This is a genomic window from Streptomyces griseoviridis (genome assembly GCF_005222485.1).
Taxonomy (GTDB): domain Bacteria; phylum Actinomycetota; class Actinomycetes; order Streptomycetales; family Streptomycetaceae; genus Streptomyces; species Streptomyces hintoniae.
Map to the genome: position 1 here is coordinate 8,851,313 of NZ_CP029078.1, position 56,447 is coordinate 8,907,759.

The following is a 56,447-nucleotide window of genomic DNA, read 5'->3' on the forward strand; positions in this document are numbered from 1 at the left end:
GGGTGTCCGCCCACGACGGCAGTCTTGAGACCGCGGCCACCGTCGCCGAGGGCGTCGGTCCCGCCGTCGCCGCGCTCATCGCGCTGATCTGGCGACACCGCACCCCGACGGGCGGCGCGTCGGCGGAGGAACTGGCGAGCGTCCTGGTCGAACTGCCGACGGACGAGGCGTTCGAGCTGCTGATGGCGCACGCCGACGACAAGGAGGCCCGCCCGGCGCTGCTGGAGGCGGCCCGCCGGTACCCGGTACGCGCGGCACGCCTGCTCGCGGGCCGGGCGGCGCCCGCGCAGGGCCGCAACTCCTTCCTGCTCGACCAGTTGCTGACCGCGCATGTCGCCACGCACGGCGAGCTGCTGGAGCCGCGCCTCGCCCAGCTCCCGCCAGGACCCGCGGCCCGGATAAGGCGGTTGCTGCATCCCACCGTCCCCGACGCGCCCGCCGACACGCTGCCCGCCCTCCTGGTGAGCCCGCCATGGACCAGCGGGCGGACCTCCCCTGAACCGAGAACCGTCAAGGGACTCGTCGCCGACGAGGAGATCCGGATGCGGTGGCGTCCGGATGAGCGCGAGGCGTGGGCCGCCGTCGAGGAGCCCGAACGGCGGGCGCGACGCGGGCAGCAGGAGCCGTTCCCCGACGCCCGAACCGTCGAGGAGCGGTTCGGGCACCTCGACAACTACCGCCTGGCGGCCCTGTTCGCCGACGGCCCCGACACCTACCGTCCGCTGCTGGCCCGGTGGACTCCCGACAACATGTGGACCCTCGTGGACGAGCTGAAGCCGGTGGCCGCCCGCTGGGAGGAGGACGCGCTGCCCCCGCTGCTGCACGCGGCGGTCCAGCAGCCCACGGCCGGCGAACTGCTCCTGCCCTACCGGCAGGTAGCGGTCGCGCGGCTGATGGCCGACTGGCACGTCCGGTTGAAGTCCACGAGGGCCACCACCCGCGCCTGGTTCGCCCGGCACGGCACCGACGCCGCCTCGCTCCTGGTGCCGGACGCGGCCGGCCCGGCGGGCCCCGCCCGCCACAACGCCGAGCACGCGCTGCGGTCACTGGCCGCCACCCACGGCAAGGACGCCGTCCTCGACGCGGCCGCCGCGCACGGACCGGAGGCGGTCGACGTCATCCGGGACCTGCTGTCGGCCGACCGTCTCGAACTCGCCCTGCCGTCACGGATACCGGCCCCCGCCGCCTGGGCGGCCCCCCGGCTGCTGCCGCGCGTGCTGCTGCGCGAGGGCACCTCGGCACTCCCGGACGACTCCGTACGGCATCTCCTCACCATGCTGGCGATCTCCAAGCCGGGCGCGGTCTACACGGGCGTGCAGACGGTGCAGGAGACCACCGATCCCGCATCGCTGGCCTCCTTCGCCTGGGCCCTGTTCGAGCAGTGGCGGGTGTCCGGGATGCCCGCCAAGGAGAGCTGGGCGCTGCACGCCCTGGGATGGCTCGGCGACGACGACACCGCGCGCCGACTGGCACCGATCGTCCGGCTCTGGCCCGGCGAGGGATTGCACCAGCGGGCCGTGGAAGGGCTTGACGTCCTCGCGGCCATCGGCAGCGACGTGGCGCTGACGCACTTGCACGGGGTGTCCCAGCGGGTGAAGTTCAAGGCACTCAGGACACGCGCCCAGGAGAGGATCGAACAGGTGGCGGCCGACCGGGGCCTTCCCCCCGAGGAACTGGCCGACCTGCTGGTGCCCGACCTCGGCCTGGACGCGGACTGCTCGACGGTCGTGGACTACGGACCCCGACGCTTCACCGTGGGCTTCGACGACCAGCTACGGCCGTACGTCCTCGACCAGAACGGCAAGCGCCGCAAGGACCTGCCCAAGCCGGACGCCCGCGACGACGACGAACTGGCCTCGACGGAACGCAAGCGGTTCACGGCCCTGAAGAAGGACGTGCGGACGGTGGCCGCCGACCAGGTGCGCCGCCTGGAGAGCGCGATGGTGACGGGCCGCGCCTGGACGACCGACGCCTTCCGCGAACGGTTCGTCTCCCACCCCCTGCTGTCGCGGCTGACGCGGCGCCTGGTCTGGCTGTGCGTCCCGGCAGACCCTGCGGAGAGAGCGCCGCACGAGCCAGTGGCCACCACGGGCGCGGGCGTGGCCACGGCCATGGCTGCGGTTGCCGACGCCGCTGCGGTGACACCGTTCCGGGTGCGGAAGGACCGCACGTTCACCGACGTCCACGACCAGGAGTTCACCCTCCCGGAGGACGCCACGGTACGGCTGGCGCATCCGCTCCACCTCGGTGAGCACGTGACGGACTGGCAGAACCTGCTGGCCGCCGAAGCGATCACACAGCCCTTCCCGCAACTCGCGCGCGCCGTGCACCGGCTCACGGACGACGAGGCGGCCGGCGACCGGCTGGAGCGCTTCGAGAACCTCACCGTGCCGACCACCGCACTGCTCGGCCTGGAACGACGCGGCTGGGAGCGCGACGAGCCGATGTTCGGGGGTCTGCAGTGCCAGCTGGCCAAGCGGGTCGCGAAGAACCGCTGGATCGTCGTCAGCCCGTCGGAGGGGTTCACGATCGGCGCCGTCGACGTCACTGGAGACCAGTCACTTGAGTACGTGGGCCTGTCCGACCAGCCCAGCGCATGGAGCCCACGGGGAGAGCCGGCCCACCTCACCTTCGCCGAACTCGACCAAGTGACGGCATCCGAACTGCTCGCCGACCTCACGGAGCTGACGGCGACACACACCACGCGTGAGGAGGGGACCAACTGAGGGAGGAGGGCCGGGGGGCCACGACGCTCCGCCCCCCGCACCCGAGACCCAGCCCCCAACCCGCTCTCAACGGGAGCAGACCACCGTGACGAGGGTGAAAGAGGCGAAGAAGGGTCCGTCGGAGAGGGCGGCGAACCATCGGCGACCGCGCGTCGCGTCGATGTGACCGTCCCTTATGGCGCGCTCCATGTTGCGGCAGAGTCCGAGCGTGTGATCGGCGTCGTGGAAGTCGAGGAAGACCGGGGTCGTGGCCCGCACCGTCTCGACGACGAAGCCGGTCTGCCGCGCGAGCCGGGCGAGGCCGCGCCCGATGGTGGCGTGCCGGACGACCTCGGAGGTGGTGTAGCGGGTGAACGCGCGGCTCGTGTCGAGATCCGAGGCGTCGACCACGAGGGTGTCCCAGTCCGGCTCGGCCAGGGCGATCCGGGCGCCTGGCCGGGTGACCGCGCGGAGCTGCTCCAGCACCTTGGGCGGATCGGCGACATGCATGAGGACCCGGTCGACCTTGGCCCGGTCCACGGTGCCGGGCCGGACCGGGAGGGCATGGGCGTCCGCCGCGCTGATCCGCACGGTCGGCAGACCGCTGGTGCGACGGCGCGCCTCGGCGAGCATCGCCGGGTCACGATCGACGCCGATCACCGTGCCGTTCACCCCGACCCGTTCGGCGAGCGAGGGAAGATCGGTGCCTGGCCCGCACCCCACATCCAGCGCGGTCTGACCGGGACGGACGTCCAACAGCTCCAGCAGCTCCCGCTTGTACCCCCGGCCGGCGCCGGCCGCGGCTCGCAGCATGTAGGTGGCCTGATCAGGTCGCGGTGCGCCGAGAGTCGTTGACATCGGGGAAGTGAAACACGCCCCGGGCGCTGTGGGCAGCGCGATTCAAGGACGGCTTCCCGCGCACCTGTTGGGGGTGCCCCGCGCCATGATGCGGACTCCCAACGCCCCATGGGCCGCACGGCTTTCGGCGGACGGCTCGCGGCCCGGGGCGTGGTCCCATCGAGCGAGCCCAGGGCCGGGAGGCGCGGGGTGTGCGTCGTTCGGGGAACCGATGACTCCATGAGTAGTCATCGTGATGAACCGGACAGCGCGCATCGACGTCCGCCGGGTGTCTCGGACGCGGTCGTGGAGGCACTGGGCGCGCTGTCGAAGGCGCTGGAGACGACCGAACGCGCCCGCGGCCACCTGTACTCCTTCCACCAGCTGACCGGCGGCGCCGACCTCGAGCTTGACCTCGCCGTGGGACTGCTGCGCGAGGCCGGTCACCCCGAGTGGGCGGAGCGGGTGCGCGGGGAGATCCTGGGCCGCAACGTCATTCCCGGGCGCTGGACCTTCCAGATCGTCGAGGAGTACAACGCCACCTACTACGAGCCGTTCAAGGACATCGAGGACCGGGTCCGCCGCGAACTGGCCGAGGGCCGCGACCATCTGTACGAAGCGGAGCTGAAAGAGCGGCGCCGCACGGACGGCCACCCAGACCACACCGCCAGGCCCGGCGCCGTCCCCGGGACAGCGGCCGAAGGCGGCGCGGACGGTCGCCCCGAGCGCGCCTGACCCCCGTCGCCACCAGGGGTGACCCGCGTCGTCGTCGAGCGGGCGTCGCAGTGGCTCCTCGGAGACTGCGCCCGGCCAAGGGGGCGGGACACCTGAGAATCGTCAGAGCACGTCGTCCTCGGGGAACTCCGGCGGATAGTTCTCGGTGGAGTCCGCGGACCGTCCGACGGCGCTCCACTTCTCGTCCTGGGCCAGCAGTCGCCGGTCCAGTGCGATGGACCCCTCCGACGCCGTCACGCCGAGCGCGAGGTTGGTCGGGATGTCGTGGCGCTTCGCGATCCGGACCAGGATCTCCGCCGCGCGTACCGGGTCGCCCGCCGGGCCTTCGGTGCTCTGCCGGATCCGTCGGTTGATCGCGCCGACGGTGCCCTCGTACGCCTCGGGTACCTCGTGCACGGTCATCGAGGAGCCGGCCCAATCGGTGCGGAACCCGCTCGGTTCGACGACCAGGACCTTGACCCCGAACGGCGCGGTCTCCGCGCGCAGCACCCGGCTGAAGCCGTCGATCGCGAACTTCGCCGCCTGGTACGAGGCGATGCCCGGGGAGCCACCGACGCGACCGCCCATGGAGGAGAACTGGACGACCAGGCCGCCGCCCTGCTCGCGCAGCAGGGGGATCGCCGCCTTGGTGACGTTGTAGACGCCCCAGAAGTTCGTCTCGAACTGGGCGCGGAAGTCGTCCTCGGCGGTGGTCTCGATGGGGGAGACGTTGGCGTACCCGGCGTTGTTGACCAGCACGTCGATCCGTCCGAAGCGTTTCCGGGCCTCCTCCAGCGCCGCCCTCGCGGCCCCGGGGTCGGTCACGTCGAGCGCGATCGGGGCGATCCGGTCGCCGAACTCGGCCACCAGGTCGTCGAGTTGCTCGGGTCGTCGGGCCGTCGCCGCCACGGTGTCGCCCGCGTCGAGCGCGGCGCGGACCAGGGCGCGGCCGAAGCCGCGGGAGGAGCCCGTGACGAACCAGGTCTGCCGTGCGGTGCCGGCCGTGTCCCCCGTCGCTCCGCTCGGTGCGTCTTCCGGCGTGCCGTTCGGCGTGCCTTGCGTCGTGTCTTCTGTCGTGTCTTCGGGCGTGTTCTTCGTCATGCTTTTAGTGCAACACGGTTGCGGTAATAGTGCAACTTGGTTGCGCTAACATGGGGCCGTGGACACAACGGACTTCCAGCGCGCCCGGTCCCCGCAGGCCAAGCAGCGGCGGGAGGCCGCCATCCTGGACGCCGCGCGGGCTCTGGGCGCCGAGCGCGGCATCCGGCAGGTCACGCTGACCGACATCGCCGCGACCGTCGGCATGCACAAGTCCGCGCTGCTGCGGTACTTCGAGACGCGGGAGGAGATCTTCCTGCGCCTGACCGCGGCCGACTGGCAGGAGTGGGCGCCGGTCCTGTGCGCCGAGATCGGTCAGGTCCCCGAGGGCGACGCGGCAGGCGTGGCCGCGGCCTTCGCCCGCACCCTCGCGGCCCGCGGCATGTTCTGCGACCTGCTCGCCCAGGCGCCGATGAACCTCGAACGCAACGTCTCGGTCGAGGCGGTGCGCGCGTTCAAGCTGGTGACCCTGACCGCGGTCGACGCGATCGTCACCGCCGTCCGCACCCGGCTGCCGGAGCTGACCGAGGCCGACGGGGTGGACCTGATGGCCGCCGCGACCTCGATGGCAGGCTCGTTCTGGAACATCGCGACCCCCGGCCCGGAGATCGCGGCGCTGTACCGCGCCGATCCGCGCCTGGCGCACGCGATCGTGGACGTCGAGCCACGGCTGGCGCGCATCCTGGCGGCGATGCTGGAGGGGGTCGTCGCGCGGCGACGGGCGCGGTAGCGGGTGGTGGAGCGGCCGGCCCCTCCCTGAGCGGCCGGCCCCTCCCTGGCGTGCGGCCTCTCCCCGGGCGCGGCCTCTCCCCGGCGCGCGGCCCCTCTCCAGGCGTGCGGCCCCCCAGGTGCCCGACGCCCCGCCCTCGCCTCCCGCCCTCGCCCCGCCCCTCACCCGACCCCGTCCCGCCCCCTGCACTCTGCGCTGGGGCGTGCGCCCCGCACGCTGTAACGTCGACATAGGGACATGAAAGGCGGCGCATCGCCCCCGGCACGCGCGTGTGCCCAGGTGCGCGTGCGGGTCCAGGCGCGGGGCTGTGCCCAGTCGCGCTCGCGTACGCCGGCGTGCGGCTGTGCCCAGGCACGCCACTGTGCCTCACGCGCCGCTCGCAACCGAGCCACGGCGGCCAGGATGGTCCACACACCAGTACCGCGCCCCCCGCCCCGCGCGTCACGCGATGGCCGCGCCCTGTCGACCGCGGGTGAGCCGATTCTGTCCACCCGGTTCGACGTTCCCCCGGTCCCGCCGACCTTTGTCCGTAGAGGGCGGCTCCTGGAGCGGCTGGCGGACGGGGTGGCCGGGCCGTTGACGCTGGTGACCGGTCCCGCGGGGGCGGGCAAGACCCTGTGTGTCGCGGACTGGATCACCTCCACGCCGGTGCCGTGGCCCACCGTGTGGCTCACGATGGAACAGGGCGACACGTCCCCCGGCGCGTTCTGGGCGTATGTGATCGAGGCCATGCGCCATCACGGAGTCCCCACGCCCCCGGGCGTCGGGAACCCGACCCGCGCCGACGACATCGGCTCCCTGTCGCCGGCCCGTCTCGCCGCGCATCTGAACGGACGCGCCGGTCCCGTTCTCCTCGTGCTGGACGAGTTCGACCGGGCGTCCTCCCGGGAGGTCGCCGAGCAGGTGGAGTTCGTGCTGCGGCACGCCGGCCGGGGCCTGCGGCTGGTGCTGATCAGCCGCTCGGACCCGCTCCTGCCCCTGCATCGGTGGCGCGCGGCCGACGAGATCACGGAGATCCGCGCCCCCGACCTGGCGTTCCGTCCCGAGGAGACCAGCGCCCTCCTGCTGCGCCACGGCCTGAACCCCACGAACGAGACGGTGCGACGGCTGGCCGGGCGCACCGAGGGGTGGGCGGCCGGGACACGGCTGTACGCCCTGGCCATGACGCGGAGCGACGATCCGGAGAGGTGCCTCGCCGACTTCGACCCGGGACACGGCAGCGTCGCCGATTTCCTGCTCGCGGAGGTGCTGGCCGGGCAGTCGGCCGAGGCCCAGGAACTGCTGCTGAGGGCGAGCGTGCTGACGCAGGTCCACCCCGGTCTGGCCGACGCGCTGACCGGCGGCCGGCGTGCCGAGGGCATCTTGGCGGAACTGGAACGGGCGAACGCCTTCGTGACCACCGTCGGGCGCTCCCGCTACCGCATCCATCCGCTGTTCGCGCAGGCCCTGCGGGCCCGGCTGCGCGACCGGCGGCCCGGTCTCGAACGGGAACTGCGGCACACGGCGGCCCGGTGGCTCTCCGAGGCCGGACACCTGGACGACGCCCTGCCCCAGGCCGCCGCCGCGGGCGACTGGGAGTGCGCCGCCGACCTCTTCGTCGGCTCACTCGCCGTCGGACGGCTGCTCACGGACATCGACCCCGAGAGCCTGGACGCCGACCTGGCGCGCATGCCCCCTGACCTTCCTGGCGCGGCCCCCAGCCTGGTGCGGGCGGCCCGCCGTCTCGCACGGTACGACGTCGCCGCAGGGGTCGTTCATCTGCGGCGGGCGGAGGCGGAAATGCGGCGGGCGGAGGCGGAACTGCGGCGGCCCCAGAACGACGTGGCCGCGCGACTGACGCTGGCCCTGCTGCGTGTCCTGGCGAGCAGGCTGCTCGGCTCGGCGGACATGGCCGAAGCCGCCGCCCTGACCGCCGAGAGACTCGGACGCCTCCTGCCGGCCGAGCGGATGGCCGGCCACCCCGAACTGCCCGCCCTGCTGCTGTCCGACCTCGGCGCCGCCCAACTGTGGGCCGGACGCCTTGACTTCGCGAGGAGAACTCTCTCGGCGGCGGTCGACCTCCCTGACCTTCCGGCGACAGCGGGCCCTCGGTACGAGGCCCTGGGCCGGATCGCGCTGATCGACTCGCTGCGCGGCCGGTACGGCGAAGCGGACGAGTCCGCCCGTGCCGCCACGCTCGTCGCCGAGCGAGCCGGTCTGCCGGTGGGCCGCCGCAGTGGTGTCGTCGCTCTCGTCCTCGCCGGTATCGCCGTCGAGCGTGACCAACTCGGCGCCGCACGGGCCCACTTGCGTCGAGCGGGCGCGTCGGCCGGGGCCGGAGGCGACCCGGTCGTCGCGTCGGGCATCGCGCTACTGAACTCCCGTCTTCTGCTCGCCGAAGGCGATCCGAGGGCCGCCCTGCGGGCGCTGTCCGAGGCCGACGGCCGCTCTCCCGCAGGGGTCCGCTCGCCCTGGGTGAATGAGCGCACGGCGCTGGCCGAAGCCACGGCGGACCTGGTGGGCGGAGATCCCGGGGCGGCGCTCCGGGCGCTGGACGCGACCACCGCCCGCAGCCCGGAGTGCGCCGCCGACAGAACGAGGTGCGCCGGCGACAGAACGGAGCGCGCCCCAGACAGCCCGGGATGCGCGGTCCTCAGCCCGGAGTGCGCCGTCGTCGCGGCCCGCGCGCACCTCGCGCTGGGGGATCACGCGTCCGCGCTCGCCCTCCTCGCCTCCCACCCCGTCGCGCCGGATGGGGGCCCCGCGCTCGTGGTGCGTGCCGTGCTGGCGCGAGCGGAGGTCGCGGAACGGCTCGGGGACACCCGGACGGCGCGGCACCTGGCCGTGCGCGCCCTCGATCTCGCCCGGCCCGAACAGCTGCGCCGCCCGTTCCTGGAGGCCGGCCCCTGGCTCGGCCGGGCCCTGCGCGGAAGCCGGATGCCGGCCGACGGCTGGCTCCCCGCGGCGACCGACGTCGCCCACCGCCGCGTCGGACAGCCCGACCCCGCCCGCCCTACCGAACCCGGCGCCGCCCGCCCTACCGAACCCGGCGCCGTCGGCCGCGCCGACGCCGTCCGTGCCGTCGTCGTCGAACCGCTCAGCAGGCGAGAGTGCGATGTCCTGCGGCAGGTGGCTCAGCTGAAGTCGACCGAGGAAGTCGCCGACGACCTGTTCCTGTCCGTCAACACAGTCAAGTCCCACCTCAAGAGCATCTTCCGCAAACTGGGCGCCAACCGCCGGGGAGAAGCCGTGCGCCGCGCCCAGGAACTGGACCTGCTCTGACTCCCCGTGTCAGCCTCTGTCTCCCCGTGCCAGCAAGGGCACTCCCGTGTCCCCGTACCGCCGCGGCTTTCCCTCCGCCGTCGGGACAGAGGACGGGCCCTCAGTGCAGAATCCTCTCCTTCGCGTGCGCGTACTCCGCCTCCGAGATGTCTCCGTGGGCCTTGAGATCGGCGAGCTTGGCCAGCTCGTCGAGGTCCCTCGGCGTCGTCCCAGAGGGTGCGCCGGTCCGGGCGGCGGACGCGGACATCGCCTGGCGCAGCTCCGCGTCCCTGCGTGCCTCGCGTTCGCCCATCGCGCCGCCACGGGCGAGGACGTAGACGAACACGCCGAGGAAGGGCAGGCACAGCACGCAGATGAGCCAGAGTGCCTTCTGCGGCCCGCCCATGGTGTGGTCACGGAAGATGTCGGCGACCACCCGGAACAGCAGGATGAACCACATGGTCGCGAGGGTGATGAACAGGACCGTCCAGAAAGCCCCCAGGACGGGGTAGTCGTACGCCAGGAACACAGGGCCGTTCATGACTCGCCTCCGGTCGCTCGTCAGGCCGCTCGGGCGCTGACCCGGCCGGCCGCGACCGAGTCGAGCAGCGCTTGGTGATCGTGTTCGTTCAGGTCGGCGTAGCGCTCGGCGAACCGGGCGAGCGCACGGTCGAAGACGTCACCGCGTCCCAGATAGGAGGCGATGGCGATCCGGTTCCCGGAGCGGGCGTGGGCCCGTGCGAGCGTCCCGCCGCAGACCTCGCCGAACGCCCGCATGGTGCGCGGTACTTGGCGGGAGGGCTGGGCGATGCCCTTCCAGTCGCGCAACTGCCGTACGTAGAAGTCCCGGTCGTGGCCGTCGGGCGCGTGCACGCGTTCCCAGCCGAGGAAGATGTCGCTGGCCGCCTGCATCAACCGCTGCCCCGCGACGACCCGTTGGCCCTGGGAGTCGTACTCGCTCGCGCCCGCGTAGGGGGCGAGGACCGACTCGTCGGCCTCCTTGGCCTGGAGCAGCAGCGGATCGTCGCCGTCCCTGCCGAGCAGCAGGATGATCCAGCAGCGGGTGCCGACACTGCCGACGCCGACCACCTTGCGCGCCATGTCGACCATGGTGAACTGCCGCAGCAGTCGCGCGTGGTCGGTGGAGAGGCTGCGCGCGTACCGCGACACCAGATCGTGGAACGTGTCCTCCAGCCGGCCTCTTTCGGGGGCCGGCAGCAGGTCGGCCGCCCGGACCAGGGTGGGCGGCACGGAGGCGATGCGCCGCTGCCCGTCGACGACCTCGGTGAGCTTCTCGAACGCCTGGAGGCTGTCGCGGGTGCGCGCCTTGTCCATGACGGCCGACAGCCGTCTGCTCTCCCGCCCCGGCAACTGCTCGGCGGCCACCGCCCGCAGCTGTTCGGCGCTGGCCTTCGCGTACCACACGTCGAGGTGGCGCATGGCGGCGTACTCCCGCATCCGCTCGCGGTAGGACCGCACGGCCGCGCGGACGATCGTCGCGCGTTCCGCGCGGCTGAAGCCGTTCTCGCGGCCCGCGATGACCAGGCTGGCGGCGAGCCGTTTGACGTCCCACTCCCACGGTCCCGGCAGGGTCTCGTCGAAGTCGTTGATGTCGAACAGCAGGTGGCGCTCCGGTGAGGCCAGCAGCCTGAAGTTGAGCAGGTGCGCGTCACCGCAGAGCTGGACGCGCAGCCCCGAGTCCGGGGTGGTGGCCAGGTCGCCCGCCATGATCGCGGCGGCGCCCCGGTAGAAGCGGAACGGGGACTCCGACATGCGTCCGTAGCGGATCGGGATCAGGTCCTGGACGCGGCTGGCGGACTGCTTCTCGATGACGTCGACGGGGTCCGTCCGGGTCCCGGAGGGCTCGAAGTCGCCGTGCGCGGAGCGGGGGACCCGGGCCCGCACCGCCTTGCCGAGGGCGGCGCTCTCGTCCGGGGAGAGGCGCTCGTGCGGTGTGGTCGCTCGGTGCGTGGTCACGACAGGACCTCCTCGCCACGCGCCCCGGTACCACCGGGGCACCCACGTCGAACTTCACACCTGCCGAGGCGGACCGCGTCACCCGTAGCGGGTGACCCTCGGCTCCGCGCCGGCGCCCGCCCCGACGCGCGAGATGCCCCCACGCGCGCGACGCCTCTGACCTCCGCCCTGGCGCCCCTGGCGTCCGCCCCGGCGCCGCACCGCTTTCCGCGGCCCCCCTCCCGCCGGTCGTCGTCCGGCGGGAGGGGGAGGGAAGGGATTCGCCCGCGCGCCGCCGGCCGGGTCCCAGGCCGACCTGCTGCTCGCCCCCGAGCGTGAGATCCGCCCGCGCGCTGCCGACCGGGCCCCGGGTGGCGTACGGGTGCGGGTGCGGGTCAGCGCAGTCCGGCGAAGAGATCGGTCTCGGGTACGTCCGCGCCGGTGGTGTCCCGCACCCGCACGAAGGTCTCGACGCCCATGAACTCCGCGAACCTCTCCTTGCCCATCTTGAGGAAGAAGATGTTCTCGCCCTGGCTGGCGTGCGCGGCCAGCGCGTCGAACTTCTGACCGCTGAACGGCGTGGTGTCCACCCAGGTGGTGACCTCGTCGTCCGGCAGGCCGATCTCGGCCAGCGCGGCGGCCTCGGCGGGATCCATCTCCGGCATGTCCTCGTTGAACTCGCGCATCGCCTCGCCGAACCGCTGCATCTGCGAGTGGGGCATCGTCGTCCAGTACACCTTCGGGGTCGACGCGACCTTCTCCAGCGCCGCCATCGTGATGCGGTGCGCCTGGATGTGGTCGGGGTGCCCGTAGAAGCCGTTCTCGTCATAGGTGACGACCACGTCGGGCCGGTAGCGCAGCATGAGGTCGGCGAGCCGGGCGGCGGCTTCCTCCACGGGGGTCCGCCAGAAGGAGCCGGGAGCGTCGTTGCTCGCCCAGCCCATCATTCCGGAGTCGGCGTAGTCCAGCGTCTCCAGGTCGCTGATCTTGAGCACGGCACAGCTCGCCTCCAGTTCCTGGCGGCGCATCACGGCGACGGCGGCCGGATCGTGGCCCGCCTCGCCGGGCTTGACCCCTCCGGGGCCGTCGCCGCAACCGCCGTCGGTACAGGTCACCAGGACCGTGCGGATGCCCTCGGCCGCGTACCGCGCGAGGATCCCCCCGGTTCCGGTGGCCTCGTCGTCGGGGTGGGCGTGCACGGCCATCAGCGTCAAGGGTCGGTCAGCCATGAGGCGGTCCTCCTGCGGAGACAAGGTGAGAAAAGGGAATCCCGCCGGTCGGTCCACCGGCGCGAGAGAGCACCGCTGGATTTTACGTTTCGGGCGCCGAACTCTCCGCATCCCCTTCCCGGCCCCTGCCGCCCGGCCGGTGGTGCCCGGCCAGTGATGCCCGGCCAGTGATGCCCGGCCGGTGGTGCCCGGGGGCCCGGCTCACTCACGTGACCGCCCTGAGCGCGGGCACGGGCGGCTGCGCGGGCCGCCAGCCGAGTTCGGGCGCGATCAGGTGGCGGACGTCGTACAGGATCTGCTCGTACTCCTCGCGGTGGAACTCGTACGGCAGCTCAAGGCGCAGCTCAGGCACCCGTGCGACGACCGGGTCCGCGGCCAGACGCTCCAGGATCTGCTCGGCCGTGCCGACCAGGTCCGGTGCGAACAGCGTCCGTTTCGGTCCCTGCGGCGCCAGGGTGCGCTCGTGCCTGCCCTTCGCGTACGCGCGGTAGCGGGCGCGGGTGGCCGCGTCGGCGGTGTCGAAGGGCACGATGACCCGGCCCAGCGCCGTCCTCGTCCGCCTGCCCGCGGCGAGCGTGTCCTCGTACGCGGTCAGCAGGTCCAGCTGAGCCGTGGTGAAGTCGTCCGTCCGCTCACCGGAGACGACGTTGCCCGTCAGCAGGTTCAGTCCCTGGCCGGCCGCCCAGCGGACCGAACGCAGGCTGCCGCCGCCGTACCAGACCCGGTCCGCGAGACCGGCCGCGTACGGCTGAAGCCGTGGCCGCTGGGTGGTGCCGGGTGAGTGGATCACGGTGTCAGGGCCGCCGAGGTAGTCACCGCGCAGATGGCCGACGACCTTGGCCACCCGGCCGTACGACAGGTCGAAGGAGCGCCACTCCCCGTCGTGCACGAGGTCGCCGAGCAGCTCGGCGTGCGGCATGCCGGTGCTCAAGCCGACCTGGAGCCTGCCCTGCGACAGGACGTCGGCCAGGGACAGGTCCTCGGCCAGCCGGAACGGGTTCTCGTAGCCGATGGGGATGACGGCGGTGCCCAGTTCGACGCGCCGGGTCCGCTGCCCGGCCGCCGCGAGGAGCACCGCGGCGGAACCCACCCCGTGCTCCAGGTGCCGCTGCCGTATCCAGGCGCCGTCGAAGCCCAACCGCTCCCCGAACTCGAAGAGTTGGAGGGTCTCCTCCAGGCCCGGACCCGGGTCGTCGTCGAGGAAGTTGCCCGGGGTGAGAAAGGCCAGCGAGGTGATGGTGGGTCCGGTCATGTGGGGTGTCCTCAGGTCGTGGTGTACCCGGGCGGCCCGCGGCGCGGTGGCCGCCGGAAGGCGGGGGACCGGCGGCGCACGGGGGCGAACGGGACGTCGGGGATGCCGGTTTCGGCGGGCGAGGGGGAGTGGTCCGCGTGTGTCGGCGGGAGCCGGAACGGGTGCGGGAGCGGTGGTGATGGAGGACCGGCCGGGAACAGGGTGACGGCCTCGGCTCCCGGCTCCTGGCTCCCGGCGCCGGTCCTCGGGACGCGGCCCGGTCGGCCGGGCGTCGGCGGGTCCGCTGCGGCGCGACCGACCGGGAAGGGTCAGCCGTTCGACGAAGGGAAGCCCTGACAGAGGCAGTTGGCGACGAGACGCAGATCGATGTGGCGTCGACGCGCGAGGCGGGAGAATACCACCGCGTCCGCCACCGAGGGACTCAGGTCGCCGCCGCGCAGCATGCTGATCCCCTTCGTGTCGGCCCCGGACTGACAGTCGCTGCCGGTCCCGACCTTACGGAGCGCTGCCGCCGACCGTCAATGCCGTCCAGGGGCGTCGGCGGCCGAAGGCCCAGGCCGCGAGCCGTTGTTGGCGCGACCCCGACCGGCTACCGTCAGAGTGATCACAGCGGGTCGGCGACAGCGCCCTCCCGGCCGCTGCGACGACGGTGAGGTGACGCGCGTGCGGGCACGGTGCTCCTCGGAGCGCGACCGTCGTGCGCCGTCCCACGACCGCGCCTTCGCGGGGGCCGTCGCCCGACGCCACATCGACCTGCTCCGGGTCAGCAGCGCCCTCTGTCCGCGGTACCCCGCCGGCCGCTGAGCCCACCCGCACACCCCCGCGCCGCCCCTCGCGCGCCGTGTGCGCCGTGCGGCCCCGTGCCGGCGACCGCCGTGTCCCGCGCCCTCGCGCCCCCGCACGTCCGACGGAGGATCACCGTGTCCAGGAGCACCGCACGCCCCGGGGTCTTCAGCGCGCTTCGCGTCCGCGACTACCGCGTCTACTGGAGTACCGGCCTCGTCTCGAACACCGGCACCGCTATGCAGGGGGTGGCGCTCGACTGGTTCGTCCTGACCCTCACCCACAGCGGGACCGCGGTCGGCTGGGCGATGGGCCTCCAGTTCGCGCCCGTCCTCCTCTTCGGGGTCTGGGGCGGAGTGCTCGCCGACCGCTGCGACCGGCGCACCCTGCTGCTGTGGACGCAGTCCCTGTACGCGGCGCAGGCGACGCTGCTCACCGTCCTGGTGCTTGCGGGGCACGCGCCGCTCTGGTCGGTCTACCTGCTGTCGTTCGGACTCGGCTGCGTGTTCACGGTCGAGAACCCCGCGCGGCTCTCCTTCGTCACGGAGCTGGTCGGCGGACACCTCATACCGAACGCGGCCGGACTCAACATCCTCTCCCTGAACGCGTCCCGGCTGATCGGACCCGCCATCGCCGGGGTGCTGATCGGCGTGATCGGCACCGGCTGGGTCTTCGCCGTCAACGCCGTCTCCTTCGCGGTCGTGATCGCCGGGCTGCTGACGATCCGCCCGAAGAAGAGGCCGGTCCGCGCGGAGCGGACCCCCTGGGCGGGCGCGGGCGCGGCCGGACTGCGCTACGTCCTGGGCCGGCCCGATCTGGTCGCCGTCTTCACGGTCTTCGGGCTCGTCTCCACCTTCGCGGTGAACTTCCCGACGACGTTGACACTGTTCGCCGGACGCGTCTTCGACGTCGGCTCAAGCGGCCTCGGATTCATGTCGACCGCGCTCTCCGTCGGCACGATCGCCGGAACGCTCGTCGCCACCCGCCGCTCCTCGCCCCGGGTCCGGACGGTGGTGACCGGCGCGGTGCTGCTGGGCGTCAGCGAGGCCGTCGCCGCGCTCATGCCCGGCTACTACGCCTTCCTGGCGCTGCTGCTGCCGACCGGATTCACACTGATGACGCTCAACACGGCGGTCAGCGCGTTCGTCCAGACCGAGGTCAGCGAGGCGATGCGCGGCCGGGTGATGGCGGTGTACACCGTGATCTCGATGGGCGGCGCTCCGATCGGCGGGCCGGTGATCGGCTGGATCTCCCAGCACGCGGGGGCCCGCGCGGGACTGGCGTCGGGCGCCGCGGTGGCCGTCCTCGCCGCCGTCGCCGTCGCCCTGCGGTTGAGACGGTGGTCGGTCGCCGTGCCGTCATCCGGGGCTCCGTCCGGGAACCGGCCGAAGGCCGGCTCGCCCCGGCGGCGGCCGGCTCCCACCGACGGGCCGCCCCGCGACCGTCCGGCATCAGGCCCGCGGGTGTGAACGGGCGGCACGGACAAGGGACGCGAGCCGCAACGGAGGGTTCGCCGAGGCGGCGCGCGTGCCTCAGCGAAGGGCGGCGGTGCCGACCCGGGCGGGACGTTCGAGACCGAGGTTCTCGCGCAGGGTGGCGCCGGTGTAGTCGGGGGCGACGATCTTCCGCCGGCGCAGCTCGTGCAGCAGACCGTTGACGGCGAAGTCGTGCTGGACCGGGTCGGCGAGATCGCCCAGGGTGATGACGTCGAGGACGCCGGCCCTGAACCGTTCCTCGACGGCGTCCGCGATCTGCTCGGGTGTGCCCGCCTCGGCCCAGTGACCGGTGTCCTGCGCCGCGACGACGAGTTCCCGCAGGGTGCGGCCCGCCCGCGCGTAGCCGGAGAAGATCTCGACGCGCCCGCGCCGCCCGTTGACGGTCGTGAGGTCGGGCAACAGGCTCTCGGGGAGCCTCGCGTCGAGGGGCACCTCGGACAGGTCGACCCCGCCGCCCAGCATGTCGGCCACCTGCGCACGTCCGCGCTCGAAGTCGATCGCCTCGTGCCGCTCCCTGACCAGACGCCGTGCCTCCCGCTCGGTGGCGCCGTAGGTCGCGTGCAGCGAGGAGAAGATCAGCGGCAGCCCGTCCCGGCGTCCGAGACGGCGGGCCTCGCCGCGGATCCTCCGGGTGAAGTCCGCGGCGATCTCCAGAGTGGGCAGGGAGGTGAAGACGATCTCGGCGTACCGGGCGCCCAACGCCCGTCCCGCGTCGGACTGCCCGGCCTGGATCTGCACCGGGCGGCCCTGCGGCAGCGGCGGGATGTTGAGCGGCCCGGCCACCTCGAAGAAACGGCCCGCGTGGTGGACGGGGTGCACCCGGTCGCGGTGCAGCACCGCCCGCCCGTCCGCGCCGACGGTCAGCGCGTCGTGCTCCCAGCTGTCCCACAACGCGTTGACCACCTCGAGCGTCTCCGCGGCGCGCGCGTAGCGGTCCTCCGGGCTGGGCAGTCCGCCGGGCCCGAAGTTCTCCTCGCCGACCGCCGAGGTCACCAGGTTCCAGGCGGCCCGGCCCTTGCTGACATGGTCCAGGGTGCCGAACAGCCGGGCCAGGTTGAACGGATGGTGGAAGGTGGAGGAGACCGTGGCGATCAGGCCGATCCGCGAGGTCACCTGGCTCAGCGCCGAGACGAACACCAGCGGCTCCTGGGTGCCGATGCCGCCCTGCGCGTCGAACCGCAGCAGGTCGGCGGTGAACAGCGCGTCGATCCGCGCGGCCTCGGCGAGCCGCGCCACGCGCACCGCCCGGTCCAGGGTGGAGCTGCCCGGGTCGAGCGCCAGGTCGTAGGTCTCCGACGTGCCGCCCGCTCCGGTCACGGTCCTGAGCGTCCTCGGCTGCTTCGTGCTCACGTTCGTCCCGTCCCACCGACGCGGCGGTGTGTGTACGTGGTTGTCCAGGTGACGGCGGCGCGCCGGGACGGCCCCCGCCCGAGGTACCGGGAGGGAGCCGCCCCGGCGCAGGCGCCGGTTGTCGCCACGCGCGCCGCGGTCGGGCGGGGGAGCCCCGGCTGCGGCGCGCGCTGTCACGGCACGAGCTTCAGCAGCTTGTTCGGCGAGCCGGTGCCGATCCCCGTGAGGACGTTGTTGGTCGCCCCGCCCACCAGGGCGGAGGCGACGGCGGCCGGGGACGAGCCCGGGTGCGCGGTCAGGTAGAGCGCCGCCGCGCCGGAGACGTGCGGGGCGGCGAACGAGGTGCCGTTACCGGTGTACGTGGCGGTGTCGGAGCTGTTCCAGGCCGCGGTGATGCCGGACCCGGGGGCGAAGAGGTCCACCGTCGGACCGTAGTTGGAGTAGCTGGCTCGGGCGTCGGCGCTGGTGGTGGCGCCCACGGTGATCGCCGCGGCGACCCGCGCCGGTGAGTAGTTGGAGGCCAGGGCGCCGGAGTTGCCGGCCGCTATGGAGTAAGTGACGCCGGACGCGATGGAGTTGTTCACCGCGCTGTCGAGCGTGGTGCTGGCGCCGCCGCCGAGCGAGACGTTGGCGACGGAGTCGGCGACATGGTTGGCGGTGATCCAGTCCACGCCGGCGATGACGCCCGCGGTGGTCCCGGAGCCGTCGTTGCCGAGCACCCGGACCGCCACGATCTTCGCCTTCTTGGCGACGCCGTAGGTGGTGCCCGCGGTGACCGTGGCGACGAAGGTGCCGTGGCCGTAGCCGTCCTGGGCGGTGGCGTCGTTGTCGACGAAGTCCCAGCCGTAGGAGGCCCGTCCGGCGATCTCCTGGTGCGTGATACGGACGCCGGTGTCGAGGACGTACACGGTCGAACCGCTGCCCCCGTTGTCGGGGTAGGTGTAGGTGCCGCTCAGCGGGAGGTTGCTCTGGTCGATCCGGTCGAGGCCCCAGGGCGCGTTCGTCTGGGTGCCGAGCGTGTGGACCACCTGGTCCTGCTCGACGGAGGCGACGTCCGGGTCGGCCGCGAGCTTCCTGGCCTGGCTGCCGCTGAGGGTGGCGGCGTAGCCGTTCAGCGCGGCGGTGTAGGTCCGCTTGACCTTGCCGCCGTACTCGGCGATCAGGTTCCTGCCCTGTGCGGCGTTCGCCTTGAAGCCGACATCGTCCTTGAGGGTCACCAGGTAGCTGCCGGACACGGCGTCGGCGGATCCGGCCCCCAGCACCGTGCCTTCGCGCGGTACGGCGTCGGCGGGTAACGCGGTGACGGCGGCGGCGACGGCCGTCGCCGCCGTGGTGGCGAGGGCGATGGCGATCCTCCGCCTGACGACGCGTACTGCTCTCATCGAAGGTCCTCCTCGGTCGGGCACGTGCCGTGCGGGACGGGCACGCGCCGGGCCTTGACCGGCACTCGGGTCGGTGCCTTGCAGCGACGATGCGGCCGCTCCCGGCGACGGGGCAAGGAATCCCCAAGAGGGTCATGAACACGACATGTGCGGTCATGGTGCGCAACGCCGCGGCAATACGGAGGTAATGGGGGGACCGGCGAACCGTGACGAACTGGCTGTCAAGCGGCCATGGCACACAACTGTGAAGGAACGAGGCGGTGCTTGACGGCCGCAGTCGGTGACGGGGGCTCGGTGCGAACGAGACACCTCAGGGGGATAACGGGTCAAGTCGGCTGCTGGAGACGGTCGAACAGACAGATCCTTTCTCCGAGACGAGTGGGATGATCCCGCCGTGGATACTCACGGTTCTTCGTTTCGCCGGCGCCTCCTGATCGAGTCGCTGACGGTGATGGCGGCATCGGCATCGGACCAGACAGCGTGGTTGGAGAGACACGGTGTCGTGACGGACGAGATCGCCCTCGATTTCGAGCACGCATTCCGTATGGCCGAGCGCTTGGTGGAGGAAGGGCTCCTCGGCCGTGACTCGTTGCCCGACCTGCGGGTGATCGACTCGATCTTCGACGGGATGACACGCGACGAAACCACGAACCGGTGGACGACAGCGGCTCTTGGCCGCGACCCCGGGTGGAATGCTGTCCGGGAACTGGCGCGGACCGTTCTCGCCAGGCAAGGCGTGGACGCCTCGGTGCTGCCGGACATTCGCGTTGTTCGGTGAAGGCTCGAAAGTAGCCGGCGTGGTTGAGCCGGTCGTTCTTCACCCATCGCCGGGAGACGCTCGACTTCTTCCCAGAGGCTCTGGTGATGGGCGAGGAGCCTGCGTATGCCGTCAGGCCGCGGGCGTCGGCAAAGCGATTGCGGTCGTCGCCGATCTCGGCAAGCACCCGGGCGCCGAGTTGGACGCCGAGGCCGGGGAAGCTGAGGAGGATGTCAGCGTTCGGGTGCTGAGGGAAAGCGTCTTCGACCGCCCCAGCGAGGTCGTCGGCAGCCGTGCAGGCTGCCTCCAGCTGCGCCAGGAGGGCGTGCGTCTGCTTGCCGAGGGCTTCTTCGACCAGCGGCGAGTGGTGGGCCCACTCGGCCCGGAAGATGTCACGGACGCGGTCCGCTTCGGTGGCGATGCTCCGTTCATGACCGGCGCGTTTCAGAGCGACCTGCAGCTGCGCGTGCGCCGTGCAGCCTGGGTCGGCGTGGCAGCGACCCCCCCCAGGATCTCCCGTGCTTCCCGTCGGCAGGGAGCGTTCCTCCAAGGCTCGAAGGCGGCCAGCGCGGCAGGGTAGTACTCACGCGGGGGAGCCGAGTTGCTTGGAGATCTGCTGACGGTTCCACGTCGCGTCCTGCTGGGCGCGGGCCAGCACGGCGATCGCTCGACCGAGTTCGCTGTCGTCAGGCAAGGGACGGTGAGCGTGCGTGTCCGTGCGCAAGTTGTTTGCCAGTACGAGGGCATCGCCAGGGTCGGACTTCTTGCGCGACACGCTATGCCTGTCGCGGTAGCGAGCAGCAGCCATCGGGCTGATCGCAAAAACCTTGCGCTTCCCGGTCCGCAGCACAGGCACCAGCAGGCCGCGCGAGGTCTCGATCGCGACCGGGATCGGCGCCTGCTCGGCGTCACCGTGCTCGGCCAGTAGGTCAAGCAACGCGCGGTAGCCGACGGCATCGTCGGTGATGCGCAGCTTCGCGATTAACTGGCCGCTGTCGTCGACCAGGGCGACGTCGTGATGCCGCTCGGCCCAGTCGATTCCGCAGTAGATCAAGGTCTTCCTTCCCCGTGACGTTGTTGTGCTGGTCGCGAGCACATGCGGGCCACGCGGCGACCTGATTCCAGGACTCCGCCCTACGGCTGGTCCGCCACCTCAGTAGCTGTTCGTGGCAGCAACTCGCCTCACGGGCCTCGGTCTTGGCAGGAGCTCAAGGGCTCGGGCTTCACAAGAGGTCACCGTGTGGCGGGCTCGTACTACCAACTGCAACAAGTGATCAAGGGGCGGGTGTTGACGTCCGGAGGCGCCGGGCGGCGAGCGATCTTCCTCATCGTCCCTCTCCGTGAAGAGAATTTGACGTGAGCGTGTTGACGTCCCCACGTCACGAAGCCGGCCCGGTGCGAACGGAGCTGACGCCCCCGGCTAGCGGGCCCCCGATCGCCGCGCGTCGCGGCGTCCGCACCGCCTCCCTCCCTCAGAGCCCGGAGCGCCGCCCTCGATCCCACCTGCGCCGGGACTCGATCGTCAGGTCGCCCGTCGTCACCCTGCGGATGTGGTCGCTCGCCAGCAGGTCGTGCGGGAAGCCGAGCGGCACGGCGCTCGCCTCGTCGAGGCGGGCCAGTTGGGACGCGGTGAGGTCGACGTCCAGGGCAACGAGGTTGTCCCTCAGCTGCGCGGGGGTGCGGGCGCCGATGATCGGCGCCGTCACGCCCGGACTCCGCAGCGTCCAGGCCAGCGCCACCTGGGCCGGTGTGCGGCCCGACTCCGTGGCGACCTCCTTCACGACGTCGGCGACGGCGAGGTTGCGCTCGGTGACCGCGCCCAGAGCGAGGTTGAAGCTCCTGCGGGTGCCGTCGTCGGAGGTGTCGCCCGCCGCGCTCAGGTCGGCACGGCCATACTTGCCGGTGAGCACCCCACCTGCCAGCGGGGAGTACGGGATCACCCCGAGACCCATCTCCCGCGCCATCGGGATCAGGTCACGTTCCCCGGTGCGCTCGATCAGGTTGTACTCGATCTGCAGCGCGACCAGCGGCGACCAGCCGCGCAGATCGGCGATCGTCTGCATCCGCGACACCTGCCAGGCGGGCGCGTTGCAGATCGCCACGTAGAGGATCTTGCCCTGCCTGACCAGGTCGTCCATTCCGCGCAGGATCTCCTCGACCGGTGTCGTGTCGTCCCACACGTGCAGATAGAGCAGATCGATGTAGTCGGTGCCGAGCTGCCGCAGGCTCGCCTCCACCGACGCGAAGAGGCTCTTGCGGTGACTGCCCGCGGAGTTGGGGTCGCCCGGCCTGCGCAGCGTCGTGTACTTCGTCGCCAGGACGAGGCTCTCGCGCCGGTCCCGCGCGAAGGCGCCCAGCAGGCGTTCGGAACTGCCGTCGGTGTAGGTGTTGGCGGTGTCGACGAAGTTGCCGCCCCGCTCGGTGTACAGGTCGAACAGCGTGCGGGCCTCGTCCCGTCCGGCTCCCCAGCCCCAGTCGGTGCCGAAGGTCGCTGCGCCGAGTGCCAGCGGTGAGACCCGCAGCCCGGAGCGGCCCAACAGGCGGTAGTTGTCGAGGGCGAGCGTCATCATGTGCTCCCGTGTTCCTGTGCTCGTGACCGGTGTCGGACTCGAACCTGCCAGCGTCCCGGGCCATGAGTAAGGGAAGGACGTTCCTGGGAACAGCCTTCCCACGACCGCTGTTGGACGGGCATGACGACGCGCACCCTGGACCCGACACGGGAGTTGGCTGCTTTCCTGCGGTCCCGACGTGAACTCCTCGCCCCGCACGAGGTCGGACTGCCGTCCCGCCGGGGGACCAGGCGGACGCCGGGACTGCGCCGCGAGGAGGTCGCCGAACTGGCCGGGGTCAGCACCGACTACGTCGTCCGCCTCGAACAGGCCCGTGGACTGCGGCCGTCGGCGGAGGTGGTGGAGGCACTCGCCCGCGCGCTGCGGCTCGCCCCCGACGAACGCGCCTACCTCTTCGACCTGGCCCAGCGCCACCCCCGCAAGCCCGAAGCGCCCGCCACCACCGCGGCGGGGCCACTGGCCCGACTGGTCGCCGACCTGTCGCCGCTGCCCGCCATGCTGCTGAACCACCGCTTCGACATCCTGGCCTGGAACCCGGAGATGACGCGGCTGCTCCTGGACTTCAGCACGCTGCTGCCGTCCCGCCGCAACGCGATGTGGCTGTGCCTGGCGCACCCCGGGATCAGCGCGTGCTACGTCGACCGCGACCGGGTCGTACGGGAGGGCGTCGCCCACCTGCGTGCCGCGTGGGCCGCACACCCGCAGGACCGGAGGCTCACCGACCTCATCACCGAACTCACCGCACTCGACGAGGAGTTCGCCCGCCTGTGGGCCCAGCGGGACATCAGGGCCACCGGCCGGGGCAGCAAGGCGATGCGCCATCCGGACGTCGGGACGATCGCCGTCGACTTCGAGGTCCTGATGCCGCTCAAGGACACCGACCAGCGGCTGATGATCTGCCGCCCGGCGGACGAGGCGAGCCGCATGGCACTGGAGCGCCTGAGCGCCGGCTGACCCGGCCGCCGCCACGACGAGCCCGCCTGCTCCGACGCCCCCTTGGACGCTCCGTCGACCGGGACACGACGCCCGCCGACGAGAGGACGGACGCCGACGAGAGCGCGCTCGCCGGCTTCCTGGCGGCAGCCGGCAGCCGGCTGCCTGATGGCCGCCCTCGCGTTCCTCGCGATCCGGGTGAACGGACTCGTCGCCCTCTTCGACCGGGAACGCACCGCGAGGACGGGCGAGCGCACCTCGTGCAGGGCGCCCCCCCGTCCCCGGGCCGCGTCCGTCAGACGCGGGAGAAGGGCGCCCACCGGGAGATCCCGAACCCGGCTCCCTCGCGGCGGATCTCGAAGGCGCCGTGGCCGGGCAGATGGGCCGGCAGCAGCAGCGCGTTGTGGTCCGCGGCCCAGCCGTACAGCCGTCCCCTGCTGGCGCGCGCGGCGTCCTCGTCCTCCTCGAAGCAGCTGTTGAGATGCGGCTCGTGGACCTGGATCGCGCCGTGCATCAGATCGCCCGCGAAGACCGCGCGGTCGCCGCCGGACTCCAGATGAATGACCGACGAGCCGGGGGTGTGCCCGGGTGCCGCCTCCAGCCGGAGGTTGCCGTCGATGACGTACGACCCGCTCCAGGTCGTGACGAGCCCGGCGTCGATCACCGGGTCGACGCTGTCCTCGTAGACGTTCTGGTTGCCCCGCCCGAACACGGTGCGGTGCAGGTTCTCCGGGCGCCAGTACTCGACGTCCGGCTGCGGCATCAGATACGTCGCGTTGGGGAAGGTCGGCACCCAGTCGCGGCCCTCCAGCCGGGTGTTCCAGCCCACGTGGTCGTCGTGCAGATGCGTGTTGACGACGAGGTCGACGTCCTCGGGCTCGATCCCGGCGGCGGCGAGATTCTCCAGGTACCGGGTGTCGAGGTACGACCAGATGGGCTGGAGCGGACGGTACTTGCCGTTGCCCGCGCCGGTGTCGATCAGGATGACGCGGCCCTCGCTGCGCAGCGCCCAGCTCTGGGTGGCGACGCGGGTCAGGTCGGTGGCGGGCTCCCAGTGGTCAGGGTCGAGCAGGGAGGCGTGGCGCCGCCAGTCCGCCGCGGTGCTGGTCGGGAAGAAGACGTCGGTCGTCATCGGGGAGGTCTCCGCGTACTCGATGACGCGGGTGATCTCGACGTCCCCGAGTTCGATCCGGGTGATCCGGGACGCGGGGGCCGTCGACGTCGGCAGGGACGGGGTGGTGGACATGTCGGTACCTCGGGGGAGTGGGGGCGGGGTCAGCGGGAGAGGCGGGCGACCAGCAGGTTCGGGTCGGCCTTGGTGGTGTAGGCGGCGCTCGGCACGTAGACGGAGGTGCCGTTGATCGCGACGGAGGTGGGGTTCGACAGGCCGTCGCGCTCCGTCAGCACGGTCCTGCGCCGGCCCGAGCCGTCGGCGAGGACCACCTCGTTCTCGGTCACGAGCGCCGCGAGGAACGTGTCGCCGCTGCCGGTGAACGCGAAGTCGTCGATGCCCTGGAGGCCGTCGGCGAACGTCTCGAACACGCCCGCGTCGGGCCCGCCGAGCGGAGCGCGCAGCACGGTGCCCTTGTCCAGGTTCGAGACATACAGGTGACGGCCCCTGATCTTGGCTCCGTTGACGCCGAGGAAACCGGCCGGGGCGAGGGCCTCGCTGTCGCTGAACACGGAGACCTCGCCCCTGTCGCGGCCCCGGGTCGCGACCGTGTGGACGGCGCCCCTGGCGGAGTCGGTGACGTACAGGGCGCCGGTCTCCCGGTCCATGACCATGCCGTTGGGCAGGCCGTCGGCGGGCAGGTCGGCGAGCTTGCGGGGCGGCTGCCCCTCGACGAACGTCCAGACGCCGGTCTCCCGCGCGGCACCGGTCGCGTACAGCACGTAGAACCGGTCGCCGTCGCGGACCAGCCCGGTCGCCAGGGGGAAGCCGAGCAGCGGCGTGACCGCGGCCGGGTCCCGCGGCGCGGGCAGGGTGGCCAGCACCCGGGTCGTGCCGTCGGCGGCGATCCGGGCGACCTGGCGGGCCCCGGCGAAGGTGACGTCGACACCACCGCCGGGGTCGAGCACCACGTTCTCCGGCATCTGGCCCGCGGCCAGATCGAGATGGACGAGGACCGATCCACGGGACACCGGGCGGACGGCGGCGGCGGGCACCGCGGGCGGCGACGCGCCGGCGCCGAGAACGGCCGCGGCGAGCGGGACACCGAGGAACGCGGGGAGGAACTGCACGGACATGACGGCCTTTCGGTAAGCGGTCGCGAGAGGGCGGGGCGCGCCGACGGATGCTCCGCGACCTCGTGACCGAGTGACGGGAGCGGTCGCGCCGGTGCCCTGCCGACGACTCTGCGGACCGCGCGCCGCCTTATCCAGGCCCGCTCCTGGCTACCCCTGACAGGTGCAGGCACCGGCACGGCCGGCCGCGCATACTTGCCGCCATGAACCGCGGATCACCGCTCGGTGAGTTCCTGAGAGTCCGCCGCGCGCAGCTCAGCCCTGACGACGTCGGCCTGCCCCGCTACGGGGAACGGCGCCGCGTACCCGGCCTGCGCCGGGAGGAGTTGGCGATGCTCGCCGGGGTCAGCGCCGGCTACTACACCCGCCTCGAACAGGGCCAGTCCCTCAACGCCTCGTCCGAGGTCCTGGACGCCATCGCGACCGCCATGCGGCTGACCGCACCCGAACGCGACCATCTGCACGTCCTGTCGACGGCGGCGATCCACCGCCGCCCGGCGGCGACACCGCCCGACGAGGACGTCTCCGCCGACCTGCGCACCCTGCTGGCGGCGATGAGCGACGTACCCGCCCTCGTCCTGGGCCGCCGCAACGACGTCCTCGCCTGGAACCGCGCGGGACACGCCCTGCTCGCCGGACACCTCGCGTTCGCGTCGCCCGACGCGCCCGACACCCGGCCCAACATGTCCCGCCTGGTCTTCCTCGACGCCCACACCCGCGACCTCTACCGCGACTGGCCCGCCAAGGCCCGAGCCGTGGTCGGCAACCTCCGCGTCATGACGGCCCACCGGCCCGACGACGCCTGCCTGGCCGCCCTCGTCGGCGAACTGGCGATCCACAGCCCGGAGTTCGCCCGCCTGTGGGCCGAACACACCGTCGGCCCGTGCCAACGGGACGTCTACGACGTGACCCATCCGGTCGTCGGGAACCTGACCATCACCCAGCAGACCTTCCCCGTCCCGCCCCGGATGCACCACTCCCTGGTGACGGTCACCGCGGAACCGGGATCACCCTCGGCCGCGGCCCTGACGATGCTGCGCCAGGCCCGCGGGTTCGGGCGGGGTCAGTAGGCGACGGGCCAACCACTGCTCCAGTCAAGGAGGTTGATGCCCAGCTTCGGGGTGCCGTTGTCCTGGCCGTCGTAGTAGTGGTAGACGATCAGGTCGCCGTCGGAGTCGGCCATGACGGACTGCCCGCCGGGCCCGATGTACCGGCCGTGCGATTCCAGGACGGGCGTGCCGCCGTTGTTGGTCAGGGCGACCCCGCTCTTGTCGTAGTACGGCCCGGTGACGCTGGTGGCCCGGCCGACCTTGACCTTGTAGGTGGAGCTGGTGCCGGCGCAGCAGGTGTCGTACGAGGCGAACAGGTAGTAGTAGGCGCCCCGTTTGACGACGTAGGGCGCCTCGACCGCCTTGGTGCCGGTCGGGCGGGACGCGATCGAGTAGCGCGTCGTGTTCGACGCGAGCTGCTTGCCGGTCGACGGGTCGATCTGGATCATCTTGAGGCCCGTCCACCAACTCCCGAACGACAGCCACCACTTGCCGTCGCCGTCCACGAAGAGGTTCGGATCGATGGCGTTGTAGTCGCTGGAAGTGGTCGACGTGTAGACCGTCCCGTAGTCGCTCCAGGAGCCCGGCAGTCCGGTCGCCGAACCCGCGAGGCCGATGGCCGACTTGTTCGAGCCGAAGGTCGAGACGGCGTAGTACAGCAGGTACTTGCCGCCGTGGTACGAGATGTCGGGAGCCCACGCCTCGGTCGCGTACCCCGACCACCAGCTCGGTTTCGTGCCGAAGGCGTCGGCGCCCGCGCTGAAGGCGATCCGGTCGGTGGACGTCCTGTACCCGAGGCCGCCGCCGGTGGCGTACAGCAGGTACTGGCCGGACGAGGTGCGGATCATGGTGGGGTCGTGGACGACCGTCGAGCCGGTGACGGTACCGGGGTTGGGGTACGCGGAGGCGGTGCCGGGGACGAGGGCGAGCAGCAGCGCCGCGGGGAGCGCGAGGAGCGCGGTCCTGCGACGCACGGCGCTCCCGGCGGTGCTGCGGAACATCCTGCCGAGGGTCCTGCTGGAGGTGCGGCTCACGCGGATCCTCCTACGGGTGGGGGGGAGTCGAGAACGACCTGACGTCCGAAACCACGGACAGCGGTCCGGTCTTCGACCGGGAACGTAGAATCGAACCCCGTGCGCGTCAACGGTTGCGGCGGCTCCTCGTGTCCCGGCGGCCACCGAAACTTTTTCGACAGCTGGCCCCCGACATCCGGCCTCCGGTCCTCGACATCCGGTCCCTGGTCCTCGTCATCCGGTCCCCGGTTCTCAACATCCGGTCCCCGACCGCCGGTCCCCAGCCCCCGATCGCGGGCCCTCGGCCCCAGACCGCCGTCAGCGCGTGGCCCGTTGCGCTCCGGAGCCCTCGGACCGCGGAGGGGCGGTCTCCCAGGGGTCCGGCAGGCCCGCGCCCTCCTCCCGGCCCGCACTCCTTTCCGGGTACGCGCCGCCTTCCCGCTGCGCGCCCCTTCCCCGGTACGCGTCGCCGGCGCTTCGCGCCCCGCGTCGCACGACCACGACGGCCACCAGGCCCAGCGCGAGCCCCACGCCCGTCCGCACCCCGAAGTGCTCGTCGAACATGAGGGCGCCCCACACCGCGGTGACCGGCGCCATCAGGAACATCAGCGTGTTGACCTCCGTGACCCCGGAGCGTCGCATGATGAGCCAGTACAGCCCGTAGCCCCCGAACGTCGGCAGCACCACGAGCCAGACGGTCGCCAGCCAGAACGACGTCCGGGCGGGCGGGATCGCCGACCCGGTCGCCAGCGCCAGGGCCGAGAACAGGACCGCGCTGGTCGCGCAGTGGATGGTCAGCGCCGCCCGGGGCGCGACCGGTGCGCGCGAGCGCCCCTCCAGGAAGGTGGCGGCCACCAGCGTCGCCATGCCGAGAAGGGGCACGAGGTAGGCCCACCAGGCGGCGTCCGCGCCGGGGGCGGCGGCGTCGGCCAGGGTCACCGTGGCGACTCCGGCGAGACCGAGGCCGAGCCCGAGGAGCTGCCCGCGCGTCACGTACTGCCCGAGCAGGGGACCGGCGAGCGCCCCCGCCACCAGCGGCTGGATCCCGTCGATCAGGGCGGTGGTGCCGCTGGAGACGCCCAGTTGGATGGCGTAGTAGACGCTGAGCAGATAGCCGCTCTGGGAGAGCGCCCCGATGGCGATCTGCCGTCCGACGTCCCGGCGGTCGAGCCCGCTCCACACCGTGCGCGAGACCGCCGCGACGGCGAGCAGGATCACGGCGAGCGGCACGAAACGCCACATCAGCAGGGTGCTCGTGTCCGCCGAGCCGGTGCCGAACTTGGCTCCGATGAAGCCGGAGCTCCAGCACAGCACGAAGGCCGCCGACAGCAGGCTGTTCATGGGAATCCCTTCCGACTAGACAGATCGGTTTACTCGCCTCGGGTGCCCACTATACAAGTCGGTATACTCGTGCCATGGAGACCGCGACGAAGCCGCACCGCGTGCGGATGACACCGGCAGCCGTGCGGGTGCTGGAAGCCGCCGAGCGACTCTTCTACGACCGCGGGATCCACGCCGTCGGGGTGGATCTCATCGCGGCCGAGGCCGGGGTGACGAAGAAGACGCTGTACGACCGGTTCGGTTCCAAGGAGCAGATCGTCGTCGAGTACCTGGCGGGCCGTGACGAGCGCTGGCGCGGGGTCCTCGACGGCCGTCTCGACGCGGCGGGCGACCGGGCGGCGGCCCGGATCCTGGCCGTGTTCGAGGCCTCGCGCGCCTGGTCGGAGCGGTACGGCGCGAAGGGATGCAGCATGGTCAACGCGCACGCGGAGATCAGCGACCCGGACCACCCGGCGTACCAGGTCATCGCCGGACAGAAGCAGTGGATGCTCGACCTCTTCACCGGCCTCGCCCGCGAGACGGGCGCCCGGGACCCGGACCGGCTCGGGCGCACCCTGATGCTCCTGCACGAGGGGGCGCTCGTCGCCCACGGCATGGGTGTCTTCCCCGACCCGTTCGGCGCCGCCGCCGACCAGGCGGGCGCCCTGCTGGAGGCGGAGAGTCCGGCGGCGGGGGAGGGGCCGGGGCGATAGCCGGCGGTCCGTCTCGACGTCCGAGGCGGAACGTCACCGGCGACGGCGTGACGTCATCGGTGGCGACGGGACGTCATCGGCGACGATGGGACGTCATCGGCGACCGCGGGATGTCCACGCCGACGGCGGGACGTCATCGGCGACCGCGGCGAGACGCCATCGGCGGCCACGGCGTGGGCAGGCCCGCCCGATCGAAGCCGGTACCCGGCCCGCGCTCGACCCCGTCACCGAACGGATGATTGTCTTGCCCTGGCCACTTCCATTCCCACCCGGCTCGGCCGGCAGGAGGACCCGCACCTCATGAGCAGCGCCCACATCTACGAGTACAAGGTCGTCACGTTCCGGGAGTCGCTGATCGGCGACGCCCTGGACAGCGACAAACTGGAGAAGATCCTCAACAAGCACGCCGAGGACGGCTGGGCGCTGAAGGCCATCACGGCCGCCGACGTCAAGGGCCGCATAGGCCCTGGAGCCGTGGAGGGACTGCTCCTGACCTTCGAGCGCCCGCGCGGCTGACGGTCCCCACGCTCCCCGAGACAGACCGGACGGCCCCTGCCCCGCGCGGGACAGGGGCCGTCCGCGGTCCGGTGACCGACCGGCGGTGCACGCCCCGCTCGCCCAGGGCGAGTTCAGCTCACTCCCCGCCCGACTCCCCGTCTGTGTCTATGAGATGCGTCAGCTCCTCCACGACTCCCGCGTTCGCGTGGGCCAGGGCGGACGCCTCGGTGGGGCCGCCGGTGTAGCCGACGACCCGCATCGAGGCGGCGAGTGCCGCGTCCACGCCCGCCGGGCTGTCCTCCACGACCAGGCAGTGGCGCGGTAGATGGCCCAGGACGCGGGCCGCGTACAGGAACAGGTCGGGCGCCGGCTTCCCCGCGTGCACGTCGTCGGCGCTGAACACCCGCTCCCCGAAACGGCTTTGGAGCCCGGTGAGCGACAGCGAGTGCGCGATGCGTTCGTGGCTCCCGCTGGAGGCGACGCAGTACGGCACGCCCCTGGCGTCGAGGTGGTCCAGCAGTTCCGTCACCCCCGGCATCGTGCGCGGACGCGCGGCGAACGCGTCGCGGACCCGGGCCCGGTACCTGATCAGCCACTCGGGGCCGACCGGCACCGTCGCATGGCCGCGTATCTCGTCGTAGAGGTAGGTCTCGGGACGGCCGAGGAACCGGCGGCGGACCTCGTCGGCGGTCAGTGGCCAGCCGGCCTCGGTGGCCATGGCCGCCACGATCTCGGGGCCGATGCGTTCGGTGTCCACCAGGACGCCGTCGCAGTCGAAGATGACGAGCCGGACGTCGTGCGGCAGGGCCTGCGCGCGCGGGTTCAAACGGGGACCTCGCTTCATGAGGAGAGGGGGCGGACCGCGCCGTCGCCGGCCGTGCACCGCGTACGACGGTGAACGACCGGCAGCGGACGTAGATCTGACGTGCCGTCAGGCTTCCTGGTCGTGGGTGAGGAGCCCGGCCAGCGCGTCCAGCGCCGCGTCGGCGCCGTCACCCTCGGCGGCCAGGGTCACCGTGTCGCCGTGTGCCGCTCCCAGCGCGAGCACCGACAGGAGGCTGCGGGCCGACACCGGGGTCCTGCCGTCCCGGGAGATGGTCACCGGCACCGGCTGTTCGGCGGCGGCTCGGGCGAACGCGGTGGCGGGACGGGCGTGCAGCCCGCTGTGCAGACCGATGGTGACAAGGCGTTCAGGCATGCTGAGTCTCCTTCACTGGAGGGGAGTCGGGCACTCTGGAGGGGAATCGGGGGCGTGCGGGTCTCAGGAGCGGGTGGCCGCGAGCGAGGCGACGGCCGCCTCGACCACCGCCTCCACGGTGATCCCGACCGCTTCCATGGCGTCGTCCGGGGGCGCGGAGGTGCCGAAGTCGTCGACGGTCACCGTGCGGCCGTGCGCGCCGAGCAGGCCGTGCCAGCCGAAGGAGGTGCCCGCCTCGACGACCACGCGGGCCGGTACGGACGGCGGGACGACGAAGTCCCGGTAGGCGGCCTCCTGTTCGGCGAACCAGTCGAGGCAGGGCACCGACACGACCCGGGCGCGGACGTCCCGTCCGGCGAGCAGGTCCCGTGCCGCGAGGGCCACCGCCACCTCGCTCCCCGACGCCAACAGGACGACATCGACGGTTTCCTGAGTGTCCGTCACCGAATAGGCGCCGCGCGCCACTCCGGCGCGGACGGTCTCCGCGGGGATGGGCAGCACGGGCAGCCCCTGCCGGGCGAGGGCGAGACCGACCGGGCCCCGGCTGTCGAGCGCCGCGAGCCACGCGGCGGTGGTCTCGTTGGCGTCGGCCGGGCGGACGACGGCGAGTCCCGGCATGGCCCGCAGCGACGCGAGGTGCTCCACCGGCTGGTGGGTGGGGCCGTCGGCGCCGAGCGCCACGGAGTCGTGACTCCAGACGTGGACGACCGGCAGCTTCATGAGGGCCGCCAGGCGGAGCGAGGGGCGCTGGTAGTCGCTGAAGACCAGGAACGTCCCGGCGAAGGGCGTGTCGTAGCCGACCAGGGCGATGCCGTTGAGGGCGCCGGCCATCGCGTGCTCCCGCACCCCCCAGTGGATGTTGCGGCCTCGCAGTCCGCTGCCGTCGTTCTCGTCGGCGGGCAGGAAGGACCCGCCGGACGTGATGGTGGTCCTGTTGCTGTCCCCGAGGTCGGCGGAGCCTCCCCACAGCCGGGGCAGGGCGTCGGCCAGCGCCTGGATGACCTTCCCCGAGGCGTCGCGCGGAGCGACGCTGTCGCCCGGCGCGAAGGCGGGCAGGGCGGCGGCGACGGCGGCCGGGTCCGGCGCGGCGACGGCCAGGGCGCGGGCCCGCGCCGCCCGCGGGTGCTCGGCCGCCCACCGGGCCAGCTCGGCGTCCCAGTCGGCGTGCAGCCGCGCACCGCGCGCGAGGGCGCCGCGGGTGTGTTCGAGCACCTCGTCGGGAACGGTGAACGTCCCCTCCACGCCCAGCAGTTCCTTGACCGCGGCGGCCTCGGACGCTCCGAGCGGAGCACCGTGGGAGGCCGCCGTGTTGACGGCGTTCGGGGCCGGGAAGGCTATCTGCGACTTCAGTGCGATGAAGCTGGGGCGGCCGGTCTCGGCGCGCGCCGCGCCGAGCGCGAGGTCGAGGGCGCCTGCGTCCACGTCGCCGTCGGCGCCGAGACCCACGGTCTGCGTGAACCAGCCCTGCGCGCGGAACCTGGCGGCCGTGTCCTCCTGGGTGCTCAGCCCGGTGTCGCCCTCGATCTGAATGCTGTTGTCGTCCCAGATCACGACCAGGTTGTCCAGGCGGTGCCGGCCGGCCAGCGCGCCCGCCTCGTAGGAGAGCCCTTCCTGGAGGTCGCCGTCGGAGCACAGCACCCACACCGTGCGGCCCGCCGGACCCAGCGGGGAGGTGTCGGCGCCCGCCAGGCGGCCCTCGTCGCGCTTGAGCGCCATCGCCATGCCCACGGCGGTGGCGACCCCCTGGCCCAGCGGCCCCGTGGTCGTCTCGACGCCCGCCGTGTGCCGGTACTCGGGGTGCCCGGGGGTCAGCGAACCGAGCCGGCGGAAGCGGCGCAGATCGTCCAACTCGAGCCCGTAGCCCGTCAGATAGAGCTGCGTGTACTGAAGGATGCTGGCGTGCCCGCAGGAGAGGACGAACCGGTCCCTGCCCTCCCAGTCGGGGTCCGCCGGGTCGTGCCGCACATGGCGCTGGAACAGCAGATGGGCCACGGGTGCCAGGGCGAGCGCCGTACCGGGGTGTCCCGATCCCGCGGCCTCGACCGCGTCCACCGCGAGCGCCCGAGCCGTGGCGACGGCCCGGACGTCGGCGGCGCCGAACACCTCTCCCGATCCTGGGGAGGTCTCGGCGGGCCGGGTCGGCTGAGCTGCTGGGAAGGTCACAAAGACTCCTCAAGAGAGCATGACGTCATGATGACTTCCGGAAACGTAACCCACCCCTCCACCGAGACGCCAGGGGCTCCCTGTTGATCCGATGTGCCAGGCCAGAGCCGTGCGGGCAGCCTTGGCGGGGGTCATGAGGCACCTATGCACAGCGAGATTTCGTTTAGGTGTCGACTATTGACGCTTCGAATGTCCTGTAGTCATCATGATGTCTCGATGACGCACGTACCCGACAAGGAGGTCGCGGATGGCCGGGCACAAGTACGCACAGGTGCGCGACCATCTCCTGCGGCGCGTGCAGAGCCTGCCCGTGGGCGAGCGACTGCCCGCCGAGGGCGCGCTGTGCAGCGAGTACGACGTGAGCCGCATCACGTTGCGCAGGGCGGTCGATGAACTCGTCCAGGACGGATACCTCGTACGCGAGCACGGCCGCGGCACCTTCGTGAGCCACCCGCGCTACAACCTCAAGCACCGCGAACGGTTCGTGAACGAGGTGACGGGCTTCCACACCCAGCTCACCCGGCAGGGACACACCGTCTCCTCCAGCGTGACCGTGCAGCAGCGCGAGCGAGCCGGCGCACGGCTCGGCGCGGCCCTCGGCATCAGCCCGGCCACCTCGGTCGTCCGGCTGGAACGGCTGCGCAGCGTGAACGGCGTGGTCCACCACCTGGCCGAGTCCTACGTCGAGGAGGACCGGTTCCCCGACGTCCTCACGACGGACTTCACGGACACCTCCCTGTACGCGTACCTGCGGGCCAGGCACGACGTGCTGCTGGTCCGCAACGAGATCGTCGTCGCACTGCACCGGTGCGACGCCAGAGAAGCCGGGCTGCTGGGCGTGGCCGAGGAGACCCCTCTGCTGCTGGCCACCTCCTGCGTCTTCGAACCGGGCCGAAAACCCGTCATCTTCGGCACCTCGAAACTTCTGCCGGACACGGCGGAGCTGTCCTTCGACATCGTGGCCGACGCCGAGTAGCACCCGCGACCGCCCCACCCCGTACCCCTACGGAGCACCCATGCTCAGCCGACTCCTTCCCGAGCGGAACATCCACTTCACCAGCTCGACGCTGACCTGGCGGGAAGCCATCACCCAGGTCGCCGCCCCGCTGCTGGAAGCCGGAGACATCACCCCCGAGTACATCCGGGCCATGCTTGACTCGGTCGAGGCCGGCGGCACCTACATCGACCTCGGCCACGGGATCGCCCTCGCCCACGCGCGCCCCGAGCGCGGCGTCGTCCGCACCGGCATCGCGATGCTGCGCCTGGCGGAACCCGCCGCGCTGCTCGACCAGCCCGAGCACGCGGTCGACCTCTACTTCTGCTTCGCCGCGGCGGACGCCGACGCGCACATGCGCGCCATGGCCTCCCTCGCCCGCATCCTCTCGGACGCGGACACCCGCCAGGCCCTGCGTGACGCGGCCTCGGCGGCCGAAGTAGTCGAACTGATCACAGAATTCGAGGAGTCCGAATGAAGTTCCTGGCCATGTGCAGCACCGGACTCGGCAGCAGTTTCATGGTGCGCATGAACATCGAGACCATCGTGCGGGAGCTGGATCTCCCCGACATCACGGTGGAGCACTCCGACATCAGCTCGGCGGGCCCCGACAGCGCCGACGTGTTCTTCGTGGCGAAGGACCTGGAGGACGCCGCCCACGGTCTCGGTGACGTCGTCGTGCTGAACAGCATCATCGACATGGACGAGCTGCGCGAGGCGGTCAAGTCCGCGGCGGCGCGACACGGTCTCGTCTGAGGGGTCGCCACCATCGGGAGAAACGTTTCCTCGCTTCTCCTTCCGGCCGTCTCCTTCCGGTCGTCCCCCTCCCGTCACCGCGCCTGCGGCCCGCCGTCCCTCCCGGCGGTCGCGGTGACGGCGCCGTCCACCCGCAGACGGCCGGGCGCGGTCACCGCCCCGGCCGCCGCACCCATGCGGCACGCGCCGCACGCCACGCGGCGGCCCGCTCGTGCCGCCGCCCGGCTGAACAGAACAGCAGGTTCCCCTCCGCGTCGACGCGCCGCCCGGAACCGGTACCCACCACTCCCGCACGCGGCCCCGTCGTGCCCGAAGAGAGGCGTTGTCAGTGAACAGCGTTCTTCAGAGTCTCCTCGATGTCTTCCGTGAGCCGTCCGTCATCGTCGGCCTCATAGCCCTGCTCGGCCTGCTGCTCCAGCGCAAGTCGGCCTCCGACACCGTCAAGGGCACGATCAAGGCGTTCGTCGGCTTCCTGGTCCTCGCGGCCGGCGCCGGCGTGGTCTCCGGCGCGCTGACGCCCTTCGGCGACATGTTCCAGCACGCGTTCGGCGTGCAGGGCGTGGTCCCCAACAACGAGGCCATCGTCGGCAAGGTCCTCACCGACTACGGCTCCCAGGCCGCGCTGATCTTCTTCTTCGGCATGGTCGTCAACGTGCTCCTCGCCCGCCTCACCACGTTCAAGTTCATCTACATGTCGGGGCACGTCGCCCTGTACCTGGCGGCCATGATCGCCGTCATCCTCATCGCGAACGGGTTCAGCAGCTGGCAGGCGGTGCTGTGGGGCTCGATCGCCCAGGGCCTGATCACCACCCTGTCGCCCGCCATGGTGCAGCCGTGGATGCGCCGGGTCACCAAGAACGACACCGTGGCGCTCGGACACACCGGCAACTTCGGCATCGCCACCAGCGGTCTCGTCGGCAAGTACCTCGGCGACCCCGCCAAGTCCACCGAGGACCTGAAGATCCCCAAGGGGCTCGGCTTCCTGCGCGACACCACCGTCGTCATCGCCAGCTCCATGGGCCTCATCTACCTCCTGGTGACCCTGGTCGCGGGCCCCGGCTACGTCGAGAGCAAGCTGAGCGACGGCCAGTGGTACGTGCTGTGGGCCGTCATGCAGGCGGGCACGTTCGCCGCGGGCGTCTTCATCATCCTCGCCGGTGTCCGCGTGGTCCTCGCCGAGATCATCCCCGCCTTCAAGGGCATCTCGGAGAAGCTCGTCCCCAACGCCAGGCCCGCGCTCGACGTCCCGATCGTCTTCACCTTCGCGCCCAACGCCGTGCTCGTCGGCTTCCTCGCCAGCTTCGTCGGCGGTCTCATCGGCATGGGCGTGCTGGTCGCGGTCGGCGGCACCATCATCATCCCGGGCATCGTCGCCCACTTCATGACCGGCGCCGCGTCCGGCGTCATCGGCAACGCCACCGGCGGCCGGCGCGGCGCGATCCTCGGCGCCATGGCCAACGGCCTGCTCATCACCTTCCTGCCGCTGCTGGTCCTGCCCTTCCTCGGCGACGTCGGCCTGCAGAACTCCACGTTCTCCGACGCCGACTTCGGCATCTCGGGCCTGCTCATCGGCGGCGCCGTGCAGGCCGGCCACATCGCCGTCATCGGCCTGGTCATCTGCGGCCTGATCGCCACGTTCGCCGCCAGCGCGATCGTCACCCGACGCAGGGCGGCGACCCCGGAGACACCGGCGCAGGAGAGCCAGCCGGCGTCCTGAACGACGACGTCGGACACCGTTCTGCCGGCCCGCCGACCGGCACCCCGCACGGGGTGCCGGTCGCGGGGCGTTGCGCCCCGGCGGCCCCTCACTGCCCCGCGAGCCCCGTGTGGGCCACCCCCGCCACGATCTGCCGTTGGAAGAAGACGAACACGACGATCAGCGGGAGGCCGGCCATCAGGCCGCCCGCCATGAGCTGGGCCCACTGGATGCCGTAGGAGTTCATGACGGTCGCGATGCCGTTCGGCATCGTCATCAGGTCGGGGTTGTTGGTCACCATGTAGGGCCACAGGAAGTTGTTCCACGAGGCGATGAAGGTGAAGATGCCGACCGCCGCGAGCGAGGGCCGCGACAGCGGCACGACGATGGTGAAGAAGACCCGCCAGCGGCCGGCGCCGTCGATGAAGGCCGCCTCCTCCAGTTCGCGCGGGACGCCCTGGAAGAACTTGTAGAGGATGTAGACCATCGCGGCGGGGGCGCACTGCGGGAGGATCATGCCCCAGTAGGTGTCGACCATCCCCAACTGCTGGACCGTGGTGAAGAGGGGGACGCCGAGCACGGCGGGCGAGACCATCAGGCCGGACATCACCAGGCCCATCAGCACCGCCTTGCCGCGGAACTCGGTGCGGGCGAAGCCGTATCCGGCGAGCGCGCTCACCAGCAGCACCACGGACGTCACACAGACCGAGACGACCAGCGAGTTGACGAACCAGTCGGTGATGTTGCCGGTCGCCAGCAGCGCCTTCCACGCCTGGACGGTCCACCGCTCGGGCAGCCAGTGCGTGGGGACGGCGACGGCCTCCGTCTCCGACTTGAGCGAGGTGAACAGGCCCCAGGCGAGCGGCGCGAGGAAGACGGCGGAGACGGCCGCGCCGAGGACGGTGAGGACGATCTGACCGGGCGTCCAGGGCCTGCGGGACTTCACGGGTACGGCGGTCGTCATCGGCCGGCCTCCTCGGTGCGGTTGCGCAGCAGCCACATCCGGGCGAGGGCGACGGCCGCGATGATCACGAAGAAGATGATGGAGATCGCGGACGCGTAGCCCACGCGGTAGCTGGTGAACCCTTCTTCGAGGGTGTACTGGACGAAGGTGCGGGTCGAGTTCTCCGGGCCGGGACCGAAGTCCATCATCACCACGGCCTGGTCGAAGACCTGGAGCGAGGCGAGGATCTGCAGGGCGATGACCAGGCCGGTGATGGTGCGCAGCATCGGCAGGGTGATGTGGATCGTCCGCTGCCAGGCGCCCGCGCCGTCCAGCTTCGCGGCCTCGTAGAGGTGGGCGGGGATCGACTGGAGGGCGGCGAGGTAGAGCAGGAAGCTGAACCCGACCGTCCACCACAGGGTCTCGATGACGAGGGCGAGCATCGCGTACGACGCGTCCGTCAGCCAGGGCGTGTCCAGGCCGAACACATGGTTGACCATTCCGGTGCCGGGGTTGAACAGCCACTGCCAGAGGTTGCCCGCGACCGTGGAGGGCAGCAGGAACGGCACGAAGAAGCAGAGGCGCCACAGCCACTGCCCGCGCTCGATGTGGTGGGCGAGCATCGCGAGCAGGAAGGCGAGGACGGCGATGCAGGGCACCACCAGCAGCGTGAAGTACGCGCTGTGGCCGAGAGCGTCCCACATCAGCGGGTCGTCGAGGGCCTCGCGGTAGTTGTCGAGGCCGATGAAACGCTCGCCCGTGCCGGTGATGTTGGCGTCCGTGAGGCTGAGGTAGACGCCGCGCAGCAGCGGCCAGATCACGAACAGCGAGAAGAGCGCGAGGAAGGGCGCCACGAACCAACCGCCGTGCTGGAAGCCCTGTCCGGGGCGGGCGGCGGTGGTGGTGCCGGCGGCGCCGGCCCCGGCGCGTGTCGGCGCGAGCACCGATCCGGCGGTCGTCATGCGGCCGTACCTCCCTGCGCGGCGGTCCTGCCGTCCATCGGGTTCTTCATCGCGAGCAGGGTGCGCAGCTCGTCTCTCATCCGGCGGGCCGCCGCGTCGGGCCTGGCGGAGCCCACGGTCGAGGAGACGACGACCGGGCCGACCCGCTGGGCGAGGATGCCGGTGGATCCCGCGAACCACACCTTGGGCTCGTTGGCCTGGTGGTCCATGGCCGACGCGTACTCGCTCTGCGGGGAGAGCCTCCGGTACGCCGGGGTGGACAGCGTCGGCAGATAGGCGGGGATGTGGCCGCCGGCCGCCCACTGCCGGGCGTGCGTGACGACGTACGCGGCGAGCCGGTGGGCGGCCTCGTCGGCGGCGCCACCGCGGTCGGACTGGTGCGGCAGCACGAAGGCGTGCGACTCGGCGTGGGTGGCCGGGGTGCCGAAGACGGGCGGCAGCGGGATCGCGCCGTACTCCAGCTCCGCGCCGGAGTAGACCGGCACCGACCAGTTGCCCTCCCACGCGAACGGGGCGCCGTTGATGAACTGTTCGGCGTTCACGGACCCCATCGCCGGGTCCGCGTAGCCGTCGCTGACGTGCCGCCGCAGGAATGCGAGCACCTGGGTGGCCTTGTCGGTGTCGAAGGTGACCTCGGTCCTGGCGTCGTCGAACCAGGTGCCGCCGAGCTGGGTGTAGAAGGCGACGAAGAACCACCACTGGAAGTTCTGGTCGTTGATCCACAGCCCGATGGTCTGCAGGCCCTTCTTGGTGGCCTGCCGCGCCTCCTTGAGGACGCCGAACCAGTCGTCGACGGAGGTGATCGGGACGATCCGGTCGTCGGCGCCGAGCAGCCCCGCCTTCCGCAGCACGTCCTTGCGGTAGAAGCAGAGCTGGACGTGGACGTCGAGCGGGAGGGCGTACAGCTTGCCGTCGATGACCCCGCGCTGCCAGAGAGCGGGGGTGTAGTCCGCCTCCCGCAGCCCGTACGTGGCGAGCAGGTCGACGTCCCAGGCGTCGAGGAGGCGGCCAGGCGCGAACCCGGCGACCCGGCCGATGTGCATGACGCCGAGGTCGGGTGCCCGGTTGCCCGCGGCCGCCATGGCGAGCTTCGTGTAGAAGGGGTTGCCCCACTGGAGCGTGGAGTCCTTCACGGCGATGCCCGGATGGGCCGCGCGGAAGGCGTCCAGCATCGCGATCATGTTGGAGCCGTCGCCGCCGCTGAAGAGGTTCCAGTAGCGCACCCGGGTCCGCGCGGTGGAGGCGAGCGCGTCGGCGCCGCTGCCGAGGCCGGCGAAGCCGAAACCCGCCGCCACCGCCAACCCTCCCGCCGCGCCCAGTAGTTGCCTGCGGCCGAGGCCAGGTCGTCCCATTGCCCGCCCTTACCGTCGAGGATCTGTCGTCCACGTGCTGGTACGCGTGCGGGTCCTTCGCCGGGGGTGAGCGGGCGGCCCACGCCACCCCACCCGTCCGTTCGAGATATCGACGCGTGCCCGTAAGTTCGAACGGGACCGTAGAATCGAAGCGCTTCCGCGTCAATGGGTCCGACCGGACTTTCCCGCACCGGGCACCCCACGCGCCGCCTCCCTCTCCCTGCTCCGACAGGCCCCGCACACGCCTCCGCGCCCCGGGGGAGCCGGGGCGCGGAGACGTGGGGACGGGTGTCGGCCGGCGCGGGTCTCTGCCGGTCGGGGAGGCGCGTCTCAGGCGACGGTCACCGGCGCGGTCACCGGCAGGCGCGGCTCGGCCGCGACGCGGCGCAGCCGGTAGGTGCGCAGCCGCAGCGTGCACCAGATGCCGATCGCCGAGGTCACCATCAGCGCGGCGGCGGGCGGCCAGTAGGCGCCGCCGGCCAGGGACGACAGCCACACCGCCGCGACCGGGCCGAACCCGCCGAAGACCAGGTTGCAGAGCTGGTAGGACATCGAGATGCCGGTGTAGCGGACGTGCGGGGCGAACCCCTCGGCGAGGATCGCCGCGATCGGACCGTAGAGGGCCGACATCACGAACCGCATGGCGAGCATCATCAGATAGATCAGCGCGACACTGCCCGTGCCCATGACCATGAACTGCGGGACGGCGAGGACCACCACGCCCGCGAGGCCGCCGACCACGATCCGGTGGGCGCCCACCCTGTCACCCAGCAGGGACAGGAACGGCGTCACGACGAGTTCCAGGAAGGCGGCCAGGGTGAGGCCGTTGAGCAGCATCGACTCCGACAGATGCCGGTCCTGGGTCCCGTAGGAGAGCAGGTAGCTGGTCACCACGTAGTAGCCGCCGGTGGCGGTGGCCAGCGAGAAGACGCCCACCAGGACGGTCCGCCAGTCCTTGCGCAGCACCTCGACCACCGGGAGCCCGGCCGCGCCGCGCTTCTTCTCGGCGCGCACCTCGCCCATCACCGGGGAGTCCTCCAGCTTGGCGCGCACCACCAGGCCGATGACGACGAGGACGGCGGAGGCGAGGAAGGGGACGCGCCAGCCCCAGGAGTGGAAGGCGTCGCTGCCGAAGAGGTTCATGAGACTGAACATGCCGGTCGACAGCAGCGCCCCGACGGACGAGCCGAGCTGCGCGAAGGAGCCGAAGAACGTGGACCTGCCCTTCGGCGCGTTCTCCACCGCGATGAGGACGGCGCCGCCCCACTCCCCGCCGATCGCGATGCCCTGGACCAGCCGGAGCACGATGAGCAGGATCGGCGACGCCACGCCGACCTGGTCGTAGGTGGGCAGCAGACCGATCGCGAACGAGGCGATCCCCATCATCAGCAGGGTGATGACCAGCGTCTTCTTGCGTCCGACGCGGTCACCTATGTGTCCGAAGACGATGCCGCCGAGCGGGCGCAGCAGGAAACCGACGGCGAACGTCGCGAAGGACGAGATCGTCTTGAGCGACGTCGGCATGTCAGCCGGGAAGAAGACGTCGTTGAAGACGATCGCGGCGGCGGTGGCGAAGGCGTAGAAGTCGTACCACTCGATGGACGTGCCGGCGAGGGCGGCGAAGGCCGATCTGTACGGGCTCTGCGCTGTGCTTGAGGTGGTGCGGTCCGTCACGTGGACCTCCGGGATGAGTGTGCGGACGGGGACGGGATCCGCTCACGGGTGAGCAGAGGATACGGCAGGGTGCGGGCGGCGCTCCGGCCGCCGGTGCGGGCTCAGGCCCTGGTCAGCGGACCGGGGCAGCCTGGTCAGCGGCCCGGGACGGTGCTGTTCAGCGGCCCGGGGCGGCCCAGGCGCGGCTGCCGCCGATCCAGGTCTCGCGCACCCGGATCCCGGTGAGGGCGTCGGCGGACACCGTCAGCGGGTCGGCGTCCAGGACGGTGAAGTCGGCGAGCATGCCGGGCGCGAGGGCGCCGACCGCGTGCTCGCGGTGCAGGGCGGCGGCGGCCGCGCCGGTGTGGGCGTGCAGCCCGGCGCCGACGGACAGGCGCAGCGACTCGTCCCCGAGGACGGTGCCGAGCACCGTGCGCCGGGTCGCGGCGGCGGCCACGGCCTCCAGGGGCGCGGGCGGCGCGACCGGCGCGTCCGAGGAGAAGACGACGGGGACGCCGAGATCCGCGCACCGGCCGGCCGGGTTGTAGCGGTGACCGAGGTCACCGACGGCGGTCAGGGTGCCGTCGCCGGTGCGCAGGTGGTGCTGGGGCTGCATGACCGGGACGACGCCGAGGTCCGCCATCCGCGCGATCTGCTCGTCGGTGGGCAGCCCGCAGTGCTCGATGCGGTGGCGCATGTCGTCGCGGGCCCGGTCGGCCTGCGCCTTCTCGATCGCGTCGAGCACCATGCCGATGGCGAACGGGGACTGCGCGTGCGTGGCGGTCTGCAGCCCCGCGGCGTGGGCGCGGCGCACGATGTCCGCGTACTCCTCGGCGGAGTGGTAGAGCTGGCCGTGGTGGCAGCAGTCGGCGGCGTACCCCTCGGGGAAGTAGGCCGTCCAGCCTCCGAGCGTGCCGTCGGCGTAGAACTTCACGCCCTGGACGCGGAACCGGTCGTCGCCGAAGCCGCGGACCACACCGAGGTCGAGGGCCGTGTCGAGCAGCGCCGACGTCAGATAGGCGCTGACCCGCATGCGCAGCGTGCCGTCGGCGTGGGCGCGCAGGTACGTCTCCATCTCGCGGCGCGAGACCTGCGCGTCGCCGACGGTGGTGACGCCGGCGGCGAGGAACACCTCCTGGGCGCGCAGCAGATGGTCGGCCATGATCGCGTCGGGCTCGGAGAGGTGGAAATTGGGCCCGTGGTTGCCGATCTTCACGCCGGCCGGACCGGTGAGGAGGTCGCAGGCCGCGTCCCAGAGCTGGCCGTCGGGTTCGCCGTTGTCGAAGCGGCCGATGCTGCCGCCCTCGGGGGAGGGCGTCCCGGCGGTGATGCCGCAGGCCCTGAGGGTGTGGGAGTTGACGACGCCGCCGTGGCCCGAGGCGTTCATGACGTAGACCTCGCGGTCGACGGCGACCCGGTCCAGGTCGTGACAGTCGGGGTGGCGGCCCTCGGCCAGGCGCCGGTGCTCGTAGCCGAAGCCGCGGACCGGGACTCCGGCCGGCAGGTCGCGCGCGGCCTCGCGGAGCACCGCGACCAGGGTGTCGAGGTCAGGCACCCGCTCGGGCCGCAGGTCCACCCAGGCCAGCGCCTGCCCGTACATCACCGGGTGGCAGTGGGCGTCGACGAAACCGGGGTGGACCAGGCCGCCGTCCAGGTGGAGTTCCTCGTCGACGCGGCGGCCGAGCGCCGCGCGGGCGTCGGCGGCGGTCCCGACGTGCACGACGCGGTCGCCGCGGACGGCCAGCGCCTCGGCGCGGACCGGGGTGCCCGCGGCGGCGACCGGCGCACCGGTCACCAGGAGGGTGCGGTCGGGGGACTCGGGGGACTCGGGGGAGCCAGGGGAGTCGGAGTGTTCGGGCATGGCGGGGCCTGCTTTCGACCGGGAAGGTTCAGAGGGTTGCCGACAGACGATTCGGCTTGCAGAACCATAAAGAGCGAACGACTGATTGACCAGACCTGTCGTAGAAGAATGTTTGTTAAGCCGAATCGCTACTTCGGTTTCGTATCGACTGTCGCGCCCGGTCGGCCGCTCCGTCATGCCGGATCGGCCACCCCCTCGCGCCCGGCCGCCGCCCCTGTGCCCCGTCGTGCGCTGTCGTGCCCCAGCGCTCCCGGCCGTGCGCTGTCGTGACCGGTGATTCCCGGTCGTGCGCGGTGATGCCCGGTCGTCACTTTCGAGGTGTCGTCGCCGCCCCCGGGGCGCCTTCAACCCGCCCTGCGGCCGAGGTCAACTCGCCCTGCGCCGGGGTCAGTTCGCCCTCGGGCCGAGGTCGTACTGCTCCTTCACCACCTCCAGGTGCAGCCAGCTCTCCACCTCGCGCACCGACGTCAGGGCCCGCATCTCCTCCAGCGTGGTGCGCACCACGCCGAACGACTCGGCCGTGATGGTGCCCACCAGCTCCGCGCGGCCCAGGCAGGTCGACAGGAACGTCACCCGGTCGAGACGGGTGATCTGCTCGGCCACCCCGGCCGCCGGCCCGTCGGTGCGCAGACTGAACCCGCAGAGATAGCCCATGCCCAGCACCTCGGGCCGTACCAGGGCGACCACCTTGGCCACCCCGCCGTCCAGGAGGCGCAGCGTGCGCGAGCGGGTGGCGCCCGCCGAGAGGCCCACCCGTACGGCCAGCTCGGCGAAGGGGAGCCGGCCGTCCTCCTCCAGCTCGGCGAGGATCCGCTCGTCCATCTCGTCCTGGAGGTCCGCGGTGGGCTCGACCGTGAGGAGGTACGGATCCTTTACGTGCCGGGTCGCGATCAGCGGATCCACCGTGCGCACGCCCTTCAGCGCCCGGATGCGCTCGATGGTCCGCTCCAGCGCCGCGAAGTCCGCCGTCCGAAGCTCCGCCATGATCGAACGCCGCCCGCTGGTCAGCGTCACGAACGGGGCCTCGGGCAGGGTGGCGATCTCGCGCGCGACCGGCGACGCGGTGCCGTCGGTGTCGATCGCGAGGTGCGCGGACGCGGTCAGCCGCCGCACCGCCGGATGCACGATCGCCACGACCCGCACCGCGCCGGACTCCTGGAGCCGCTGTACCCGCATCCGCGCGGCGGGCCGCGACAGCCCCACCTGCCGGGCCAGCGTCTCGTAGGTCAGCCGGCCGTCGGCCTGCAGCCCGCGCACGATCGCCAGGTCGGTCTCGTCGAGATCCACGGGGTGGTCTCCTCCTGCTCGGCGGTGCCGACCGGGGGACCGGCCGGGTTCGGACACATTCTCGCCTGCTCCGAACGCGACCGTTCCATCGATCCATAGACAATGATTCGATCGAAACGTAAGCTTTCCGCATCTTCGCCGACCGAATCGTCTATGGAGCGTGCAGTGTGAGTCACCCCATCGTCGTGATCACCGACACCGAGGAGCTCGATCCGGGACCCGGGGTGCGGCTGCTGTCCGACGCCGGGTTCGAGGTCCGCCTCGCCGGGAGCCGGGACCCCGACGTGATCGCCGCGCTCGCCCACGACGCCGACGCCCTGATCGTCGGCTACGCGCGCGTGGACGCCGCCCTGCTCGACCGGCTGCCGAAGCTGCGCGTACTGGCCACGATGTCCGCGGGCCACGACATGATCGACACCGTCGAGGCCGCCCGCCGCGGCCTGTGGGTGGCGAACCTGCCCCACGCCGCCACCGAGGACGTCGCCGTCCACGCCCTCGCCCAGGCGCTCTCCCTGACCCGCGGGCTGCCGCAGGCCGACGCCGTGGTCCGCTCCGGCGGCTGGAGCCAGGACCTCACCGAGACCCCCCGCCGCGCGGGCGAACTGACCCTCGGGGTGCTGGGCCTCGGACGCATCGCCCGGGAGCTGACCCGCATCGCCGCGCCGGTCTTCGGCCGCGTCATCGCCCACGACCCGCACGTCCCCGACCGGCCCGACGGCCCGGAGCGGGTCGACCTCGACACCCTCGTCAGGGACGCCGACATCCTGTCCCTGCACGTCCCGTCCACCCCGCGGACCCGCGGCATGGTGAACGCCGGACTGCTGGCCCGGATGCGCCGGGGCTCGATGCTCGTCAACGTCTCCCGTGGCGACCTCGTCGACCCCGAAGCCCTCCTCGACGCCCTCGACGACGGCCGGCTCGCGGGCGCCGCCCTCGACGTCTTCCCCGTCGAACCGCCCGCCGCCGCCGACCGGCTGCGCAGCCACCCGCGCCTGCGCCTGTCGCCGCACAGCGCGTTCCTCAGCGACGCCTCACTGCGCGCGTACGCCACCGAACCGGCCCGCAACGTCATCGCCTGGTGGACCACGGGCCGCCCGCACACCCCCGTGGTCGTCCCCGCCGACGCCACCTCCGGACAAGGAGCATCGTGACCGACATCCTCACCGCACCCGCCCTGACGCCCGCCGACGCGGCGGCGGAGGAGGCCCGGCTGCGCCGCGAACTCGCCGCCGTCTACCGCCTGGTCGCCCACTTCCGGATGACCGACCTGATCTTCACGCACATCTCGCAGCGGCTCCCCGGCCCCGAGCACCACTTCCTCATCAACCCCTACGGGCTGCTCTTCGAGGAGATCACCGCCTCCAACCTCGTCAAGATCGACCTCGACGGCAACCCCGTCGAACCCACCCCGCACCCCGTCAACCCGGCCGGCTTCGTGATCCACAGCGCGATCCACCGGGCCAGGCCCGACGCCCACTGCGTGCTGCACACGCACACCAAGGCGGGGTGCGCCGTCGCCGCGCAGCAGGGCGGGCTCCTCCCGGTCAACCAGATGTCGATGGAGTTCCACCGGCGCGTCGGCTACCACGACTACGAAGGCGTCGCCCTCAACCTCGACGAGCAGCGGCGCCTGGTCGCCGACATCGGCTCCCACCCGGCGCTCATCCTGCGCAACCACGGCCTGCTGACCGTCGGCGAGAGCGCGAAGCAGGCGTTTCTGCGCATGTACTACCTGGAGAAGGCGTGCGAGATCCAGGTCACCGCCCAGGCGGGCGGCACTCCTCTGGTCCTCCCCCCGGAGGACGTCTGCGAGTACTCCGCCCAACAGCTCACCGGCGAGGGCGAGTCGTCGTCCGACTTCGTCGACGACCAGGCCTACGACCTGGCGTGGGGCGCGTTGCTGCGGCTGGTCGAGCGGATCGCCCCCGACTACAAGGACTGACCGGGGACGCCGGGGGCGGCGGGGACACCGCGCGCCGGGGCGTCTTCACAGTCCCGCGAGGTACAGCGCCGTGAGCGCGTCGTCGATGGGATGGGGCTGCGGTGTGCCGGACGAGTCGAGCCTGTTCCACCGCTGCGTATTCACCGCGACGGCCAGCCGCCGCAGGCCGTCCGCGCGGATCATGGCCAGCGTCCCGCCGCCCCAGACGGTCCCGCCGTGGCCCCAGAAGGTGCCCTGACCGGGCACCTCCATCGGCTGGAGCCCGAGCCCGTAGTCGATGAGCCTTCCCTCCTGGGAGACGACCTTGACGGTCTGCCGCATCTGCGCCAGCGACTGTGGACGGACGATCTCCCCGGCGAACAGCAGGCCGAGGAAGCGGTTGAGGTCCGCGACGGTCGACGTCAGCGCCGCCGCCGCGCCCACCCACGACATGTCGTAGACGCTGTAGTCGCGCGGCGGGTCGATCATGCCGAACCACGCCTCGTAGAGCAGGGAGTGCGGCCCGTCGAGGTGCGCTCCCGCCGGGAACCGGGTGTCCCGCAGCCCGGCGCGCTGGATGACGTTCCGGGTGACGCACTGCTCGGCCGTGGTACCGGTCACCAGCTCCAGAAGCCGCGCCAGGAGCAGGTAGTTGGTGTTGGAGTACACCCCGGGCGCGCCACCGGGAGCCCCGACGGCGGGCGCGGCGACCCCCATCCCGATCAGTCCGACGGGGTCGAAACGCGTGAACCGGTTGTCGTCCAGGCTCTGGGGGCCGGTCTCCCCGAGCGCCGGGAACCCCTTGAGCGAGGGGTAGGCGTAGGGGAGGTACTCGGCGAGGCCGCTGGTGTGGTTGAGCAGCATCCGTACCGTGACGGCGGCGCCGCGCTCCCCGGGAACCAGCTTCGGAAGGTACCGCCCGATCGGGCGGTCGAGGCCGATCGCGCCGCTCTCGGCCAGCTGCATGACGGCGGCGGCGGTGAAGGTCTTGGTGACGCTGCCGACGCGGTGCCGCATGTCGGCGGTGACGGGACGACCGGTGACGACATCGGCGACTCCCGCCGCGCCCCGCCAGACCTCGTCATGGTCGCGGACCTCGGCGAACAGGCCGGGTATCCCCGCGTGGTGGACGTCCGCGAGGGCCGCGTCCAGGGCCGTGCGATCCAGTGGCTTCCTCATGTCGTGCCGTCCTCTCGTGTTCCCTCACACGCTGGTGCACTCATTATGCACGCGGTGCGTGCAACGCCAAGTGCATAGGTTAGGGTGAGCGGTGGAGAGAGGAGTGCCATGGCAGGCCGAAAGCGATGGTCGACCGACGAGATCCTGGACGCGGCGGCGGAACTGCTGCGCACGGGCGACGCGGACACGTTCAGCGTGCGCAAGCTGGCCGCGACGCTCGGAACGGACTCCTCCAGCCTCTACCGGCACTTCCGCAACAAGACCGAACTGCTGCGCGCCGTCGCAGACCGGATCCTGTTGGCCGCGATGGACGGCCACCGCCCCGAGGGCGACTGGAAGCAGCGCCTCATGTCCCTGGCCCTGCGGCTGCGCGAGGCGTTCGGACAGCAGCCCCAACTCGCCACGGTCTGGGGCCGCTACGCGTCCAGCGGCACCGGCTCACGGCTCGTCATGGAGGAGGTGCTCCAGGCCCTGCGCGCCTCGGGCCTGTCCGACGAGCGGATCCCGGCGCGCTACCACCGCGTCGCCGTCCTCATCGCCGCGTTGATCGCCGCCGAGGCAGGCGCGGGCACGGTGACCCCCGCGGAACACGAACAGGGCACGGAACTGTTCCGGGTGGCGGTCCTCGGCGCCGACCCCGAGCGCTTCCCGGCCCTCGCCCACTTCGCCCGCGAGGTCCGCCCCCTCGGAGAGGACCGCCGCGCCGCCTTCGAGGACATCCTCGGCGCCCAACTCACCGCGATCGAGGCGGAGATCGAGGCCGGGACCGAGGCCGGCTCCCATGCCGGGGGCGGCGCGAGCTAGCGCTCTGACCGGGAACGTTCGCCCCGGTTCGACCTTCTTCCCGGCCGCTCAGCGCAGCCCGGACGAGCCTTCGGGGTGTTTGCCCTCGCGAGCGACCCCGTGTACGCGCGGGGCGAACGGGTAGCCGCTCCCCATGCCACCCACCACGCCCGCGTCAAGCGCCAGGATCCTGTCATCCGCGTCGAACGCGGCCCGTGCGGTGCAGTGCTGCTCGCGAGCCAGGAGCGACGCCGCTCGACGCTGATCCGGCGCGGCGCGTCGTTGACGGCGGATACCGGGCCCGGTGCGGCACGGCCCGCAGCGCTCCGCCGTCTCGAAAACGCACACAGCTTCAGAGAGGGAAGTGCATGCTCGACGTTCTGGGAATGGACGCCACAGCAGAGGTGGTCTACCGCGAGATGCTGGCACACCCGGATGACGGTGTGGCCGATCTGACGCGCCGTCTCCAACTGGACAGGCAGGCGGTAAGGACAGCACTCGACACCCTCGGCGAGCTGGCTCTGGTGTGGCATTCCCCCGAGGATCCCCAGAGCTTCCATGTGGTCGACCCGCATCTGGCCGCCGAGATGCTGCTGGCCAGGCAGCGCGCCGAACTCGCCGCACAGCAGCAGCGTCTCCAGGAGGCCCAGGCCGCCGCCGTACAGCTCAAAGCGGAGTTCACCCAGGAGAGCGGCAGAGACGAGATGCACCGCCTGACCGGGGTGGACTGCGTCCGCGACTACCTCGCGGCGCTCTACGACAAGGTGGAGAGCGAGCTGCTGACCTTCGCTCCGGGCGGAGCCCAGACAGAGGCCAATCTGCGCAGTTCACGACCTCTCGCGGAGAACCTGCTGGAGCGCGGCGTGCAGATGCGCACCGTGTACGTCGACAGCGTCCGCAACGACTCCGCGACGGTGACGCACGCGGAGTGGCTGACCGCGCGCGGCGGCCGCATACGGACCGTCCCCTCGTTACCGAACCGCATGATCCTCTGCGACAGGAAGATCGCCATCGTCGCCGTGGACTCCGATGACACCTCCGCCGGCGCGGTGGTCCTGCACACGCCAGGAGTGGTCTCGTCGCTGTGCGCCCTGTTCGAGAGCGTCTGGCAGTCCGCCCAGCCGATCGGCGCGACCGCTCAACCCTGCGACGAGCAGCAACTGAGCCTGCAACAGATGGAAGTCCTACGGCTGTTGTCGCTGGGGCACACCGACGACTACGTCGCGGCACGGTTGGGTGTGTCCGCTCGAACGGCACGCCGCATCGCCACGAAACTCATGGAGTACCTCGGCGCGCGAAGCCGCTTCCAGACGGGCGTGCACGCTGCCGCGAGGGGCCTCATACGGCCCTGAAGGTCCGTACAGCCACCGGTCGACAACCAGCCGAAGGGGGATTGGCTATTCGAACAGGATGATTCGGTCATGTACCTCGTCCATCTCACTATCGCCATCCGAGGCGGCACGTCACTGCCCGCCGATATCAAGCAGGTGCTCGAAACCAACGCACCGGACGTCCTCGAACACGTCAGCGTGCATTCCCGGGCGCGGCCTCACCTGGCCATCAGTCTTTTCCTCCGTGCGGCCTCCCTGGACGAGGCTGAGAAAACCGCGGAGCAGATCTGGGAACGCGCTGTCACGGCGTGTCCTCGGCTGGCGGAGTGGACTCTGTTGAGCGCTGAAGTCCCGCTCCTGCCCTATGACTTGGAATGAGATTGTTCCCCTCTCTTTCCGCAGGTCATCTGACGGTCGAGAGCCGGGAGCGAAGTCCTCATGCTGGTCGGGTGTGACGGTCCGGAGAAACCTTCGGTCCCCCGGGGAGACTCCAGCAGGACGCCGCCCGCCGAATTCGCCGTCGAGTCGGCCGATCGCGGGCTCGGGCATTCCCCGCCGCACGGGGGCCCACCCTTGAAGACGCGGAATCGACGCGCCGTCCGATCCCCGCGGGCCCGGTCCGAAACCGGCGGGAACCCGGCTCGCGGGGCAGCCGGCCGCCGACGTCAAACAGGACTCGGCGCCGCGGGCGCCACCCGGTCGAGCGTGTGATCACCCTCCGCGCCACCGCCTTCCGCCGCCTGCCTCATCCGCGTCATCATGGGGACAGGACCGTGGGCGGTTCATCATGGAGAATGGCGCGATCGTCGCGACCCCATGACCGGATATCGAATCCGACCGCGGTCCTGAACAGGTCAGGTCCGATTTAGGTCAGCCGTTTCCTCTTCCCTCGACGCGCGCCGGCTCGCAGACTCGTTGTACCGGACAGCGAACCAGCGAGAGAGGCGAACCATGAATGAGCGAATACCTACCTCGGACAACTCGCCGACCGAGAGGCGGACTGTTTTCATCTCGCCCGAGGACGACGGCGGATGGCAGTGATCGCCCGATGACCTCGAAGAGTGACATCCAGGGAAACACGATGTCGGCGCTCGCCGAGGAGTTCGGCACCCCGCTGTTCCTCTACGACGCGGATATCCTCGCCGACACGTACCACGGCCTGCGCGACCTGCTTCCCGACACCGCCGATATCTTCTACTCGCTCAAGGCCAACCCGAACGTCAGCGTCTGCGCGCTGCTGAACTCCTTCGGCGCCGGCGCCGAAGTCTCCTCCTACGTCGAACTGGTCACCGCCCTGCGAGCGGGCGTCGCCTCCGAGGACATCATCTTCCTCGGGCCCGGCAAGGACGAACGAGAGCTCACCGCGTGCGTCGAGGCCGGCATCCACGCCATCGTCTGCGAGTCACTGGACGAACTCGACCAGCTCGACGCGCTGTTGGCGACGGCCGGCCGGGACGGGTTCCCGGTGCTGCTCAGGGTCAACCCCGCCTTCGGCAGCAAGGGATCAGGGCTGGCCATGGGCGGCAAGCCCCGACAGTTCGGCATCGACGAAGCCGAACTGCGCGACGCCAAGCACCGCGTCGCGGCCCTGCGCAACATCCGCGTCCAGGGCGTGCACGCCTACATGGGGACACGGTTCCTCCACCACGAGGACGTCGTCCACAACACCCGCCAGATCCTCGCCACCGCGGAAGACCTCGCCGGACACCTCGGCTTCCCCCTGGAGACCGTGGACTTCGGCGGCGGCCTCGGCGTCGCCTACTTCGACAACGAAGAGGACCTCGACCTCGACGCGCTGGGCACCGGACTCGCGGAAGTCCTCGCCCCGTTCTCCGCACGCAACCCCCACTGCCGGATGATCATGGAGCTGGGCCGGTTCCTCACCGCCACCGCCGGCACGTACATCGTCCGGGCCCGCTACGTGAAGAACTCCATGGGGGAGAGCTTCGTGGTCGCCGACGGCGGCACGAACCACCACATGGCGGCCGTCGGCGTCGGCAGCTTCGTCAAGCGCAACTTCCCGATCCGCCACCTGGAGAATCGCGCCGCGGGCGAGACGCGCCGCTACAGCGTGACCGGACCTCTGTGCACACCCAACGACGTCCTCGCCAAGAAGGTCCGACTGCCGGAAGTGCGGCCGGGGGACCTGCTGGCGGTGGAACGGTCCGGGGCCTACGGGCCGACCGCCTCACCCGGTCTCTTCCTCAGCCACGGCTTCCCCGCCGAGGTGCTGGTGCACGACGGGCGGGCCCATCTGATCCGGGAACGCGACACTACGGAAGACCTGCTGGCCAAGCAGCACCTCGTCGACTTCCGCACACCGTCCACGTGAACGCCCCAGCGAGCCGGATCGCCCGGATCGGCCTTGACGTCCTCGAACGATCGGAACTCCGCCGTCTGATCGAGCGGCCCTGGTTCTTGCGCTTCGGCTTCGCCCCGGAGGAACTCGCCCACGCCGACACCCTCGGTCCGCAGCGACGCCTGGAGTTCCTGGCGGGACGGTTCGCCGCCAAGGAGGCCCTCCTCAAAGCCCTCGGCATCGGCTTCCTCCAGGGAGTGACGCCCCGGGAGATATGCGTGGAGCACACCGCGCACGGCGCCCCCGTCGTCCATCTCCGAGGCCGAGCCGCCCAGTTGACCCCGACCTCCCTCTCGGTCTCCATCACCCACAAAGAGAACGTCGTGGCCGCCGTCGCCCTCAGCCTCCCGCCGGCCGACGGCACGGGAGCCGGGAACGGACCACCACGATCCACGGAATCGAAGGAGCCTGACGCCGTGCCGCCGCCGAAAACCACCACCACGACCGCCGCCGTCCAGCACAGCACCCCCGGTGAACAAGCCCCGGAGACCACGGCCTTCCTGCGCGTACGCATCGGCCAGGAAGAGGCCCACTACGGCGGAGACCTCGTCGACGGCGCCCGCATCCTGCGCCTCTTCGGTGATCTCGTCACCGAGATCACCATCCGCACGGACGGCGACGAGGGACTGCTGTCCCAGTACAGCGACCTCCGCTTCACCGCACCCGTGAGGCCCGGCGACTACATCGAGGCCCGCGGCCGGCTGGTACGCCGGACCCGACTGCGCCGCGTGGTCGAGCTGGAGGCCCACAAGGTCCTCAACGCCCGCCCCGGAGCGGGCGAGAGCGCCGCCACCGTACTCCAGGAACCCCAACTCGTCTGCGCCGCCACCGCCACCACCGTCGTCCCCCACCGCCGCAAGGACACCGCGACCGCCAACACCCCCACCGCCGAGGAGATCTGATGCCCAGCACAGCTCGGCTGCTGCACGAACTCCTGGAGGCGACCGCCGACCGCACCCCCCGATCGACCGCGTTGACCTCGCGAAGCCACCGTCTCACCTACCGCGAACTCGCCACCGCCAGCACCAGGATGGCCGCACTCCTGCACCGCGAGGGACTGCGCCGCGGCGACCGCGTCGTCGTCACCGCCGCCGACGGAGTCGGCATCGCCGTCCTCGTCTACGCCGCCTCCCGCCTCGGCGCCGTCTTCAGCGTGCTGCACGAGCAGGTACGCGGCGGGCCACTGGAACACGTACTGCGCGACTGCGAACCCACGTTGCTGGTCTCCGACGACCCCGACGCGGGACGCACCGCCGCACAGCACGACGTGACCTTCCTCAGGCTCGACGAACTCCTGCGGACCGCACTCGAAGCCGACCCCGAGGGGACCCCCACCCCCACCCTCACCGGCCGCGGCGCCCTGAGCGTGGACCCCGTCAGCCTGATCTACACCTCGGGCACCACCTCGCTGCCCAAGGCCGTGGTCAGCACCCACCAGCAGGTGATCTTCGCCGTCTCCGCGATCCAGGAATGTCTGGAGTACCGCAGCGACGACGTCGTCTACTGCCCGCTGCCCCTCTCCTTCGACTACGGCCTCTACCAGGTCTACCTCGCGGCCCTCAGCGGCGCGCGACTCCACCTGGGCACCGTCGCCGAGGTCGGCCCCCCGCTGCTGCGCAGCCTGGAGGAGGCCGGGGCGACCGTGCTGCCCGCCATGCCGTCCCTCTCCGACCGGCTCGCCTGGCTGCTCAGCCGCAGCAGCAAGGGCCCTGGCCGGCTGCGGCTGCTCACCAACACCGGAGCGGCCCTCTCCCAGCCCACCATGACCGCGCTCCGCGCCGCCCTCCCCGACCTGCGCATCCAGGTCATGTACGGCCTCACCGAGTGCAAGCGCACAGCGATCATGCCGCCCGACGGCGACCTCGACCGCCCGGGGTCCTGCGGACTGCCCCTGCCGGGCACCGAGGTCTTCGTCATCGACGACGACGGCAACCGGCTGCCCGCGGGAGAGATCGGCCAACTCGTCGTGCGGGGCCCGAACGTCATGGCCGGCTACTGGCGACGCCCCGAGCTGACCGCCGAGCGCTTCCCCCGCGCCGAGGGACTCTTCCCCGAACTGCGCACCGGCGACTACGGCTGGCAGGACGAGGAGGGCTACCTCTACTTCTCCGGCCGCCGCGACGACCTCTACAAGGAGCGGGGGTTCCGGCTCAGCACCACCGAGGTCGAAGCCGCCGCGACCCGCGTCGACGGCGTGACCTCCGCCGCCGTACTGCCGCCCGAGGGAAAGCGGACCGCACTCCTCGCGGTGGTCGCCGACATCACCGCCGACGAGGTGCGCGAGGGCATGCGCGACCACATCGAGCCCTTCAAGATCCCGCGCCGCTGCGTCCGTCTGGACGCCCTGCCCACCAACGGCAACGGCAAGGTCGACCGCAGGAAGCTGGCCGCCCAGATCGACCAGGCCCCGGCCACCTCCGTCACCACCGAGGCCCTGCGGGCCCGCCTCGCCCACTGAGCCCACCCACACACCCGACCACAGCAACTCCCCACCGGACGTTAGGACATGACCATGGACCGCCAGAACGTTGTCACCGCCCTCGAGAACGCCCTCACCGACGTCCTGGAGCGCCCCGTCACCGGCCTCACCGGCGAGGTGAAGCTCTTCGACGACCTGCACCTCGACTCCACCACCATGCTCGAGATGCTGATGGCCCTCGAAGACTCCATCGACCTGGTCGTCGACCCGGAGGCCCTGGACGCGGACGACTTCATCTCCGTGGACACCTTCACCGACTTCGTGCTCGCCACGAAGCGCGAGCAGGTAGCGGCATGACGATCACCCAGCCCGACCTGAGCGTCTTCACGACGCTGGAGTCGGAGGTACGCAGCTACTGCCGCAGCTGGCCCACGGTGTTCGACCGGGCGCGGGGCAGTCACCTCCACGACGAGGACGGACACGACTACCTCGACTTCTTCGCCGGCGCCGGATCCCTCAACTACGGCCACAACAACCCGGTGTTGAAGCGCGCCCTGATCGACTACCTGGAACACGACGGCGTCACCAACGGCCTGGACATGTCGACCACGGCCAAGCGAGCGTTCCTCGAGTTCTTCCAGAACACGATCCTGCGCCCGCGCGAACTTCCCTACAAGGTCATGTTCCCGGGTCCGACAGGGACCAACGCGGTGGAAGCCGCCCTCAAGTTGGCGCGCAAGGTCAAGGGCCGCGAGACGATCGTCTCCTTCACCAACGCCTTCCACGGCATGTCGCTCGGCTCCCTCGCGGTGACCGGCAACGCCTTCAAACGAGCCGGCGCCGGCATCCCGCTCGTCCACACCACCCGCATGCCCTTCGACCACTACCTGGACGACAGGACCCCCGACTTCCTCTGGTTCGAGCAGCTCCTCGACGACAGCGGATCCGGTCTCGACCAGCCGGCCGCGGTGATCGTGGAGACGATCCAGGGCGAGGGCGGCATCAACGTGGCAAGCCCGCAGTGGCTGCGAGCCCTCGCCCAGCTCTGCGAGCAGCACGACATGCTGCTGATCGTCGACGACATCCAGATGGGCTGCGGCCGCACCGGAGCGTTCTTCTCCTTCGAGGAGGCCGGCATCACCCCGGACATCGTCACCGTCTCCAAGTCCATCAGCGGCTACGGACTGCCCATGTCCCTGTGCCTGTTCCGGCCCGAACTCGACGTCTGGGAGCCGGGCGAGCACAACGGCACGTTCCGCGGCAACAACCCCGCCTTCGTCACCGCGGCCGCCGCCCTCAACGCCTACTGGACCGACGACAAGCTGGAGCAGCAGACCCTGGCCCACGCCCGGACCATCGAAGCCGCCCTCCGCGACACGGCCGCCCACCACAGCGGATCCGCCTACCGGGGCCGCGGCATGGTCTGGGGCCTGGAGCTGCCCCACCCCGAGCACGCCGGCCGCGCCGCACGGCGCGCGTTCCAACTCGGGCTCCTCATCGAGACGTCCGGAGCCCACGACGAGGTCATCAAGCTGCTGCCGCCGCTGACCATCACCACCGACGAACTCGACCGAGGACTGCGCATCGCGCAACGCGCCGTGTACGAGACGGCATGACCGCGCCCGGTGCCGCCGAGAGAGAAAGGGCCCACCCCACCATGACGACGACCACGCCCTCCGCGACCGGCGCGGAGCAGACCACCGCCGCGAAGAAGCAGGTGA

The 56,447-nt window shown here is 71.6% G+C and carries 50 protein-coding genes and 1 pseudogene (2 of these 51 running past the window's edge); 26 read left to right on the top strand and 25 right to left on the bottom strand.

Annotation, left to right across the window (positions count from 1 at the left end; all coding sequences use genetic code 11):
* Positions 1–2,726, top strand: partial view of a DUF4132 domain-containing protein gene (locus DDJ31_RS38195; protein WP_240677921.1) — the 3' portion only. The gene continues 802 nt to the left of window position 1, outside the view; 2,726 of the gene's 3,528 nt are visible here — the last part of the coding sequence; its start codon lies beyond the left edge, outside the window; its stop codon occupies positions 2,724–2,726.
* 66 nt (positions 2,727–2,792) lie between these two features.
* Here DDJ31_RS38195 and DDJ31_RS38200 read toward each other — a convergent pair whose 3' ends face one another.
* On the bottom strand, positions 2,793–3,563 hold the full coding sequence (locus DDJ31_RS38200) for a methyltransferase domain-containing protein (RefSeq protein WP_127175858.1): 771 nt from the start codon (positions 3,561–3,563) through the stop codon (positions 2,793–2,795).
* Between the two features lie 219 nt (positions 3,564–3,782).
* Between DDJ31_RS38200 and DDJ31_RS38205 the strand changes: the two genes are divergently transcribed.
* Positions 3,783–4,277, top strand: a complete 495-nt coding sequence (locus DDJ31_RS38205) for a hypothetical protein (protein WP_127175857.1) — start codon at positions 3,783–3,785, stop codon at positions 4,275–4,277.
* Positions 4,278–4,379: 102 nt separating this feature from the next.
* Here the strand turns inward: DDJ31_RS38205 and DDJ31_RS38210 are convergent, their stop codons facing one another.
* A complete protein-coding gene (locus DDJ31_RS38210) occupies positions 4,380–5,357 on the bottom strand; it encodes an SDR family NAD(P)-dependent oxidoreductase (RefSeq protein WP_127175856.1) in 978 nt (325 codons plus the stop codon).
* 58 nt (positions 5,358–5,415) lie between these two features.
* Between DDJ31_RS38210 and DDJ31_RS38215 the strand changes: the two genes are divergently transcribed.
* Both DDJ31_RS38215 and DDJ31_RS38220 read left to right on the top strand, forming a co-directional pair.
* Complete coding sequence (locus tag DDJ31_RS38215; RefSeq protein ID WP_127175855.1) at positions 5,416–6,084, top strand: TetR family transcriptional regulator; 669 nt, start codon at positions 5,416–5,418, stop codon at positions 6,082–6,084.
* 585 nt (positions 6,085–6,669) lie between these two features.
* Positions 6,670–9,345 (top strand): LuxR C-terminal-related transcriptional regulator, encoded by a 2,676-nt coding sequence (locus DDJ31_RS38220; protein ID WP_240678352.1) that lies wholly within the window; start codon positions 6,670–6,672, stop codon positions 9,343–9,345.
* A gap of 100 nt (positions 9,346–9,445) precedes the next feature.
* Here the strand turns inward: DDJ31_RS38220 and DDJ31_RS38225 are convergent, their stop codons facing one another.
* From DDJ31_RS38225 to DDJ31_RS39790, 5 genes are all read right to left on the bottom strand, one after another.
* A complete protein-coding gene (locus DDJ31_RS38225) occupies positions 9,446–9,865 on the bottom strand; it encodes an SHOCT domain-containing protein (RefSeq protein WP_127175853.1) in 420 nt (139 codons plus the stop codon).
* Positions 9,866–9,885: 20 nt separating this feature from the next.
* Complete coding sequence (locus tag DDJ31_RS38230; RefSeq protein ID WP_127175852.1) at positions 9,886–11,301, bottom strand: DUF2252 domain-containing protein; 1,416 nt, start codon at positions 11,299–11,301, stop codon at positions 9,886–9,888.
* Positions 11,302–11,675: 374 nt separating this feature from the next.
* Positions 11,676–12,509 carry a PIG-L family deacetylase gene (locus DDJ31_RS38235; RefSeq protein ID WP_127175851.1) on the bottom strand — a complete coding sequence of 278 codons (834 nt, stop codon included), beginning with the start codon at positions 12,507–12,509 and terminating at the stop codon, positions 11,676–11,678.
* Between the two features lie 205 nt (positions 12,510–12,714).
* On the bottom strand, positions 12,715–13,761 hold the full coding sequence (locus tag DDJ31_RS38240; protein ID WP_127175850.1) for an LLM class flavin-dependent oxidoreductase: 1,047 nt from the start codon (positions 13,759–13,761) through the stop codon (positions 12,715–12,717).
* A gap of 308 nt (positions 13,762–14,069) precedes the next feature.
* Positions 14,070–14,204, bottom strand: coding sequence for a hypothetical protein (locus DDJ31_RS39790; protein ID WP_276319286.1), 135 nt, complete (start codon positions 14,202–14,204; stop codon positions 14,070–14,072).
* Between the two features lie 220 nt (positions 14,205–14,424).
* Here DDJ31_RS39790 and DDJ31_RS39965 point away from each other — a divergent pair, with 220 nt between their 5' ends.
* Both DDJ31_RS39965 and DDJ31_RS38245 read left to right on the top strand, forming a co-directional pair.
* Positions 14,425–14,565, top strand: a complete 141-nt coding sequence (locus DDJ31_RS39965; RefSeq protein WP_360013252.1) for a putative leader peptide — start codon at positions 14,425–14,427, stop codon at positions 14,563–14,565.
* A gap of 116 nt (positions 14,566–14,681) precedes the next feature.
* On the top strand, positions 14,682–16,013 hold the full coding sequence (locus tag DDJ31_RS38245; RefSeq protein WP_164784805.1) for an MFS transporter: 1,332 nt from the start codon (positions 14,682–14,684) through the stop codon (positions 16,011–16,013).
* 63 nt (positions 16,014–16,076) lie between these two features.
* Here the strand turns inward: DDJ31_RS38245 and DDJ31_RS38250 are convergent, their stop codons facing one another.
* Both DDJ31_RS38250 and DDJ31_RS38255 read right to left on the bottom strand, forming a co-directional pair.
* The gene (locus DDJ31_RS38250) at positions 16,077–17,390 is read right to left on the bottom strand and encodes an NtaA/DmoA family FMN-dependent monooxygenase (RefSeq protein WP_127175848.1); all 1,314 of its coding nucleotides are present in this window, start codon (positions 17,388–17,390) and stop codon (positions 16,077–16,079) included.
* A gap of 173 nt (positions 17,391–17,563) precedes the next feature.
* Complete coding sequence (locus DDJ31_RS38255) at positions 17,564–18,772, bottom strand: S8 family peptidase (RefSeq protein WP_127175847.1); 1,209 nt, start codon at positions 18,770–18,772, stop codon at positions 17,564–17,566.
* A 502-nt stretch (positions 18,773–19,274) separates the two neighbouring features.
* Here DDJ31_RS38255 and DDJ31_RS38260 point away from each other — a divergent pair.
* On the top strand, positions 19,275–19,550 hold the full coding sequence (locus tag DDJ31_RS38260; RefSeq protein ID WP_240677920.1) for a hypothetical protein: 276 nt from the start codon (positions 19,275–19,277) through the stop codon (positions 19,548–19,550).
* Here the strand turns inward: DDJ31_RS38260 and DDJ31_RS38265 are convergent.
* Positions 19,522–20,583 (bottom strand): annotated as a pseudogene (locus tag DDJ31_RS38265) (IS110 family transposase); the annotation flags it as partial. The gene DDJ31_RS38260 and the pseudogene DDJ31_RS38265 sit on opposite strands and share 29 nt — an antisense overlap.
* 418 nt (positions 20,584–21,001) lie before the next feature.
* A complete protein-coding gene (locus tag DDJ31_RS38270) occupies positions 21,002–22,096 on the bottom strand; it encodes an aldo/keto reductase (protein WP_127182388.1) in 1,095 nt (364 codons plus the stop codon).
* A 123-nt stretch (positions 22,097–22,219) separates the two neighbouring features.
* On the opposite strand from DDJ31_RS38270, the gene DDJ31_RS38275 reads away from it, so the two are divergent.
* The gene (locus tag DDJ31_RS38275) at positions 22,220–23,053 is read left to right on the top strand and encodes a helix-turn-helix transcriptional regulator (protein WP_127175846.1); all 834 of its coding nucleotides are present in this window, start codon (positions 22,220–22,222) and stop codon (positions 23,051–23,053) included.
* 274 nt (positions 23,054–23,327) lie between these two features.
* On the opposite strand, the gene DDJ31_RS38280 is transcribed toward DDJ31_RS38275, so the two are convergent.
* Together DDJ31_RS38280 and DDJ31_RS38285 are read right to left on the bottom strand one after the other, a co-directional pair.
* The gene (locus DDJ31_RS38280; RefSeq protein ID WP_127175845.1) at positions 23,328–24,278 is read right to left on the bottom strand and encodes an MBL fold metallo-hydrolase; all 951 of its coding nucleotides are present in this window, start codon (positions 24,276–24,278) and stop codon (positions 23,328–23,330) included.
* Positions 24,279–24,307: 29 nt separating this feature from the next.
* On the bottom strand, positions 24,308–25,279 hold the full coding sequence (locus DDJ31_RS38285; protein WP_127175844.1) for a hypothetical protein: 972 nt from the start codon (positions 25,277–25,279) through the stop codon (positions 24,308–24,310).
* Between the two features lie 200 nt (positions 25,280–25,479).
* On the opposite strand from DDJ31_RS38285, the gene DDJ31_RS38290 reads away from it, so the two are divergent.
* Positions 25,480–26,346 (top strand): helix-turn-helix domain-containing protein, encoded by an 867-nt coding sequence (locus tag DDJ31_RS38290; RefSeq protein ID WP_127175843.1) that lies wholly within the window; start codon positions 25,480–25,482, stop codon positions 26,344–26,346.
* On the opposite strand, the gene DDJ31_RS38295 is transcribed toward DDJ31_RS38290, so the two are convergent.
* Positions 26,340–27,326: an arabinan endo-1,5-alpha-L-arabinosidase gene (locus tag DDJ31_RS38295; RefSeq protein WP_127182387.1), complete on the bottom strand. Its 987-nt coding sequence runs from the start codon at positions 27,324–27,326 to the stop codon at positions 26,340–26,342. The genes DDJ31_RS38290 and DDJ31_RS38295 overlap by 7 nt on opposite strands.
* Before the next feature lie 330 nt (positions 27,327–27,656).
* Positions 27,657–28,679, bottom strand: a complete 1,023-nt coding sequence (locus tag DDJ31_RS38300; RefSeq protein WP_127175842.1) for a DMT family transporter — start codon at positions 28,677–28,679, stop codon at positions 27,657–27,659.
* A 74-nt stretch (positions 28,680–28,753) separates the two neighbouring features.
* Between DDJ31_RS38300 and DDJ31_RS38305 the strand changes: the two genes are divergently transcribed.
* The gene (locus DDJ31_RS38305) at positions 28,754–29,371 is read left to right on the top strand and encodes a TetR/AcrR family transcriptional regulator (RefSeq protein ID WP_127175841.1); all 618 of its coding nucleotides are present in this window, start codon (positions 28,754–28,756) and stop codon (positions 29,369–29,371) included.
* Positions 29,372–29,671: 300 nt separating this feature from the next.
* Positions 29,672–29,887, top strand: coding sequence for a DUF4177 domain-containing protein (locus DDJ31_RS38310; protein WP_127175840.1), 216 nt, complete (start codon positions 29,672–29,674; stop codon positions 29,885–29,887).
* 118 nt (positions 29,888–30,005) lie between these two features.
* Here the strand turns inward: DDJ31_RS38310 and DDJ31_RS38315 are convergent, their stop codons facing one another.
* The 3 genes from DDJ31_RS38315 to DDJ31_RS38325 all read right to left on the bottom strand — a co-directional run bounded on the left by DDJ31_RS38315 (position 30,006) and on the right by DDJ31_RS38325 (position 33,170).
* Positions 30,006–30,695, bottom strand: a complete 690-nt coding sequence (locus DDJ31_RS38315) for an HAD family hydrolase (RefSeq protein ID WP_240677919.1) — start codon at positions 30,693–30,695, stop codon at positions 30,006–30,008.
* A 105-nt stretch (positions 30,696–30,800) separates the two neighbouring features.
* Complete coding sequence (locus DDJ31_RS38320; protein ID WP_127175838.1) at positions 30,801–31,067, bottom strand: HPr family phosphocarrier protein; 267 nt, start codon at positions 31,065–31,067, stop codon at positions 30,801–30,803.
* 63 nt (positions 31,068–31,130) lie between these two features.
* Positions 31,131–33,170 (bottom strand): transketolase family protein, encoded by a 2,040-nt coding sequence (locus tag DDJ31_RS38325; protein ID WP_164785083.1) that lies wholly within the window; start codon positions 33,168–33,170, stop codon positions 31,131–31,133.
* 307 nt (positions 33,171–33,477) lie between these two features.
* On the opposite strand from DDJ31_RS38325, the gene DDJ31_RS38330 reads away from it, so the two are divergent.
* From DDJ31_RS38330 to DDJ31_RS38345, 4 genes are all read left to right on the top strand, one after another.
* Positions 33,478–34,206, top strand: a complete 729-nt coding sequence (locus DDJ31_RS38330) for a GntR family transcriptional regulator (protein ID WP_127175836.1) — start codon at positions 33,478–33,480, stop codon at positions 34,204–34,206.
* A 40-nt stretch (positions 34,207–34,246) separates the two neighbouring features.
* On the top strand, positions 34,247–34,702 hold the full coding sequence (locus DDJ31_RS38335) for a PTS sugar transporter subunit IIA (RefSeq protein ID WP_127175835.1): 456 nt from the start codon (positions 34,247–34,249) through the stop codon (positions 34,700–34,702).
* Positions 34,699–34,980, top strand: a complete 282-nt coding sequence (locus tag DDJ31_RS38340) for a PTS sugar transporter subunit IIB (RefSeq protein ID WP_127175834.1) — start codon at positions 34,699–34,701, stop codon at positions 34,978–34,980. The genes DDJ31_RS38335 and DDJ31_RS38340 overlap by 4 nt, the downstream gene beginning before the upstream one ends.
* A gap of 328 nt (positions 34,981–35,308) precedes the next feature.
* The gene (locus DDJ31_RS38345) at positions 35,309–36,697 is read left to right on the top strand and encodes a PTS ascorbate transporter subunit IIC (RefSeq protein ID WP_127175833.1); all 1,389 of its coding nucleotides are present in this window, start codon (positions 35,309–35,311) and stop codon (positions 36,695–36,697) included.
* An 88-nt stretch (positions 36,698–36,785) separates the two neighbouring features.
* Here the strand turns inward: DDJ31_RS38345 and DDJ31_RS38350 are convergent, their stop codons facing one another.
* From DDJ31_RS38350 to DDJ31_RS39795, 6 genes are all read right to left on the bottom strand, one after another.
* Positions 36,786–37,640 carry a carbohydrate ABC transporter permease gene (locus DDJ31_RS38350; RefSeq protein WP_127175832.1) on the bottom strand — a complete coding sequence of 285 codons (855 nt, stop codon included), beginning with the start codon at positions 37,638–37,640 and terminating at the stop codon, positions 36,786–36,788.
* The gene (locus DDJ31_RS38355) at positions 37,637–38,581 is read right to left on the bottom strand and encodes a carbohydrate ABC transporter permease (protein WP_127175831.1); all 945 of its coding nucleotides are present in this window, start codon (positions 38,579–38,581) and stop codon (positions 37,637–37,639) included. The genes DDJ31_RS38350 and DDJ31_RS38355 overlap by 4 nt, the downstream gene beginning before the upstream one ends.
* Positions 38,578–39,933 (bottom strand): extracellular solute-binding protein, encoded by a 1,356-nt coding sequence (locus tag DDJ31_RS38360; RefSeq protein WP_127175830.1) that lies wholly within the window; start codon positions 39,931–39,933, stop codon positions 38,578–38,580. Before DDJ31_RS38360 ends, DDJ31_RS38355 begins: the two co-directional genes overlap by 4 nt.
* Positions 39,934–40,263: 330 nt before the next feature.
* On the bottom strand, positions 40,264–41,607 hold the full coding sequence (locus DDJ31_RS38365) for an MFS transporter (RefSeq protein ID WP_127175829.1): 1,344 nt from the start codon (positions 41,605–41,607) through the stop codon (positions 40,264–40,266).
* A 157-nt stretch (positions 41,608–41,764) separates the two neighbouring features.
* Positions 41,765–43,447, bottom strand: a complete 1,683-nt coding sequence (locus tag DDJ31_RS38370) for an amidohydrolase (RefSeq protein WP_127175828.1) — start codon at positions 43,445–43,447, stop codon at positions 41,765–41,767.
* A gap of 387 nt (positions 43,448–43,834) precedes the next feature.
* Positions 43,835–44,734, bottom strand: coding sequence for an Lrp/AsnC family transcriptional regulator (locus DDJ31_RS39795; protein WP_127175827.1), 900 nt, complete (start codon positions 44,732–44,734; stop codon positions 43,835–43,837).
* A 167-nt stretch (positions 44,735–44,901) separates the two neighbouring features.
* On the opposite strand from DDJ31_RS39795, the gene DDJ31_RS38380 reads away from it, so the two are divergent.
* Both DDJ31_RS38380 and DDJ31_RS38385 read left to right on the top strand, forming a co-directional pair.
* Positions 44,902–45,885: a C-terminal binding protein gene (locus DDJ31_RS38380; RefSeq protein ID WP_127175826.1), complete on the top strand. Its 984-nt coding sequence runs from the start codon at positions 44,902–44,904 to the stop codon at positions 45,883–45,885.
* Positions 45,882–46,676 carry a class II aldolase/adducin family protein gene (locus DDJ31_RS38385; RefSeq protein ID WP_171480955.1) on the top strand — a complete coding sequence of 265 codons (795 nt, stop codon included), beginning with the start codon at positions 45,882–45,884 and terminating at the stop codon, positions 46,674–46,676. Before DDJ31_RS38380 ends, DDJ31_RS38385 begins: the two co-directional genes overlap by 4 nt.
* 45 nt (positions 46,677–46,721) lie before the next feature.
* Here DDJ31_RS38385 and DDJ31_RS38390 read toward each other — a convergent pair whose 3' ends face one another.
* Positions 46,722–47,834: a serine hydrolase domain-containing protein gene (locus DDJ31_RS38390; RefSeq protein ID WP_127175825.1), complete on the bottom strand. Its 1,113-nt coding sequence runs from the start codon at positions 47,832–47,834 to the stop codon at positions 46,722–46,724.
* A gap of 108 nt (positions 47,835–47,942) precedes the next feature.
* Between DDJ31_RS38390 and DDJ31_RS38395 the strand changes: the two genes are divergently transcribed.
* From DDJ31_RS38395 to ectA, 9 genes are all read left to right on the top strand, one after another.
* A complete protein-coding gene (locus tag DDJ31_RS38395) occupies positions 47,943–48,638 on the top strand; it encodes a TetR/AcrR family transcriptional regulator (RefSeq protein WP_127175824.1) in 696 nt (231 codons plus the stop codon).
* Between the two features lie 347 nt (positions 48,639–48,985).
* Positions 48,986–49,969, top strand: a complete 984-nt coding sequence (locus DDJ31_RS38400) for a helix-turn-helix domain-containing protein (protein ID WP_127175822.1) — start codon at positions 48,986–48,988, stop codon at positions 49,967–49,969.
* 69 nt (positions 49,970–50,038) lie between these two features.
* The gene (locus tag DDJ31_RS38405; RefSeq protein WP_127175821.1) at positions 50,039–50,326 is read left to right on the top strand and encodes a hypothetical protein; all 288 of its coding nucleotides are present in this window, start codon (positions 50,039–50,041) and stop codon (positions 50,324–50,326) included.
* 670 nt (positions 50,327–50,996) lie between these two features.
* The gene (locus tag DDJ31_RS38410) at positions 50,997–52,280 is read left to right on the top strand and encodes a type III PLP-dependent enzyme (protein WP_127175820.1); all 1,284 of its coding nucleotides are present in this window, start codon (positions 50,997–50,999) and stop codon (positions 52,278–52,280) included.
* Entirely contained in the window at positions 52,277–53,209 is a 933-nt protein-coding gene (locus DDJ31_RS38415; RefSeq protein WP_240677918.1) for a holo-ACP synthase, read from the top strand. Before DDJ31_RS38410 ends, DDJ31_RS38415 begins: the two co-directional genes overlap by 4 nt.
* On the top strand, positions 53,209–54,765 hold the full coding sequence (locus tag DDJ31_RS38420; protein WP_127175819.1) for a class I adenylate-forming enzyme family protein: 1,557 nt from the start codon (positions 53,209–53,211) through the stop codon (positions 54,763–54,765). Before DDJ31_RS38415 ends, DDJ31_RS38420 begins: the two co-directional genes overlap by 1 nt.
* A 54-nt stretch (positions 54,766–54,819) precedes the next feature.
* Positions 54,820–55,083, top strand: a complete 264-nt coding sequence (locus DDJ31_RS38425) for an acyl carrier protein (RefSeq protein ID WP_127175818.1) — start codon at positions 54,820–54,822, stop codon at positions 55,081–55,083.
* Positions 55,080–56,342, top strand: coding sequence for a diaminobutyrate--2-oxoglutarate transaminase (gene ectB / locus DDJ31_RS38430; RefSeq protein ID WP_127175817.1), 1,263 nt, complete (start codon positions 55,080–55,082; stop codon positions 56,340–56,342). Before DDJ31_RS38425 ends, ectB begins: the two co-directional genes overlap by 4 nt.
* 41 nt (positions 56,343–56,383) lie before the next feature.
* Positions 56,384–56,447, top strand: the 5' portion of a protein-coding gene (gene ectA, locus DDJ31_RS38435) for a diaminobutyrate acetyltransferase (protein WP_127175816.1). It continues 476 nt past the right edge of the window; only the first 64 of its 540 coding nucleotides appear in the window; its start codon is at positions 56,384–56,386; the stop codon falls past the right edge of the window.

What these genes read in the sequence shown, in the direction of transcription:
- DDJ31_RS38200 (WP_127175858.1), bottom strand. Translation starts at nt 3,563, where the DNA reads ATGTCAACGACTCTCGGCGCACCGCGACCTGATCAGGCCACCTACATG.
- DDJ31_RS38205 (WP_127175857.1), top strand. Translation starts at nt 3,783, where the DNA reads ATGAGTAGTCATCGTGATGAACCGGACAGCGCGCATCGACGTCCGCCG.
- DDJ31_RS38210 (WP_127175856.1), bottom strand. Translation starts at nt 5,357, where the DNA reads ATGACGAAGAACACGCCCGAAGACACGACAGAAGACACGACGCAAGGC.
- DDJ31_RS38225 (WP_127175853.1), bottom strand. Translation starts at nt 9,865, where the DNA reads ATGAACGGCCCTGTGTTCCTGGCGTACGACTACCCCGTCCTGGGGGCT.
- DDJ31_RS38235 (WP_127175851.1), bottom strand. Translation starts at nt 12,509, where the DNA reads ATGGCTGACCGACCCTTGACGCTGATGGCCGTGCACGCCCACCCCGAC.
- DDJ31_RS38240 (WP_127175850.1), bottom strand. Translation starts at nt 13,761, where the DNA reads ATGACCGGACCCACCATCACCTCGCTGGCCTTTCTCACCCCGGGCAAC.
- DDJ31_RS39790 (WP_276319286.1), bottom strand. Translation starts at nt 14,204, where the DNA reads ATGCTGCGCGGCGGCGACCTGAGTCCCTCGGTGGCGGACGCGGTGGTA.
- DDJ31_RS38255 (WP_127175847.1), bottom strand. Translation starts at nt 18,772, where the DNA reads ATGAGAGCAGTACGCGTCGTCAGGCGGAGGATCGCCATCGCCCTCGCC.
- DDJ31_RS38270 (WP_127182388.1), bottom strand. Translation starts at nt 22,096, where the DNA reads ATGACGCTCGCCCTCGACAACTACCGCCTGTTGGGCCGCTCCGGGCTG.
- DDJ31_RS38275 (WP_127175846.1), top strand. Translation starts at nt 22,220, where the DNA reads ATGACGACGCGCACCCTGGACCCGACACGGGAGTTGGCTGCTTTCCTG.
- DDJ31_RS38280 (WP_127175845.1), bottom strand. Translation starts at nt 24,278, where the DNA reads ATGTCCACCACCCCGTCCCTGCCGACGTCGACGGCCCCCGCGTCCCGG.
- DDJ31_RS38285 (WP_127175844.1), bottom strand. Translation starts at nt 25,279, where the DNA reads ATGTCCGTGCAGTTCCTCCCCGCGTTCCTCGGTGTCCCGCTCGCCGCG.
- DDJ31_RS38290 (WP_127175843.1), top strand. Translation starts at nt 25,480, where the DNA reads ATGAACCGCGGATCACCGCTCGGTGAGTTCCTGAGAGTCCGCCGCGCG.
- DDJ31_RS38295 (WP_127182387.1), bottom strand. Translation starts at nt 27,326, where the DNA reads ATGTTCCGCAGCACCGCCGGGAGCGCCGTGCGTCGCAGGACCGCGCTC.
- DDJ31_RS38300 (WP_127175842.1), bottom strand. Translation starts at nt 28,679, where the DNA reads ATGAACAGCCTGCTGTCGGCGGCCTTCGTGCTGTGCTGGAGCTCCGGC.
- DDJ31_RS38305 (WP_127175841.1), top strand. Translation starts at nt 28,754, where the DNA reads ATGGAGACCGCGACGAAGCCGCACCGCGTGCGGATGACACCGGCAGCC.
- DDJ31_RS38310 (WP_127175840.1), top strand. Translation starts at nt 29,672, where the DNA reads ATGAGCAGCGCCCACATCTACGAGTACAAGGTCGTCACGTTCCGGGAG.
- DDJ31_RS38320 (WP_127175838.1), bottom strand. Translation starts at nt 31,067, where the DNA reads ATGCCTGAACGCCTTGTCACCATCGGTCTGCACAGCGGGCTGCACGCC.
- DDJ31_RS38330 (WP_127175836.1), top strand. Translation starts at nt 33,478, where the DNA reads ATGGCCGGGCACAAGTACGCACAGGTGCGCGACCATCTCCTGCGGCGC.
- DDJ31_RS38335 (WP_127175835.1), top strand. Translation starts at nt 34,247, where the DNA reads ATGCTCAGCCGACTCCTTCCCGAGCGGAACATCCACTTCACCAGCTCG.
- DDJ31_RS38340 (WP_127175834.1), top strand. Translation starts at nt 34,699, where the DNA reads ATGAAGTTCCTGGCCATGTGCAGCACCGGACTCGGCAGCAGTTTCATG.
- DDJ31_RS38350 (WP_127175832.1), bottom strand. Translation starts at nt 37,640, where the DNA reads ATGACGACCGCCGTACCCGTGAAGTCCCGCAGGCCCTGGACGCCCGGT.
- DDJ31_RS38355 (WP_127175831.1), bottom strand. Translation starts at nt 38,581, where the DNA reads ATGACGACCGCCGGATCGGTGCTCGCGCCGACACGCGCCGGGGCCGGC.
- DDJ31_RS38360 (WP_127175830.1), bottom strand. Translation starts at nt 39,933, where the DNA reads ATGGGACGACCTGGCCTCGGCCGCAGGCAACTACTGGGCGCGGCGGGA.
- DDJ31_RS38370 (WP_127175828.1), bottom strand. Translation starts at nt 43,447, where the DNA reads ATGCCCGAACACTCCGACTCCCCTGGCTCCCCCGAGTCCCCCGAGTCC.
- DDJ31_RS38390 (WP_127175825.1), bottom strand. Translation starts at nt 47,834, where the DNA reads ATGAGGAAGCCACTGGATCGCACGGCCCTGGACGCGGCCCTCGCGGAC.
- DDJ31_RS38395 (WP_127175824.1), top strand. Translation starts at nt 47,943, where the DNA reads ATGGCAGGCCGAAAGCGATGGTCGACCGACGAGATCCTGGACGCGGCG.
- DDJ31_RS38400 (WP_127175822.1), top strand. Translation starts at nt 48,986, where the DNA reads ATGCTCGACGTTCTGGGAATGGACGCCACAGCAGAGGTGGTCTACCGC.
- DDJ31_RS38405 (WP_127175821.1), top strand. Translation starts at nt 50,039, where the DNA reads ATGTACCTCGTCCATCTCACTATCGCCATCCGAGGCGGCACGTCACTG.
- DDJ31_RS38410 (WP_127175820.1), top strand. Translation starts at nt 50,997, where the DNA reads ATGACCTCGAAGAGTGACATCCAGGGAAACACGATGTCGGCGCTCGCC.
- DDJ31_RS38420 (WP_127175819.1), top strand. Translation starts at nt 53,209, where the DNA reads ATGCCCAGCACAGCTCGGCTGCTGCACGAACTCCTGGAGGCGACCGCC.
- DDJ31_RS38425 (WP_127175818.1), top strand. Translation starts at nt 54,820, where the DNA reads ATGGACCGCCAGAACGTTGTCACCGCCCTCGAGAACGCCCTCACCGAC.
- ectB (WP_127175817.1), top strand. Translation starts at nt 55,080, where the DNA reads ATGACGATCACCCAGCCCGACCTGAGCGTCTTCACGACGCTGGAGTCG.